We start from the raw sequence: 56527 nt of genomic DNA, 5'->3' as shown, positions 1-56527 counted from the left end.
CCCGGTCGTCGGCGTAGAACTCGACCTCGAGGTCCGCCGCGGCGTACTCGCTGTCCGTGCCGGGTGTCGCCCCGGCCGTAACGGTAACCGCCTCGTCGTCTTCGTCGGTCCCCTCCTCGAGACGAACTCGCGGTCGACCCGGCCCGGGGATCTCGACGTTCGTCCAGACGGCGTTCTCGAAGTCCTCGCCCGGAACGTAGCCGTAGCGGTGGGTTCCCGGCTGGACCTCGATCTCGTAGCGGTAGGTGTCGTCCTCGAGGATCGGCCACTCCCGCGCGAACCGGTGTTCGTTGAACGGCCCCATGATCGAGACGTCTTCGGGCTCGTGGTCGGGGAGTTCCGTTCGGTCGAGATCGAAACTCGCCTTCCGACGGACGTCGGGGAAAACGCGAACGCGTTGTTCGTGCGTGCCGGCAGGCGACTCGAGTTCGAATCGGTAGGTGCCGGGCGAATCGGGCTCGATCTCCGCGACCGCCGTCTCGGGAGCCGACAGTTCGCTCTCGGCCGGTTTCTCCGCGAGCCTCCACTCGTAGTCGACGTTCGGATCCGGTGCTCGGGGCGCGAGTTCGACGGTTTCGCCGACGGCACAGAACCGCGGCGGCCCTGGATGGTGCATGCGATCTCAGAGAACACCAGGCCACTTCACTGTTAGTAACGAACGACTATTACAACATGTCTTTCCGACGCACCGAGAGCCCGGCGAAAGCCGCCGGCGAGGACGAACTCGAGGGCTGCTATCGGGAAGGGAGGGAGGTCGTTCAGGGCTCGGGCATCGGCACTGCCTTGCTCGAGTGTAGTAGCGATTCACCGGTCGAATCGTCGAAGAGTCGGATCTTCGACTCGTCGAACGTGACCTCGACGGTCTCGCCGACCGCCGGTTCGAAGTCGGCGCTGACTCGCGCCATGAACTGCTCGCCGATATCGAGATAGAGGTAGTTGTCGCTGCCGATCGGTTCGACGACGTCGACGGTCGTTCGAATCCCGTCTGACCCCTCCGCCGGATGGACGTCCTCCGGTCGGATGCCGAGAACCGCCTCCTCGCCGTCGTCGATCGCCACCTCCTGGGAGTAAGCGGGCGAAAGCGAGTACTGAAACGCCTCGCCACCGTCGAGAACGATCCGATCGCCCGACTGCCGGGCGACGACGTCGACGAAGTTCATCGACGGCGAGCCGATGAACCCGCCGACGAACCGGTTTGCCGGTTCGTCGTAGACGTCCTTCGGTGGACCGACCTGCTGGAGTTCGCCGTCGTTGAGAATAACTATCTTGTCGCCCATCGTCATCGCCTCCTCCTGATCGTGTGTGACGTACACCGAGGTGATTCCGAGCTCGTCCTGCAGGCGCTGGATCTCCGCACGCATCGTCGTCCGGAGTTTGGCGTCGAGGTTCGAGAGCGGTTCGTCGAACAGGAAGAGCTTGGGCTCGCGAACGATCGCTCGACCGAGCGCGACCCGCTGTTGTTGCCCCCCCGAGAGCTCGTCGGGTTTGTCGTCCAGCAACTCCTCGATGTCCATCATCCGAGCCGCCCACTCGACTTTCTCCCGGCGTTCCGCCTTCGAGAGGTCGGTGCTCATCCGGAGTCCGAACTCCATATTTTTGAACACCGTCTTGTGCGGGTACAGCGCGTAGTTCTGGAACACCATCGCGATATCACGCGTCCGCGCACCCTGATCCGTGACGTCCTCGCCCCCGAGGGTAATCGACCCGGAGGTCGGCTCCTCGAGTCCCGCGATCATCCGTAGCGTCGTCGTCTTTCCACAGCCCGACGGGCCGACGACGGTAACGAACTCGCCGTCCTCGACCTCGAGATCGAGGTCGTCGACGGCTACGATCGACCCTCTGTCGAACTCCTTTCGGAGATCCTCCACGTGCAAACGCGCCATTTGCGTACTGTCTGGTGATAACATACATAATTCTTTTCCTATTTTGTAACGCTTGATGCACTATTTCATCCTAGCTCGTCGAGATCACCTTTCAGGTAGTGGAGTCCGCGAATTTCCTCCAGAGAGCGTGTTCCGGCCGGTGTAATTCCCCGATATGACAGCGACACCCACAACTACTAAATATATGAAGTTATAATTCATCAGGTATCGATATGACCATGGATCGGAGAACAACGATGAAGTATCTCGCAGGCGTTTCCGCCGTCGGCGTCCTCGCGGGATGTATCAGCACCGAAGAGCCCGAGTCCGACGACGACGACGGCAACGGCGGCGACGACGCCGGCGACTACGAGGAACACGAGGACTGGGAGACGGTCGAACCGGACGACATCTCGGGCGAAGCATCGCTCTGGCACTCGCTCTCCGGCGGCGAACAGGACGACTTCGAGTCGCACCTCGAGTCGTTCAACGACCAGTTCGACGCCGACGTCGCGCCCGATCACATCTCGGACCTCGAGGAGCAGACGATGGCCGCGATTCCGGCAGGAGACGGGCCCGAACTGTTCGTCTGGGCCCACGACTGGATCGGCGACTACCATCAGAACGGATTCCTGAGCGATCAGTCCGACGAGGTGAGTTTCGACCTCGAGGAGTACTTCGGCGAGAACGCCGAGTCGGGGATGTTCAACGACGAACTCCACGGCCTCCCACACGCCGCTGAGACTGTTGGGCTGCTGTACAACACGGAGTACGTCGAGGAGCCGCCGGAGACGTTCGACGAACTGCTCGAGATCGCCGAGGAACACCACGACCCGGACGGCGGAACCTACGGCCTGGGCTGGCCGATGGACGCTTACCACGTGAGCGCACTCCCACACGCCTTCGGCGGCTACTACTACGACGACGACTCCGGCGAACTCGGTCTCACGAACGACGAGACGGTCGAGGGGTTCGAGTACGTCCTCGAGGAGGTCTGGGAGTATATGCCCGGCGACCCCGACGGCGAGGCACAGGAAGCGATCTTCCTCGAAGGGAACGCCCCGTTCCTCTTCAGCGGCCCCTGGCAGCTCGGACAGCTCGACGAGGACCAGTTCGAGTGGGGCGTCGCCCCGTGGCCCGAGGTCGAGGGCCACACGCCGAGTCCGTTTACCGGCGTGCAGCTCATCTACTTCGCGGCCGCAATGGAGGAGGACGACGAACGCGCGGAGGTCGCTCGCGCGTTCGCCGAGTGGTACACGACCAACACCGCGGCTATCGCCCAGATGGCCGACGCACACGGCTTCATTCCGGTTCACAACGCGTTCGCCGACGACGGCGAACAGGAGGACGAGCTCACCGACGACCTCCAGGGCTTTGCGGCAGCGGTCGACCAGGGCGAGCCGATGCCGACCGATCCGGACTTCCAGACGGTCTGGGAACCGCTCGAGGACGAGTGGTGGGAGGCGCTGAACGGGAACAAATCGGTCGCGGACGCGATGGCCGACGCCGAGAGCCGAATCGAAGACGCCTGGGACTGAACTCGACAGATGAGTCTTTCTTCAGTCGGAGATCGGACGCGCGAGCGCTATCAGGCGACCGTCCCGGAACACATCAGGGATCGCCTCGAGGAGCACCGACCACTGTTGCTCGTCCTCCCCGGGCTGATCGCGTTCTCCCTGTTCATGTTCTTCCCGCTCGCGTACACGATCTACCTCTCGTTTACGGACGCGGAACCGGCGACCGTCTTTCAGGACGGACCGGGCGGTCTGACCGGGTTCTTCGGACTTCGAGGTGAGGAGTCGTTCGTCGGCCTCGAGAACTACGTCGCGGTGTTCTCCGATCCGACGTTCTGGAATTCACTGGGTGTTACCTGGCTGTTCGTGATCTGTAGCGTGGCGCTGAAGGTCGCCTTCGGCGTCGGTATCGCGATGATCCTGACAAGTGACCGGGTGAAGGGGAAGCGGTACATGCGCTCGATCATCATCATCCCGTGGGCGCTGCCGCCGATTTTCACGATTACGATCTGGAGCGGCATCTTCAGCTCCGCGCGGTTCGGGCTGGCCAATCAGGCCGTCATCTTCCTCGGGTTCAGCGAGCAGGCCTGGCTCAACGACCGGTGGATGGCCTTCGCGAGTTACCTGCTTACGGAGATGTGGCTGGCGTACCCGTTCATGGTGATCATCACCGTGAGTGCGCTGCAGGCGGTCTCGGACGAACTGATGGACGCGGCAAAGGTCGACGGAGCGGGCTACTTCCACCGGTTCTGGCACGTCACCGTGCCGTCGATCAAGCGACCGGTGATGTTCGCAGCGATCCTCACTGCCGCGGCCTCGTTCACCCAGTTTCTCATCCCGTACGTGTTCAATCGGGGCGGACCGAACCGTGCGAACGAGCTCATCGTCCTTCACGGCTACCAGGAGGCGTTTAACTTCAACGCCTACGGTGCCGGTGCGGCGATCATGATGTCGGCAGTCGCCTTTATCGGAGCGTTCATGATAGTTGCAGTCTGGAAAGGCCGTCTCGCCGAAGGGGTGGACGGTCCATGACGGTACGCGAATGGTTCTCGAACAAGATCCGTAACGACGTCCGGACCGTCGTCCAGAAGCCCGCGGAGTGGCGCGAGGACGTCGCCTACACCGTCGACGGGATGCGACGGGGAACGATCGATCCGCTGGACGTCGCGAAGACGGTCCTCGCCACGCTGGCGACGATCGTGTTCGTGTTCGTGCTGTTGATCCCGGTCTACTGGATCTTCATCATCGCACTGCAGGGAGAAGGTGCGACCCTGTACTCGACCGACAGCGCCGGGCTCATCCCCAGCCAGTTCGACCCCGCGGCGTTCGTCTGGGTGATCGGCGATATCGCCATTCCCGGCGCGATCGTCGGAATCACCATCCCGTTTACCGACGTCGAGTTCTACATCTCGTGGCCGCGAATCGTCTTCCTGGACGCGAGCAACTACGTCGATTCGACGTCTGACTTCCCCCGGTACTTCCGCAACAGCATGTTCATCAGCTTCTGGACGGTCGTGTTCGCGATGCTGATGATCGTCCCGGCCGCGTACGCGTTCTCGCGGCGGGAGTTCGCGGGCCGGATGAAACTCCTGTACGGCTACATCCTGTTCACCCAGGTCGGCGCCGGACTGGGAATCGCCTCGGTGATCGCCCTGTACACCATCTTCTCGAGTATGGGCGTGACGAACAATCGGCTCGTGCTCTCGTTTTACTACGCGGCGATGGCCGTGCCGTTCAACACGTGGCTGCTCAAGACCTACATGGACTCGATCCCCACCTCGCTGGAGGAGGCGGCGATCATGGACGGCGCGTCGCCGTTCCGGGTCGCCTGGGAGGTCGTGTTGCCGCTGGCAAAGCCCGGTATCGCCACGATCTTCATCTTCATCTTCCTCGTGGGCTGGATGGAGTTCATCATCGCCCAGCTGATCCTCTCGCCGGAACACTACACGCTTCCGGTCGGGCTGTTCGCTCTCATCGACGAACACAACGTACCGTGGGGGCAGTTCGCGGCGTTCGCACTCGTCTACGCGTCCCCGGTCGTCTTCATCTACATGTTCGCCCAGCGCTACATCGAGGACGGGTTCTCCTTCGGCGGCACGAAGGGGTAACCCCCCTCGACTCCGTTCGGCGATCGCGACGTCGTACGCTCGTTCCGGGCACGTTCGTCTCACTGCTTCTCACGACTGGGCCGACGGCCTGTTTGCGTTTGCGTTTACGTTTTCGGCTACTGGCCTCGAGCCGTTCCCTCGAGGACCGAACGGAGACCGAGAGTCGACGAAACCGTCCGTCCGACTCGAGTCGGTGTCGAAACACTGTAGGAGCGCTCGAGGGATCTACGAGTCGATGAGCCGGAGCGCCCCTCTCGAGCGACCCGATAGGACGTGGTGGAAAGAAGCGGTCGTCTACCAGATCTATCCGCGAAGTTTCAACGACAGCGACGGCGACGGCGTCGGCGACATTCCGGGAATCGTCGAGAACGTCGACTACCTCGATCGGCTCGGCGTCGACGTGATCTGGCTCTGTCCGGTCTACGATTCGCCGAACCACGACAACGGGTACGACATCCGCGACTACCGGTCGATCCTGGACGAGTTCGGCACGATGGCCGACTGGGAGCGCCTGCTCGAGGAGCTACACGCTCGAGACGTGCGCCTGATCATGGATCTGGTCGTCAACCACACCTCGAGCGAGCACGAGTGGTTCCGGCGCTCCAGACGACGCGACGGGAACTACGAGGAGTACTACCACTGGAAGGAGGGCCGACCGACCGCGGAAGCCGACTACGAGACGGCCGACGGCCCCGCCGACGAAGTCGCACCGAACAACTGGGACTCGATCTTCGGCGGACCGGCCTGGAGCTACGACGAGGAGCGCGGCCAGTGGTACCTCCACATTTTCGATCCACACCAGCCCGACCTGAACTGGCGCAATCCCGACGTTCGCGAGGACGTCAAGGGGGAGATCGAGTGGTGGCTCGAGAAGGGGATCGACGGCTTTCGCATGGACGCGATCGACCTGCTCTCGAAGGCCGAGGGGCTGCCCGACGGCGATCCCGACGACGCGCTGGTCGGCTCGGAACACTACAGTCACGGTCCGCGTCTCCACGAGTACCTGCGGGAGATCTACGACGACACGCTCGCGAACTACGACGCGATGACCGTCGGCGAGATGGGGATGGCCTCCGTCGAGGAGGCGGCTGCCTCGCTCGGCGAGGACGGGGACGGGCTCGACATGGTGTTCCAGTTCGACCACATGAACGTCGACGCGGGCGAGAACGGGCCCTGGGGCCGGGCCGAGCCCGGCGACTGGGAGTTGACGGAGCTCAAGGAGATCGTCAGCCGCAAGCAAGAGATCCTCGAGTGGAACGCGCTGTTCCTGAGCAACCACGACGTCCCGCGGCTCGTCTCGCGGTTCGGAGACGACGACCGATACCGGGCGGAGAGCGCGACGCTGATCGCGACCTTCCTGCTGACGATGCGGGGGACGCCCTATATCTACCAGGGCGACGAGATCGGGATGACCAACGCCGACTTCCGGAGCCGCGAGGAGATCGACGACCCCCAGACGCTGGGGACGATCGACGACCTGCTCGAGACGGGCGCCGTCGACGCCTACGAGGACGTTCGGGAGTTCGTCAACTACCGGAGCCGGGACCACGCGCGGACGCCGATGCAGTGGGACGACTCGCTGGGAGCCGGCTTCACCGACGGCGAGCCCTGGCTCAAGGTAAACGAGAACCGCTCGCGAATCAACGTCGAGGCCGCCCTCGCCGACGAGGACTCGGTCTGGCACTACTACCGCCGGCTGATCGAGCTTCGAGACGCCGAGGACGTGCTCGTCTACGGCGAGTACGAGCTCCTCTGTCCCGACGACGAGCAGCTGTTCGCCTACACCCGGACGCTCGAGGACGAGCGGGTGCTGGTCGTCCTCAACTGGTCGGGCGAGCCCGCGACGTTCGAGCCGGCGGCGCTCGAGGCCGCCGGATTCGAGGTTCTGGTCGGGAACTACGGCGAGTCGCCTGCAGATCCGACCGACGCCGAGTTGCGGCCCTACGAGGCGGTCGTCTACCGGCTCGAGTAATTCGCTGTTGCTTTCGCAGGGCCAACCGTTAGACGCGCGTTCGTGTTATCCCGAGTCGATGGTACAACTCGGATACACGCTCTCGAGCGAGGAACACGAGCCCAACGAGCTGATCTCTATCGCCCAGCGGGCCGAGGAAGCGGGATTCGACTTTCTCTCGATCTCGGATCACTTCCACCCGTGGGTTCCGGCCCAGGGGGAGTCCCCGTTCGTCTGGTCGACGCTGGGCGGGGTCGCGACCGTGACGGACGACATCGAGGTCGGCGTCGGCGTCACCTGTCCGACGACCCGGATCCACCCGCTCAACGTCGCCCACGCGGTCGCGACCGTCGACGAGATGTTCGGCGACCGCTTTACCTTCGGTGTCGGCACGGGCGAGAACCTGAACGAACACGTTACGGGCGAGCGCTGGCCCGAACACGACGTCCGCCTCGAGAAGCTCGACGAAGCGATGGACGTGATGGAGCAGCTCTGGACCGGCGAGACGACGAGCCACCACGGCGAACACTACACGGTCGAGAACGCCCGGCTGTACACCTGCCCCGACGAGCAGCCGACGACGATCGGGAGTGCGTTCGGGCCCCAGACTGCCCAGTGGGTCGCCGACAACACCGACGGGCTCTGGTGTTCGGGGCCGAAGGAGAAGCCAATCGAGGCCTACGAGGACGCCGGCGGCGACGGACCGACGTACACCCAACTGCACGGCTGCTACGCCGACAGCGAGGAGGCGGCCGTCGAGACGATCTACGAGTACTGGCCGAACGGCTCGGTTCCGGGCGAACTCGGCCAGGAACTGCCGATGCCGGCCCACTTCGAGCAGGCCGCCCAGATGGTCGAGAAGGAGGACATCGCGGAGTCGGGGACGACGACCAGTCCGGACCCGCAGGATCACATCGACAGCATCGAACAGGCAGTCGACGCCGGCTACGATCACGTCCACTACCACCAGGTCGGCCCCGATCAGGAGTCCGCGATCGAGTTCTACGAGGACGAGGTGTTGCCGTCGTTCTGAAACGCTCGAGGGCTCGAGACGGCCAACGCGTCGAGCCGTTGGCCACCGAACGTACCGAGTCGTCAGACACGGGACGTACCGGCCCGTCGAGCACCAGTTGGCGGCGACCCCATCGGTCACGCGCCCCTCGAGGCGACGGGGTCAGTACTTGCGGTCGCTCGGGGAGAGCTCGAGGGCGTCGTAGAACTCCCGGTCGATGCGGTCGCGCTCGGAGCGCCACCGTTCGAACGACGACCGCTCGGCCGGGTAGGCCTCGTACCGCCGTTCGTACTCGGAGACGTAGTCACGCGTCCGCTTGAGGCCGAGGACGCCCTCGTACAGTTCGTTTCTGTCCACACCGAGCGCGTCGAAGGTTCCCTTTCGGGACTCCGTCGCGAAGTTCCTGAGGACGCCGGCACCGACCAGCAGCTTGCTCTTGAGTCCGTCTACCTCCGTCGACGTGCCGACGATCTCCCGAAGCTCCTTCTCGGGGAGCAACGCGGTGACGGCCCGGAGGACGTTCACGTCGATGGAGCTCGCGGCGACGTTGTACGCGTCCCACGAGGCGAGCTTCGCGGCCTCGCCGTGCTCGCGGTACAGCCAGCGGTTGTGCTCCCAGAGTCCGTCCTCGGAGACGTCCCCGTCCTCGATGGCCTCGGCCGCCGCACGCCCGGCGGAGTAGCCGGAGTAGGCGGCTCCGCGGATCCCCTTGCCCGTGATCGGGTGCGTGGTTCCTGCTGCACCGCCCGCGGTCAGGTAGCCAGGGGCGACCATCGAGTCCAGCGGTCGCCGGAGAGCGATCGCCGAGCCGAGTTTGTTCGTCCGACCGAACCGCTCGGCGACCCTCGCCCCCTGGAACTCGGGCCGGTTCTCGACGTCGCGGCGCAGGCGATCCGCGAGCGGGATCGGCTCCTTGTTCATCTGGAACCCCAGGCCGACGTTGATCTGCGTCGGCGTGCGCGGGAAGTACCAAATGTAGCCCATCTCCTCGAGCGGTTTGCCGACGATGGCGTTGTGGTACTCGACCGGCTCCTCGGTCTCGATGATCTCGCGGTAGGCCGACCCGAAGTGGGTGTAGTGGGGAAGCTCGAACGTCGGCTCGGCGGGCGTGTCGAGCGCCTCGAAGTCGACCATGTCTTGCAGGATCGACTGTGCGCCCGCGGTATCGATCAGCACGTCACACTCGTAGGTGACCGGTTCGCCGTCGCGGATCGCCTTGACGCCGGTGACGCGACCGTCCTGAACGACCTCGTTGACCACCGTGTCGTAGTGCTGTTCGACGCCGTGGTCGGCCGTCTGCTCGAGCAGGCGCTGACCGAACTCGTAGCGGTCGATGACGTTGCTGCCGTTCTGGTAGGGCAACACCTTCCGCACGCCGAGTTCCTCGTCCCACCACTCGATCTGATCGATGTTGTTGTCGACGAGGACCGCCTCGTCGTTCGCGATCGCGTCCATATCGATCGGCCCCGGATAGTTGCTCGGATCTCGGGGGCTCTTTATCGCGTCGCCACAGGCGATGAAGCCGCCCTCGTCGCGGGGTTTTCGCTCCAGTTGGACGACGTCTACCCCCTCGACCGCTGCCGTCGCTGCGGCGAAACAGCCCGCTATCCCACCCCCGACGACGAGCACGTCGTGTTGGCTGCGTACCATTGAGTACTGGTCGTGAGTTAGGAAATGCGCGACGTAACTCTTGCTCTTGCGGCTGTACGGAGAGGACGGTCAGCGACGCGGCGAGCCTCGTGGCAATCAGGGTCGGCCACGGCGGCCGGAGCGCCCCTCGAAGTCGATTTCCGCAGCCCAATCCGTTTTATCGCTCGCAGCGAAACGCTCGAGCATGGAGTACACCACGCTCGGTAACACGGGCACGACCGTCTCGCAGCTGTGTTTCGGCACCTGGCGGTTCGGTCGCTCGACGGGCGACCTCGAGAACGAGACGACCCGCGAGGAGGCCCACGAACTGCTCGACGCCTGCGTCGACCACGGGATCAACTTCATCGATACCGCCAACGTCTACGGCACCCCCGACGGCACCAGCGAGGAGTGGATCGGCGAGTGGCTCGAAGGCCAGGACCGCGAGGATCTGGTCATCGCCTCGAAGGTGTACTTCGAGTTCGACGGCTGGGGCGAGCCGGGTCCGAACGACTCCGGGCTCGGGCGCAAACACATCCGCGCCCAGATCGAGGGCACGCTCGAGCGACTCGGCACCGACTACCTCGACCTGTACTACATCCACCGCTGGGACGACGAGACCCCCATCGAGGAGACGATGTCGGTGCTGACCGACCTCGTCCGCGAGGGGAAGGTCAACCACCTCGGCGCCTCGACGATGGCCGCCTGGCAGCTCACGAAGGCGCTGTGGACCAGCGACGTCGAGGGACTCGAGCGCTTCGACGTCACCCAGCCGATGGTCAACGCCGCCCACTACGACGCCGTCGGCGACTACCTCGACGTCTGTGCCGATCGGGACCTCGCCGTCTGTCCGTACTCCCCCCTCGCGGGCGGGTTCCTGACGGGCAAGTACGAGCGTACCGAAGACGGCGGCGTCGAGGCGCCCGACGGCTCGCGGGGCAGCCTGGACGACGTGTTCGAGGACCGCTACGCGACCGACAGGGCGTGGGACGTCCTCGAGACCGTCGAGTCGGTCGCCGACGAGGTCGAGGCCACCCCCGCGCAGGTTTCGCTGCGCTGGCTCATGGACCAGGATCGGTTTACTTGCGTGCCGATCGTCGGCGCGCGCTCGCCCGAGCAGCTCGAGGAGAACGTCGGCGCCGTCGACGTCGAACTCAGCGGCGAGCAGTTCGAGCGGATCGACGCGGCCCGCTCGAGCGAGCAGTAGTTCAGCAGTAGAGAGTGATTTTCTTCGTTCAGGCGTGTCGAATCTGAACCGCCTGATTCGTTACGTACAGGTGAAGCCGATACCGCTGCGGTACTGTTCAAGCACAGCACCCGCGAGCGACCATCGGGAGCGAGCGGCCTTTTTAGCGTAGATTTTTGCGCGAGTGGTTCCGCGCGAAGCGCGGAATCCCGACGCGGAAAAAGGTACGTGTGCACGCTATACGTAACGAACAGACCAATTCAGATTCAGCACTGGATCCGAACAACGAAATGAGGAAAGTATCCGCTCTCGCTAGACCGTCGGTTCGAACTCGATGGTCGGTCTGTTCGGCTGCTCGAGCGTCACGAGCGTGTACACCGGCGACCGTTTCGGGTACTCACGGACGGCCATCTTCTCCTCGGCCGTGAGCTCGCCCGTCACCTCGACGTCGATCTCGAGTTCGCCGTACATCTGGTGGGCGCGGTCGACGTCGTGGATGCCAAAGAGCATCCGGAGGTCCACGGGTGCGCGAACCGCCGTGGTCACGCCCTCGAGGTCGATTCCCTCGCGGATCGCGTTGTAGACGATCGTCCCGTTGATGCAGGCGGTCAGCCCCGCGAGGGCGCCCTCGATCGCCTCGTGGCGGTCGGTCGCCTCGACGTACCCCATCGCCTCCTCCAGTTCGGGGGGCAGTCCGAACTCGAGGGTGTGTTCGCGTTCGGCGCCCATCTCCTCGCCGCCGAGCGCCCAGTCGCCGATCGTCGCGGTCGTCCGGTTGGCGACCTCCTCCGTGACGCCCGAGGCCCGAAACTCGAGCATGGCGTCCTCGGGGTTGGCCTCGACCCAGTCGATGAACTCGAGGTGTGTCTCGGCGTCGACGCCGTGTTCGATCTCACCGGCTCGTCGGTCTCGTCGTGCTGTCGACATCAGTGATCCCTCGAGCGACCGTAGACGGGGCGCGGTATTAACCGCGCCTCGCGAAACGGACCGAACGGAGGAGAAACGGGGACGTCCGGGGAGAAACGGGGACGAGCGAAACGGATCGGAACGAACGTGTCACGGATCGGCCGCGAGTCACAGGTTCGAACTCGAACCCCGAGCTCGGCCTACACGGCGTCCTCGACCATCGCGATGATCTCGTCGGCATCGAGCGGATCCTCGACCTCCTCGTCGTCGACGAACACCGTCGGCGTGCGGTCGACCCCTCTCCCGTCGGCGTCCTCCCACTCGGCGGCCAGCGTCGGGTAGTACGCGCCCTCCTCGAGGGCGTCCTCGACGACCGAGGGATCGACGTCGGTCTCCGCAGCCGCGATCTCGACCAGCTCCTCGTCGCTCGGCGTTCCCGCGTGCATCGCGAACCGCTTGAACTCGAAGAACTCCCCCGGGTCGTCGCCGCTCTCGGTCGCCGACTGGACCGCTCGTGCAGCGTTGGCCATCGGAATCGACCGATCCTCGTCGGCCGGCAGCGGAAAGTCGTGGTGACGGTAGGTCGCCGCGTCGTCATCGAGGAGGCGAGCCTCGAGTTCGGGGAAGACGGCGGCCTGGAACTCCTGACAGCTCGGGCAGGCGAGGTCCTCGTAGACGTCGATCGAAACGGTGCCCGAGCCGACCGTCGGCGTCGGAAGCTGGTCGGGGTCGGGGTCGACGCCGTCGAGTTCGTCGGGGAGCGACGCGCCGAACAGCGCCGTACAGCCGGCCAGCGCAGCCGACCCGGCCGTGGCAGTGAGCGTGAGGAAGGAACGACGGTGCATTCGCTCGAGCGTATGGAGTCGGGCCTGTTATCGATACCGTTTCCCGCAGGCGCCTCTCAGAAGATCGGCGTCGTGAGGACGAGCGCGTCGACGAGGATCGCGACCAGCACCGCGCCGAGGAACGCGTTCGAGGCGTGGAACGATCGGAACGCTGCGGCCTCGGTCTGCTCGAAGTGGAGGCCGACGGCGCTCCAGAGGAAGATCCCGCCGAAGACGAGCACCGTCGCCGCGTACAGCGCGCCCAGTTCGGTGATCCAGGCCAGCCCGACCGTTCCCGCGAGCGTCGCGGCGATGTAGTAGACGATGTGTTTTCGGGTCTCGGTCTCGCCCCGAACCACGGGCATCATCGGGAACCCGCCCCGGGCGTAGTCGTCCTTGTACGCCAGCGCGAGGTTGTAGAAGTGCGCCGGCGTCCAGAGGAAGATGACGCCAGCGAGCGCGAGTCCGGGAAGCCCGATCTCGTTGGTGACCGCAGCCCAGCCGATCAGCGCCGGGAGCGCGCCCGCGGCGCCGCCGATAACCGTGTTCTGGACGGTGTTGGGTTTGAGCAACAGCGTGTAGACGACGCTGTAGAAGATGATCGCAGTGAGGCCGAGCGCGGCCGCCAGCGCGTTGATCGTCAGGAAGACCGTCAGCGAGGCCGCGGTCAGGAACAGCCCGAACAGCAGGGCGTTCCGAACCGGGATCAGGTCGGTCGCCAGCGGTCGATCGGCCGTGCGGGACATCCGCTGGTCGACGTCGCGCTCCAAGACGTGGTTGAACGTCCCCGAGGCGCCGATCGCGAGCACGCCGCCGCCGAGCGTGGCGACGATCGTCGCGGCGTCGAGCGCCGGTCCCGCGGCCAGGGCCATCCCCGCGGCGGCGACGAGACAGAGTAGCCACATCAGGCGGGGCTTCATCATCTTGAAGTAGGCGAAGGCGGTCAGCCGGGCGCGGGCGAGTCGGCTCGAGGGAAGCGTTCGGCCTCCTCCGGCTGCCGCGGTCGTTTCGGAGTCGATCGGCTCCGGCGTATCCATGACCTCGTCCTCGCTCCCGGTCGCGAGCTCGAGATCCCAGGCGAGCGCCAGGACGATGGCCGTGAAGATCACGACGCCCAGCGTGAGGTGGAGCCCGGGAACGATCGCGGCGGGACCGAGCGTGGCGGTCGCGGCGCCGACGCCGACCTGCACGACGTAGAGGACGGCGCCGACGAGCAGGGCGGCGACGACGCGACTCGAGACCGCACCGAGCATCGCGGTGATCGCGGACGCGGCGACGAGGAGTCCGACGAGGACGGCGGCGAGCCGGTGACCCCAGGCGATCGCCAGGTCGGTCTGACTCAGCGGATCGACCGGGGTGTGACAGGTCGGCCACGTCGAACAGGCAGTGGCCGCGTTCGTGATCGACGTCGTAGCACCGATAATCAACAGCAGGTAGACGCCGAGCGCGGTCGCTGCGAGCAGTGCGGAGAAACGACGACGCGTCCGAATCGGACGGGGGAACGGGTCGGTTGCCACGGCTATTCTCGTCTACACCGTTCGACTCTGCGTATTTATGGTTCCCGCTTTTTTCGCCGGCGAACCCGCTCGCCCGAGTCAGTTCGGTCGCCGACCGAACAACTACGGCGTCGGTTACATCCCCATGTCCGCAGCGGCCTCCGGCACCGGTAGCTCGCGGGGCGAAACGCCGAGTAACTCCCCGACGTGATCGAGCGCCATGTCGAACCCGTAGTAGCGCTCGAGCTCGTCGCCGTCCGCCGTCGGCCGCACCTTCAGCATGGCGTACCCCTCGAGGTTCTGGGCGATCGCCGCGGTCGAGCCGGCTCGAGCCTCTTCGGTCGCGTCGGTCGTCTCGAAGGAGAGTCGACGCTCGTCTCCGGTCTCCTCGTAGCTGGCCCTGATCCCGTTCGACTCGGCGGTGCGGTCGTCGTCGGTCATACCGTATCCTGTGGAGTCGACAACCGGGAACCTGTCGGTTTCGTCGGCGACCGACACCGCTTTCGTTTCGCTCGCGAGAGGGACGAACGTGTCAGTCGCGACGCCGAACGGAACCGCGATCGACGACGCCGCGACCGAAGAGCCGATCGAGACGGTTCGGCTCACCCGGTCGAGCGCCGTCGGACTGGTTCTCGTCTCGGTCGTCGGCTTCTTCGCGTCGGCGTACGCGTTCGGCGCCGCCCTCGCCGCGATCCACGGGGCTTCCCTCGAGCCGATCGTCCTCTCGACCGGGATGTTGTCCCACGGCGGTCCGGCCCTGCTCGTCGCGATCGGACTCGGCGTGCTCTCGGTCGTCGCCCACGAACTCGTCCACGGACTGTTCATGGCCCGATACGGCGACTCGCCGTCCTACGGGATCGGCGTCTCGGTCGTCTTTCCCTACGCCTACGCTCGGGGTGGCGCCGCCAGCTACGGCCGGAACCAGCTACTCGTCGTCCTCCTTGCACCGCTCGTGATCGGTACCACGGCGGGGCTGGTCGCGATGGCGATCCGTCCGTCCCCGATCTGGCTCGTCCCGCTGGCGGTCAACGCGGCGGGTTCGGTCGGCGACCTTTGGATGGCGCTCGCGCTCTGGCGGTATCCGGCCGAGGTGCGCGTCGGCGACCACCCGCGAGCGGACGCTCGAGGGTTCGGGATCTACGCCCCGGCGGGCCCGAACGGGTCCGAACGGGACCGCACCGAACGGCTCCCCGGACGCGAGTTCCTCTCGCGGACCGCCGTCGGCGCCGCGGCAACGGCGGTCGCGCTCGCGGCGGTCCTCGTCGGACTGGTCTTTCGATCGCTCGCGGTCGACACGGGAACCGTCGTCGTCGACCTCGGCGGGTGGACGCTGCTTCGCCACGAGCTCCATACGGGGATCGTCGTCCTCGAGATCGGCGCCCGGTATCTCGCCGCGATCGCCCTCGGCGGCGGCCTCGCCTGGGCGATAGTCGGAACCCTCGCGAAACCGTAACCCTCGAGCGAGCGCGGATCGATCGCCCGGTATGAGCAAGTGGCTTCAGAGCGGCCGCCGCCGGGATCTCTGTTTCCTGCTCGCGGCCGAGGGCGAACTGCGCGGCCAGCAACTCAAGTCCCGCCTCGAGTCCCACTACGACGACCGTCTCGATCCGAAGTCGTTCTACGGCTCGCTGTCGGCGCTGGTCGAGACGGGGTTCGTCGAGAAGCGAACGGAGGGGCTCCACGACGTCTACGCGCTGACCGAGGCGGGCGAGCGGCGGGTTCACGACCACGGCGAGTGGGTTCGGACGTGTCTCGAGGAGACGGCCGAATAGCATATGTGTTCGATCGTATAGAAGTAGGTATGGTTGACACTCAGCTGAAGCGACAGTTGAACGCGATCATCCTGCTGCTCGTGATACTCGTGGGCGCCGCGCTGGGCCTCGCGACCGCGCTCGGTTCGGACGCGATCTTCGGATCGGTGTTCGGAGCGGCGATCCTGGCCGCCGTCACGATTCCCTACGCGATGACGTCGTCGACGGCGGACACGGACGAGAACGCTGAACCGAACGCGGAGTAGTCGATCACTCCTCGAGGACCTGATCGCCGATCGTGTTCCGCAGCACCTCGCTCGTCCCCTCGTAGATCTCGTTGAGTTTGGCGTCGCGGTAGAACCGCTCGGCGGGGAAGTCCTTCGTGTAGCCGTAGCCGCCGTGGATCTGAATTCCCTCGTTTGCGACCTCGCGGCTCACCTCGGAGGCGTACAGCTTGGCCTGCGCCGAGGCCTTGATGTAGTCCTCGCCGCGGATCTTCTTGTCCGCGGCCTTGTGCATCAGCAGCTTGGCGGCCTGGATCTTCGTGTCCATATCCGCGAGCTTGTGCTTGATCGCCTGGAACTCGCCGATCGGCTGGTCGAACTGCTCGCGCTCGTTGGCGTAGTCGCGGGCCTCGTCTAAGGCCGCGCGGGCGATGCCGACGCCGCGAGCCGCGATGGTAATCCGTCCGCCGTTTAGGGTCTTCAGGGCCTGGACGAACCCCTCTCCCTCTTCGCCGAGTAGGCGGTCCTCGGGAATCCGGAGACCGTCGAAGCGCAGTTCCGCGGTCGGACAGCCCTTGTCGCCGAGTTTCTCCTCGGTGCCCTCGACGTGGAAGCCGTCGTCCTCGCCGGGGCGGACGACGAACGACGAGATCCCCTTGTTGCCCGCGTCGGGATCGGTCTTGGCGAAGACGGTAACGGTATCTGCGACCGAACCGTTCGAGATCCAGAGCTTGCCGCCGTCGATAACGTACTCGTCGCCCTCTTTCTCGGCGGTGGTCTCCATCGCCGGGACGTCGCTACCCGCGCCGGCCTCCGAGAGCGCGAACGCGCCGACGTCGCTTCCTTCGGCCAGCGGCGTCAGGTACTCCTCTTTTTGGGCCTCGTCGCCGAACTCGTAGAGCATGTTTCCGGCGAGCGAGATGTGGGCGGCGACGACCGTTCCCAGGCCGCCCGAGCCCCGCGAGATCTCCTCGAGGCCGATCGCATAGGAGTGATAATCCAGTCCGGCACCGCCGTACTCCTCGGGGAACGGCATCCCCATCAGCCCGAGTTCGGCCATCTCGTCGACGAGGTCGGCGGGGAACTCGTCGTCGTGATCGATCTCGCTCGCGACGGGGACGATCTCCTCGTCGACGAACTCCGAGACCATCTCCCGAATCTGGCGCTGCTCGGCCGAGAGTGCAAACTCCATACGCAGATATTGCGAGGTTGATTATTTATTATTGTCTCTCCGCGAGGACGTCGACTCCGAGCGCGTCGTTCGGCGTTTTCGGGCGACGGGTCGATCGCTCCGGTCGGATTCGGTGACCGGTCGGCTCCGCGAGAATCCGTAACGGAACGACGCGCCGCGACCGCGGCGTTTTTCCGGGATGGGAACCAAACCGTATCGAGTAGATGACAACGGGCCAGCCTGAAACAAACCTCGATACCGACCTCGAGTGGTGCTACGAGGCGGTACACGGGGTCTCTCGGACCTTCTCGATCACGATCGATCGCCTCGACGAACCGATGGCGAGACACATCTGCCTCGGCTATCTCCTCTGTCGCGTCGCCGACACGATCGAGGACGCGGGTCACGTTCCGGCCGAGACCCAGACCGAGCTGTTGAACGCGTACGACCGACTGCTCGATCCGGCCGACCCCCTCGAGGTCGAGCAGTTCATGGCCGACGTCGAACCCTGGATCCCGGAGGAGCCAAACGCCGACTGGGAGGTCGTCGCGGAGACGCCACGCGTCTTGCGAACCTTCGAGGCGCTCGACGAGGAGCCCCGGGAGATCATGCGCGACCCGGTCCGGGAGCTCGTCGACGGGATGGCGATGTTCACGGATCGGTACGCCGACGAGGGCGGCCTGCGCCTGCAGACCTTAGAGGAGCTCGAGGAGTACTGCTGGTACGCCGCCGGCACCGTCGGTACCCTGATCACGGGGCTGGTCGCCCGCAGCGCCTCGCCCGACCGGGCCGAGGAGATGCGCAAGAACGCCCGTTCGTTCGCCCTCCTCCTGCAGCTCGTCAACATCGCCAAGGACGTCGAGAGCGACTACCACGAGGAGAACAACGTCTACCTCCCCGAGGAGTGGCTCGCCGAGGAGAACGTCGACGCCGACGCCGTCACCGCACCCGACAACCAGCGCGGCGTCACCAACGTCATCCAGCGAGTGACCGGCCGCGCGGAGAACTACCTCGACGATGCCCACCGCTACCTCGAGGTCGTCCCCGAGCGCCACGGCAACCGGCTCTCGGCGTGGGCGATCCCCTACCTGCTCGCGGTCGGCACCCTGCGGGAACTCCAGGAACGACCCGAAGACGTCGTCCGCGAGGGCGACGTGAAGATCTCCCGCGCCGAGGTGTTCGCCGTCATCCAACAGTTCGAGGACGGCGTCTCCCGCTCTCAGCTCCGCGATCTCCGCCAGGAAATGGCCGAGAAACCGCTGCACCGCTAACAGGGCCCGACCCGCGCCTCCAGCTCGCCGGTCGCCGTCACGACCAGCGCGACGCGCGCACAGTCCGGCCCCCAACCCGCCCCCTCGAGTCGCTCGGTGATCTCGCTGGCCCGGATCTCGAGCGTCTCACCCTCGTACTCGGCGCTGACGGTCCACTCGGCTGCGCTCTTTATCCATCGACCCGGAAGATGCGTCGCCCCCTCCTCGCCGGCCGGCGCCAGCCGGACCGTCCGCTGGGCTTCGATTCCGTTCCCCTCGACGGCGAACTCGAGCGTGAGGGGGTCGGCCGTCTCGTTGACGGCCTCGAGCGGACGAAAGCGGAGATGGTGGCGCGTCGCGTACTGGTTCCATCCGTACCCGCCCGCGAGGACCGTCCCGGCGCCGGCCGCACCCACACCGAGGAGCTGCCGACGGCTGTAGCCGGGCATCGGTCGACCGTTCTCGCCGTCCTGTAAAAAGCTTGCCGCGCATGCCGTCGGATCGACGGCGGGGCCGTCACTCGTACTCGTAGAACCCCTCGCCCGTCTTCTTCCCGAGGTCGCCGGCCTCGACCTTCCGCTTGAGCAGGTAGGCCGGCTTGTACCGATCGCCGAGCTCCTCGTGGAGGGTCTCGGAGGCGTGGAGACAGATGTCGAGGCCGATGTGATCGGCCAGCGTCAGCGGCCCCATCGGGACGTTCGTGCCGAGTTCCATCCCCGCGTCGATGTCTTCTTTCGTCGCGACGCCCTCGTCGTAGGCCCGGATCCCCTCGTTGATCCAGGGCATCAGGATCCGATTCGTGACGAAACCGGGCTTGTCGTCGGACTCCCAGGTCGTCTTGCCCAGCTCCTCGGCGAGGTCGTGGGCCAGTTCGGTCGCGTCGTCGGTCGTCTTCTCGCCGACGACGACCTCGACGCCCTCCATGATCGGGACGGGGTTCATGAAGTGCAGGCCGATCACCCGCTCCGGGCGGTCGAGTTCGGAGGCGATCGTCGTGATCGAGAGGGTGCTCGTGTTCGTCGCGAGCAACACGTCCTCGTCGCAGACTCGCTCCAGCTCCGCGAAGATCTCCTGTTTGACGTCCATCTCCTCGAGGGCGGCCTCGACGACGAGGTCGCAGTCGCCGAGTTCGTCGATGGCGGTCGTCCCCTCGATCCGACCGCGAATCGTCTCGGGATCCTCCTCGAGGGCGTCGCGGTGCTCGAGGCGACCGAGGCTGTCCTCGATCGTCTCGAACCCGCTCTCGACGAACTCCCGTTCGATGTCTCGGAGCACGACGTCGTACCCGGTCGTCGCGGCGACCTGTGCGATCCCGCTGCCCATCGTTCCCGCGCCGACGACGCCGATCCGGTCGATCTGATCGCGTACCATAGGCGGACTTTGCTTATCGGTGCCGTAAACGTGCCGATCGATCGTGTGGGACGTCGCCGGAGCCGGGACGTCGTATTATTTATTGTGGCTTCGAAGGGGGATAGTATCCAACGATCGTCGACCGAGAGTGAGTCTTACTACGGCTGTAAGTAATTTTTATCAGGTAGACCACCAGAGATATATACCGACACGGTGGACCGTCTAACAGATGATTCCGATCGACGACTCTCCGATCGTTCGCGACGGCAAGTCACTGATTCTCGCGATGGACCACGGCCTCGAGCACGGTCCCGTCGACTTCGAGGACGTCCCGGAGAAGCTCGACCCGTCGACGGTGTTCGAGACGGCGACCCACGACGCCGTCACCTGCATGGCCGTCCAGAAGGGGATCGCGGAGGGGTACTACCCCAGCTACGAGGACGACGTCAACCTCCTGTTGAAGGTAAACGGCACCTCGAACCTCTGGATGGGCGAGTACGACTCCGCCGTAAACTGTTCGGTCGACTACGCGGCCGAACTCGGCGCCGACGCTATCGGTTTCACGCTCTACGGCGGCTCGAACCACGAGGTCGAGATGGCCGAGGAGTTCCGCGACGTCCAGGAGGACGCCCGCGAGCACGACCTCCCGGTCGTCATGTGGTCGTACCCCCGCGGCCAGGGGCTGAAAAACGATACCAAGCCGAGCACCATCTCCTACGCGACCCGCCTCGGCCTCGAGCTGGGCGCCGACATCGCGAAGGTCAAGTACCCCGGTAGCTCCGAGGCGATGGAACACGCCTGCAAGGCCGCAGGCGATATGAACGTCGTCATGAGCGGCGGCTCGAAGACGTCGGACTACGAGTTCCTCTCGACGGTCGAGTCCGCCGTCAGCGCCGGCGCGAAGGGGCTGGCCGTCGGCCGCAACGTCTGGCAGCGCGAGAACCCCACGCGGATCCTCGACGCCCTCGAGAGGGTGATCTTCGAGGAGGAGACCGCCGACGCAGCCCTCGAGGAATGACCGGACGCGACGACGGTCGCGCGGTCGACGAGGTGGTCGAGACGATCGCGGGGTCGGCGCCCGAGATCAGGGACGGCCTCGTCGGCCGACGAGAGGACGCCGACGCGGAGAACCCCAGCGGTGAGACCCAGGCCGAGGCCGACGTCTGGGCCGACGACCTGCTCGCCGACCGCATCTCGTCGATCGACGGGGTCTGCCAGTACGCGAGCGAGGAGCGCCTCGAGACGATCGACTGCGGGGACGAGGGCGGCCTCTCGGTCGGCGTCGATCCCCTCGACGGCTCCTCGAACCTCAAGTCGAACAACACGATGGGGACGGTGTTCGGGATCTACGACGAGCCCCTCCCCGCGCCGGGAACCTCGCTCGTCGCCTCGGGCTGGGTGCTCTACGGGCCGATCACGACGATGGCCCTCGCCCGGGACGGAGTCGTCGAGAAGTACGAGCTGACGGACGACGACCGCAGCGTCGTCGACGAGGACGTCAGCCTCCCCGAGGACCCCCTCGTCTACGGTTTCGGTGGTCGCGTCCCTCACTGGTCGGACGAGTTCGAGGCCTACGTCCGCGAGATCGAGTCCGATCCGGACCACAAGCTCCGCTACGGCGGCGCGATGATCGGCGACGTCAACCAGGTGCTCACCTACGGCGGGATCTTCGCCTACCCCGCCCTCGAGGGTAATCCCCGCGGCAAGCTCCGCCTGCAGTTCGAGGGGAACCCCATCGCGCACCTCGTCGAAACCGCGGGCGGCAGCTCCTCGGACGGGAGCCAGTCGATCCTCGAGGTCGAGCCCGACGACCTCCACGACCGCGTGCCGCTACACGTCGGCAACGACGAACTGATCGACCGCCTCGAGGACGCGCTCGCCTAGGACGAGCCCTGTTTTGCGCATCGCTCGCGGTCGACGGATCGCGTTCGGTGAATCGAGGACCAGCGACGTCTACCGGGGCTGTCTCGAGTACGATCGGCTCGAGGCTGCGTCGTGTACGAGCCGGTCCGAGTGGTTCAATCGTCGGAACACGACTCACTGAACCGGGAGTCGATCTTCGACGAACCGGTTTTATACCTTGCTGACACAAATTGTCCACCAATGGCGAGTTCGAAAACGGAGTCACGGTCGCGCTGGTTCGCGTGGATATTCGAGGAGCCGGCCGGATGGCCGGCCAACGGGCTCCTCTTTTTGCTGGCAGCTACCTGCTTCACGCTGTCGTTCGTTCGCGGTTACTCCGGCTGGATGACCGCGGGCTGGTTTTTCAGCGTACTTGCCGTCGCCGAATCGGTTCCGGCGGAACGAGCGGTCCTCGCAGGAGCCGTTCGAATCGGCGGCGTCGGTCTCGTTCTTCTCGCCGCCCTCGCAATCGACACTGGGCTCGTCGCGTAGCCAACGACGGTATCCGCGGTTGTTGGCGTCGCATTGTCTGATGCTCCGGTTCTCACGGCCCCTGCTCGAATTCCGGTGCAGATAGGCCGTACCGGCAGTTCGCTTTCGAGGCGGATTCGTCACTCCAGTCCCTCGCACCCATCCGGCCGAAACGGAGCCACGGAACTACTCCGAGGATTCGAACTCCGAGACCGTCAGCATCGTCTCCACCGCGACGTCCGGCGAGACCGAAATCGAGTCGATGCCTTCCTCGAGCAGGAATTCGGTGTACTCCGGAATCGTCGAGGGCGCGTCGCCGCAGATGCCGACCGGTCGGTCGTGACGGTGGGCCTCCTCGATGAGCGAACTGATCGACCGCGTCACCGAGTCGTCGGTCTCGTCGAACAGCGGCGCGAGTTTCTCCGAGTTGCGATCGACGCCCAGCGTCAGCTGTGTGAGATCGTTCGAGCCGATCGAGAACCCGTCGAACAGATCCGCGAACCGATCCGCGAGCACGATGTTCGCGGGGAGTTCAGCCATCACGTAGACGTCCATCTCGTCGCTCGAGAGGCCGTACTCGTCCATGATCTCGAGCACGCGCCCGCCCTCCTCGGGCGTTCGGCAGAACGGGACCATCACGATGACGTTGTCGAGTCCAACCTCCTCGCGAACCTGTCGGAGCGCCTCGCACTCGAGGCGGAACGCGTCCCGGAACGCCTCGTCGTAGTACCGGGAGGCGCCGCGCCAGCCGAGCATCGGGTTCGCCTCCTCGGGTTCGTACTTCCAGCCGCCCTCGAGGTTGCGGTACTCGTCGGTCTTGAAGTCGCTGAGCCGGAAGATGACCTCGTCGGGGTAGAACGCGGCGCCGATCTTCGCGATCCCCGTCCGGAGGGCATCGACGAACTGCTCCTCCTCGCCGCGCTCGAGCAACTCGAGCGGGTGGGAGCCGACGTGGGAGGTGACGATGAACTCCTCACGGGCCAGGCCGACGCCGTCGACGGGGAGGTTCGCGAGCGCGAACGCCCGCCCGGGATCGCCGAGGATCAACTTGACGTCGGTGTCGGTTGTGGGGAGGTCGTCGACGACCTCCTCGGTGACGTCGTACTCGAGTTCGCCCTCGTAGACGCGACCGGTGTCGGCCGCGCAGTCGACGGTGACGGTATCGCCGTTCGACAGCGACTCCGTCGCCGCTCCGGTCCGAACGATCGCGGGGATGCCCAGTTCGCGGGAGACGATCGCGGCGTGAGAGGTCTTGCCCCCTCTATCGGTGACGATGGCGCTCGCGCGCTTCATCACCGGCACCCAGTCGGGGTCGGTCATCTCGGTGACGAGGACGTCGCCCTCCTCGACCTGATCCATCTCCCGGTGGTCCGAGAGCACGCGAACGGTGCCGCTTCCGATCGCGTTCCCGATCGCAACCCCCTCGAGCAGTGGCTCGTCGGTCTCCTCGAGGCTGTACGTGCGGAGGACGTTCCCCTCGGCTGCCCCGTGGACCGTCTCGGGCCTGGCCTGAACGACGAACAGTTCGTCGAGGTCCCCGTCGACGAGCCACTCGATGTCCTGTGGCGTCCCGAAGTGGTCCTCGATCCGGGTCGCGTACTGTGCCAGTTCGCGGATTCGATCGTCCGAGAGCGCGAACTCCGCTCGTTTTTCCTCCGGCACCGACTCGAGTTTGGTGCCCCCGTTTCGGCGGACCATCCGCTGGGCCTTGCCGCCGCACTCCTTCTCGACGATACCCGTCGTCGGCTTGAAGACGACGTACCGGTCGGGGTCGACGACGCCCTGGACGATCGGTTCGCCGAAGCCGTAGGCGGCCTCGATCGTGACGACCTCGTCGAACCCCGTATCGGGGTCGAGCGTGAACAGGACGCCCGACGAGGCCAGGTCCGCCCGGCCCATCTTCTGAACCGCGCAGGCGAGTTTGACGTCGAAGTGGTCGAAGTCGTTGTTCTCGCGGTAGACGATCGCGCGGTCGGTAAACAGCGAGGCGAAACAGTGTTTGATCGACTCGAGCAGTTCCGTCTCGCCGGCGACGTTGAGAAACGTCTCCTGCTGGCCGGCGAAGGAGGCCTCCGGGAGGTCCTCCGCGGTCGCGGAACTCCTGACCGCGACCTCCGGATCGTCGATCCCGAGTTCGTCGCCCAGTTCGACGTACCGCTCGCGGATCACCGACTCGAGTGCCGGCGGCATCGACGCCTCCGAAATCGTGCGCCTGATCCGCTCGCCGCGTCGCTGGAGGTCCGCGACGTCGTCGACGTCCAGCCCCTCGAGTTGCGACTCGATCTCGGCGTGGATGCCGGTCTCCTCGACGTAGTAGTCGTAGGCCGACGCGGTCGTCGTGAATCCCGGCAGGACGGGGACGTCGAGGTCGGCGAGTTCGCCGAGGTTCGCGCTCTTGCCGCCGACGGCGTCGGTGTCGTCGCCGCTCAACCCTTCTAGCGATCGGACGAACGAGTCTCGTGACATCGGCCTGTCACTCGGACCACGCGGACGACAATAAGTTCGCAGGGGGGCGACGGACGGCACGAGCACCCCAGGATTAACCCCCTGCGTCTGGGAGGGAGCCCTGCTATGCAGGACGCCCACGCCCAACTGGAGGCGGACGTCGCCGCACTCGAGGAGTTACCCGTATTCGTCGCTTACAACGCGAACGTCGACGCGATCGTTCGGGTCGACGAGGAACTCGAGTCGTTCCTCGAGCGACCGACCGATCCCGGTGCGGACGTCCCGCCGAGTCCGCTGACGTCGAAACGGGAACTCGCGGCGGCGATCGCACACACGATGGCCGCCGGCCGAGGAGACGAGATCGCGATGGCCGACGAGTTCGCGACGACGCTCGAGGCGGAACTCGAGCCCGACAGCCAGCAGATGGGCGGTCAGGCGGGGATCATGACGAACTTGCTCACCGCGCTGGGAACGGCGCCGATCACGTACACCTACCTGATTTCGGAGCGACAGCTCTCGATGTTCGACCACCCCGACGAGGTGCGGTATCCGACCGTCGAGGACGGGCAGGTGCGCCACGTCCCTCTCTCCGAGGCCGTCAACACGGATCGGACGAAGATCAACTGGGTGTTCGAGTTCAGAGAGGGAGACGAGTTTTTCGGCGTGACCGCGCCGGAAGACACCCGGTTCATCGCCGCCTCGAGGCCGCCGGAGTTCGACCTCTCTGCGGGGGATCTCGACGAGGAAATCGATCAGGTCGGCGAGGACGTCGACGGCGCCTTGCTGGCGGGGTATCACAACCTCACGCCCGACCACGTCGAAGAGGGGTACGAGGAGACCCACCGTCACGCGAGAGACGTCATCCATCGGCTCCGGTCCGGGAGCGACGTCGACGTCCACGTCGAGTACGCGGTCACCCACGACGACGACCTCAGGGAGAGCATGTACGAGTGGATCCTGCCGGAGGCGAACGTCGTCGGCGCCGATACGCACGAACTGACGATGCTGCACGACGACGCGGGTATCGACGCCGTCGACGAGCCGCCGTCGGAGGCGACCCCGTTCGAACCCGAGGAGATCCTCGACCACTACCGGATGCTCGAGGCGGTCCGCGAGGAACTCGGCGTCGACTGTCTGCAGTTACACGCGATGGAGTACCATCTGGCCGTGATGGAGTCGTACCACTCGCCGGAGGCGCTTCGACGGGGGCTCGAGTTTTCCGCCGTCAACGCCGCGACGAAGGCGGCGCTGGGACACATCTCCGAACCCGAGGACCTCGAAACCGGGCTGGAGTACGAGCGCTCGGAGTTGGGCCGGGAAGCGATCGAACTGCTGGCCGATCACGTCGGCAAGACGGCCGAGGACGGCGTCCTCGAGACTCCCACGGTCGCCGCTTGCCCCAATCGCGTCGTCGACGAACCGGCAGGAACGGTCGGCATCGGCGACATCGTCTCCGCCTCGAGTTTCGTCCTGGAACTCGCCGTGGCCAGCGGCCGATAGCGGCTCCGGGACGGCGGCAAGCGGTAGTCGCCGGAGGACGTCACGGCTCCTGGGCGCTGACCGGCACGCAAAACACCGGCACGTCTGCCTGGCGGACGACGTTTTCGGTCACGCTCCCGAGGAACCACTGGCCGATCCCCGTCCGGCCGTGGGTCCCCATGACGATCAGGTCGACGTCGTTCTCGGTCGCGTAGGAGGGGATCACCCTCACCGGAGCGCCGGTCACGGTCGATCCCGAGACGGTCACCCCGACGTCCTCGCCGCGCTCCCGGACCGCGTCGAGTGCCGCTTCGCCCCTGCTCTCGAGAGCCTCGAGGAGTTCGTCGCTCTCTCGCTCGTCACCGAGCGGACTCGTGTCGATCGAGTAGAGCGCGTGTATCGACGACTCGAGTCGGCTCGCGAGTTCGATCCCCCAATCGGTTGCGATCGCCGCACCGTCGCTGCCGTCCGTGGGCAAGAGAAATCGATCGAACGGGACGTCGGCGATTGCGGGTTCGTCGGGGTTCGGTGGAACCGCGAGTACGGGGGTCCGGGCCGTTCGGAGGACGTTCTCGGTCACGCTGCCGAGGAGCACTCTGTCGAGACCCGTTCGGCCTTTCGTCCCCATGGCGATGACGTCGATCTCGCGTCGACTGGCGTACTCTCTGATCGACTGGAACGGAGTCCCCTCCCTGATCGTGGTCGTGACGGCTATTTCGTCGTCGTGGTCCGTGGCCAGTTGCGCGACTGCCTCGACTGCCTCCTCGGCGTTCTCTTCGAACGACAGGAGATCCAGTTCGTCGAGATCCGACGCCTGGAATCGGGATTCGACGATCGACAGTACGTGGACGTCCGCGTCGATTTGCGACGCGAGCGCGATCCCGCGTTTGGCTCCTGCGAGTGCCCCGTCGCTGCCGTCGGTCGGTATCAGTATCGATTCGATGAACCGGCTCATGGGATCGTCCTGCGTTGCTTCACCGTCTCCGCGCATAACTGTGTGGGGGTCAGATAGGTGGCGTCGGTGCCGTCGCGGCTTCTCGTACCGATTCCTGACCGTCTCAGGAATCGGGTTCTACAGCGTCGACGAAAATCTCGAGGAGATCCACCAGCTGTCTGGGCAGCAGGAACCGTTCCCGGACGTGTTCCCGGGCACTGTCGCCGAACGATCGACGGCGCTCGTCGTTCTCGAGAAGAGCGACGATCCGATCGCCAGCACCCGTCGCGTCATCGGGATCGACGAGGTAGCCGTTCCGGCCGTCCTCGACCTGGAGCGGGATCCCGCCGACCGTCGAGCCGACGACCGGCGTGCGCTTCCAGAGCGCCTCCGAGACGACGAGGCCAAACCCCTCGCGCAGTGACTTCTGGACGACGACGTCCGACAGCCGCTGGAGGGCGTTTATCGTCGTGTCTGGGAGGTCAGTCAGGACGTGAACGTCCGGATCACCGACCGCTTTCTCGGCGACCTGCTCGTACAGCTCCAGTCCCTCCGGATCGTCCCCAGCCATCCCGCCGGCCAGCGCCAGCTGGAGCTCCGGCACCTCCTCCGTGGCGGTTCGGTACGCCTCGAGCGTCCCGAACTGATCCTTCCACGGGTCGAAACGGGACACCTGCGTCACCACCGGCGCGTCGAACGAGAGCGGGTCCAGCCGGTCGCGTTCGGCCGCCAGCTCTTCGTCCTCGAGCGAGCGGTTCTTCTCCGTCACCGGGTCGATCGACGGGTAGACGATGCTCGTCGCCGGCGTGTCGATCGCCACGTACTCCGAGCGACTGAAAATCGCGTGATCGATCGGATCGGTGTACTCCGAGACGAACGCGAGATAGTCGTCGACCGAGTCGGTGAGATCGACGTGACATCGCCAGAGGATGGGCGCGTCCGGGAGCCGTTCTTCGAGTCGCTCGAGCATGCCCAGCGGCTGCGGATCGTGAGCCAGCACGAGGTCGTACTCGTCTTCGATCTCGGCCGCGTTCCGCTCTGTCACCTCGCGATAGGTCGCTTTCATCTCGTCGGTCAACGGCTCGCCGCTCCCCTGGAGGCCGTTGTGGACCGCCTTCGTGACCTCGAAGAAGTCGTCGTCGGCGTCCATGACGAGCCAGTCGGTGTCGATGCCGAGGTCGTTACAGACCGGCACGATCGAGCGGAGCAACTCCGCGACGCCGCCGCCCGTCGCAGTCGAATTGACGTGCAGGATCCGGACGTCCGACAGCGTCTCGGCGAGTTCGCGGAGTCGCTCGAGGCGGTCGTCTCCCGTCACGGTGGCGTAGGCCTCGATCGACCGGTTCGGGAGTGAGGGAGGATGCATCGTCGGTGCACGTCACCACCACGACGACGCTCGTATCAGTTGGGGTCAGAAACGCGGATCGACGGGTTAGAGGGCGTTTATCTCCCGATATCCGACGGATCGAGGCCAACAAATTTACCCGCAGGGGGTGGAGCCTCGATCATGAGTGCGAAGACGAACGGCGGCTCGGAAACCGGCGAAACGCTTCGAATCGGGCTCAACGGCTTCGGACGGGTCGGACGCTGTCTCCTCCGTGCGTCGCTGACCCACGACGACGTCGATATCGTGGCGATTAACGACGTGATGGACGACGACGACATGGAGTATCTGCTCACCTACGACTCGGTCCACGGCCGGCTCGACGGCGTCTCTCGCCGCAGTGACACGCTCTTGGTGGACGACCAGGAGTTCCGGTTGCTCTCCGAGCGCGAGCCGTCGGAACTCCCGTGGGACGAACTGGACGTCGACGTCGCCTTCGAAGCGACGGGGTTGTTCCGGACCCGTGACGAGGCTGCACAGCACCTCGAGGCAGGCGCGGACAAGGTCATCATCTCGGCGCCGCCGAAGGGCGAGAAGGAGGTACCGATGTTCGTCTACGGCGTCAACCACGAGGAGTACGACGGCGACGACGTCCTCTCGAACGCCTCCTGTACGACGAACTCGGTCGCGCCGGTCCTGAAGGTCCTCGACGAGGAGTTCGACGTCGTCTCCGGACTCCTGACGACCGTCCACGCCTACACCGGAAGCCAGGGGCTCGTGGACGGCCCCATGGCCAAGCGACGGCGCGGCCGCGCCGCTGCCGAGAACATCGTCCCGACGACGACCGGGGCGGCCGGTGCGACCAGCGAGGTGCTCCCTGAGTTCGAGGGCAAACTCGAGGGGATGGCGATGCGGGTACCGGTCCCGAACGGCTCGATCACCGACATCACCGTCAACATCGAGGAAGACGTCGAGCGGGACGAAGTGATCGACGCGATCCGGGCGGCGGCCGACGACGACCTGGCCGGCGTCCTCGGCTACACCGACGACGAGATCGTCTCGCGGGACATCGTCGGGTTGCCCTTTGCCTCGTACGTCGACCTCGAATCACTGATGGTCGCAGCCAACGACACCGTGAAAGTGCTCGCCTGGTACGACAACGAGTACGGCTTCTCGAACCAGATGATCAAACTCGCGAAACACGTCGCGGCCGAGTCGGAGAGCATCGATGCCGGGCGAACCGTCGTCCACTGACGGAGACACGCGAGCAGTACTTTCCAGCCATGACTACGTTTCGAACTATCGACGACCTCGAACCTGGGCGACGCCTGCTCGTCCGGATCGACGTCAACGCCGCCGTCGAGGACGGGATCGCACAGGACAGTCGCCGGTTCGCAAGCCACGCCGAAACCATCCGGGAACTGCTCGCGGACGACCACGCGGTCGCCCTGCTTGCCCACCAGGGTCGGCCGGGCCGGGACACGTTCGTCTCGCTCGAGCAACACGCCGAGATCCTCGCCGACCACCTCGATCACCCCGTCGAGTTCGTCGCAGACACGTACGGCGAGGACGCGCTCGCAGCTATCGACGACCTCGAGTCGGGCGACGTGCTCCTCCTCGAGAACGCCCGGATGTGCGACGAGGAGTTACCCGAGGAAGAGCCGGACGTGAAAGCCGAGACGGACTTCGTTCGGACGCTCGCCCCGAAGTTCGACGCCTACGTCGGGGATGCGTACTCGGCCGCGCATCGTTCCCACGCCTCGATCGTCGGCTTTCCGCGCGTCATGGACGCGTACGCGGGGCGCGTGATGGAACAGGAGTACACGGCGATCACGGCCGTCCGGGAGCGGGAGTTCGACGGTCCGGTCACGATGGTCCTGGGCGGGACGAAAGCCGAGGACGTCATCCCGATCATCGAGCGACTCGACGACACCGTCGACCGGTTCTGTCTCGGCGGCGTCGTCGGCGAACTCTTCCTGCGGGCGGACGGGTACGACGTGGGCTACGACGCCGCCGAGACGTCGCTTTTCGACCACCAGTGGGACGACCATCGTGATCGACTCGAGCGTACCCTCGATGCCTACCGCGACCGACTGTCGCTCCCGACCGACTTGGCCTACGAGGACGACGGCAAACGCGCGGAAGCGTCGCTCGAGAGAGTCGAGAAGGACCGACCGTTCCTCGACGTCGGTTCCGAGACGGCCGATCGCTACGCCGACGTCGTCGAGGACGCCGACGCGGTGTTCGTCAAAGGCGCACTCGGCGTCTTCGAGGACGAGCGGTTCGCCCACGGGACCGTGACGGTCGTCTCGGCGATCGCCGGGACCGACTGTTTCTCGGTCGTCGGCGGCGGCGACACCGCCCGCGTCGTCGAACTGTACGACTTCGACGAGGACGGTTTCTCGCGCGTCACGGTCGCCGGCGGCGCGTACGTTCGCGCGCTCACCGGGGAGCCGCTCGTCGGCGTCGAGGTACTCGAGGGAGAGGCCTGAAATGACGGGCCCAACCACCGCTGTCGTTCTGGCCGGTGGCTACGCAACTCGCCTGTGGCCGATCACGAGACACCGCCCCAAGATGTTGCTCCCGCTCGGCGAGACGACGGTCATCGATCGCATCTACGCCGAACTCGAGACCCTCGATCGGATCGACGAGATCTACGTGAGCACGAACGAACGGTTCGCCCCCGACTTCGAGGCTCACCTCGAGGACGGACCGTACGACAAACCGCGCCTGTCCGTCGAGGAGACCGAACGCGAAGACGAGAAACTCGGCGTCGTCGGCGCGCTCGCCCAGCTGATCGACCGCGAAGGACTCGACGACGACCTGCTGGTGATCGCGGGCGACAATCTCTTCGACTTCGCGCTCGAGGAGTTCCTCGAGTACTTCGACCGATGCGAGGGCCCGGCGATCGCCGCCTACGACGTCTGCTCGCGGGAGCGGGCTACGTCGTACGGTGTGCTCGAACTGGACGGCGAACGCGTCGTCGGCTTCCAGGCGAAACCGGACGAACCGGAGAGTTCGCTCGTCTCGATCGGCTGCTACGCGTTCCCCGGTGAGACGCTGTCCCTGTTCGACCCCTATCTCGAAGCGGGAAACGACCCGGACGAGCCGGGCTGGTTCGTCCAGTGGCTCCAGGACCGCGAACCCACCTACGCCTACACGTTCGACGGTGCGTGGTACGACATCGGCACCAGGGGAAGTTACCTCGACGCCGTCTCCTGGCACCTCGACGGCGACTCCCACGTCGCCGAGTCGGCGACCGTTCGGGAGAGCAGCGTCGGCGACGACGTCCACGTGATGGCGGACGCGACCCTCGTCGACGCCGACGTCGAACGCTCGGTTATCTTCCCGGAAGCGTACCTCGGGTCGACGACCGTTCGCGGCTCGATCGTCGACGAGGGAGCCAGAATCAGCGGGTTCGACCTCGAGCGCGCCCTGATCGGTGCCCACACCCGGATCCCGGACGACCGGTGAGACGAGGCCAGCTTCCTGGTGGTGGGAGCTCACCGAACCGCTGTCGCCGTCGGTCAGATCCACTCGGCGACATCGTCTCGTCCTCGAGTTTCGTCCTCGAACTCGCCGTCGCCGAGGACGAGAATAACTGAGGCAACCCGCCTCGCGTCGCGGTCAGGACCCCGACGTCGACCCGCCCCACCAGGCGGTGAACTGAACGTAGACGCCGACCCCACCCAGTAGGAGGACATAGAACAGCCACCGCGGCCAGTTCGTCGAGAGAAACAGCAGCGTCAGAAACAGGACCCAGAGCCCGACGACGAGCGCGTCGACGAGGATGCGGGTCCCGACGCCGATGGCTGCCGCGAGGCTGGCGACGGCGCGGCGCAGCCGGGAGGGGTGATCGTCGGACATCCGGGATCCGTGCGTGGTATCGCGTTCCATGTTAGAAGTGATAACCGTACCGTTCGGTGACGCGGTAGGCGGCGACCCCCCAGACGTAGCTCTGGCCGGGCCACCAGGTGCGGGCGTTGTTGAAACCGGCGACGAGGACGTCTTCCTCCTCACCCCCTGGATCGTCGTAGTAGCTGACCGAGCCGCTGTCGCCGTCGGTCAGATCCATCTCGCCGCCCCAGCGGATCTGACCCCGGCGACAGAAGTCGTCGGTGAAACAGGTCACCGCGTCGAACCCCTGGACCCGACCGGTCGTGTGGCCCGTCAGTGCGCCCACCTTCTCGAGGCGTTCGTCCCGGGCGATGAGATCGGCGAGGCCCCAGCGTGTCAGTTGGCCGCGCACGCGGACCGGCTCCGGGGCGTCGATCCACGTCGACGGTTCGAGGGTGCCGTTCGGTTCGATGGCGGCGACGTCCTCGACGGGATACGCGTGTCTGACCGGGCCGAGTTCGACGGGCTCCTCGGCCGAGAGCGGGAGCGAGAGCAACGCCCCATCGACCTCGTCTTGCTTCTCGAAGGCGTGCTCGGCCGTGACGAAGTACCGTTGCTGACTTTCGGGATCGAACATGGCCGGCCCGAGCGTCGCAAGGCTCGAGGGCGTCTCGCAGGCGATTCCAGCGGGGACCTGGCTCGAGGTGAGTGATTCGGCCATCCGCGGCTCGTAGCGGTCGGAACCGTCCTCGACCGCCTCGACGTCGACGATCTCCCGGACGTTCAGGGAGACGCCCTCGGAGAGGTCGCCGACCGCGTCCCGGATCGAATCGAGGTCGCCGGAGACGCCGACCGAGACCGCCGCACCGCCGTCGTCGTACCGTTCGGGGACGACCGCGCTGCCGAGATAGCCGGTGAACGCGGCCCGGGAGAGGCGGTCGTTCAGCTCGATAGCCTTCTCGACGGCAGCGTACCAGTCCGCGGGAACGTACTCCGTGCGCTCCTCGAGCGACCAGGGGTCGTCGGGATCGCTCCGGACGAGCGCGGTGACGACCGGGACCTCGCCGTCGTCGGCCGCGAGGAAGTCCTCGACGCCGAGAAAGTGGGCCATACCGAGGGCGTACCCGCCGGTGGCGAGGGTCCGGAAGAACTCGCGGCGGCTCATCCCCTTCTCTACGTGGTCGCGAATCCTCGCGAGCCGACCTGCGGAACGGGAAGCTGTCGCATCGGACATACTACGGATCTCTCGAGTGTGGCTCTACGGCGTACCCCCCGGGTGTGCATAGCTAATCGTCACGTACACCCGTTGGATCGGAAGCTACTACGTGGTTGGGCAAATTAGAGGTTACCGATTCTGCCTGCAGGTGCTGTTCTGGTTTCGAACCGGGACAGTCACCGAAACCGCCGTTTCGGCGAAATCGTCGGTTGGATCCCGACGTCGGCGAGTGAAAACGGTTTTGGGACCCCCCGTCGCAATTTTTGTCATGAAAGTTCGTATCGCTGCGACCGCGTCCGACGACGAGGCGGCCGCGATCGCGGCTGCGCTGGCCGAACACGTCGGAAGCGACGTCGAGGTGTACGTCGGTGACGGAGACGAGCCGGCGGCGACCCACGAGGAGCCATCCGAACCGGAGCCAACGGCGGATCGATCAGTGGACGACCGCTCCGCGGAGTCGCTCGGCCCGACCGATCGCGAGGAACTGCTGTGGGCGGAGATCGAGGACATCCTCGAGGGGGGTCCGAAGAAGTACCGCGAGCAACTCGAGGACGGCGAGAAGCTGTTCGTCCGGGATCGCCTCGACCTGTGGTTCGGCGGGGAGGGCGGCGACCTGCTGTTCGAGGACGGGAAGTTCGCGGCGTTCGACGACTGGCACCCCCGCGGGGCCGACGCGGACGAGGAGACCGACGACCGACTTCCGGCCGACGGGCTCATCACCGGCGCCGCGGAGTTCGAGGGCCGGGACGTCCACTTCATGGCCAACGACTACACCGTCAAGCGCGGCAGCATGGCAGCCAAGGGCGTCGAGAAGTTCCTTCGGATGCAACAGCGGGCGCTGAAGACCGGGCAACCCGTGCTCTACCTGATGGACTCCTCCGGGGGCCGGATCGACCAGCAGACGGGCTTTTTCGCCAACCGCGAGGGGATCGGGAAGTACTACTACAACCACTCGATGCTCTCGGGACGGGTGCCCCAGATCTGCGTGCTCTACGGCCCCTGTATCGCCGGGGCCGCCTACACCCCCGTCTTCGCTGACTTCACCGTCATGGTCGAGGAAATGTCCGCGATGGCGATCGCCTCCCCGCGGATGGTCCAGATGGTCACCGGCGAGGACATCAGCATGCAGGACCTCGGCGGCCCACAGGTCCACGCCGCCGAATCCGGCTCCGCGGACCTCGTTGCGCGCGACGAGGAACACGCCCGCGAACTCGTCGCCCAGCTGATCACGTACCTGCCCGACAGCGCCGACGAGAAACCGCCGAAACAGGAGCCGAAGCCGCCGGCTGCCTCTCCCGAGGGGATCGACGCGATCGTTCCCCAGGAGCCCAACAAGGGGTACGACATGACCGACGTCATCGATCGAATCGTCGACGACGGCTCCTACTTCGAGTTACGGCCCGACTACGGCGAGGAGATTATCACGGCCTACGCCCGGATCGACGGCCGGCCCGTCGGCATCGTCGCGAACCAGCCGGCCCACCGCGCGGGCGCGATCTTCCCCGACGCCGCCGAGAAGGCCGCGGAGTTCATCTGGAAGTCCGACGCGTTCGACATCCCCCTGCTCTACCTCTGTGACACGCCCGGCTTCATGGCCGGCTCGCAGGTCGAGAAGGATGGCATCCTCGAGCAGGGCAAGAAGATGATCTACGCGACGTCGTCGGCGACGGTTCCGAAACAGACCGTCGTCGTCCGCAAGGCCTACGGCGCGGGCATCTATGCGATGGGCGGCCCCGCCTACGACCCCGAGAGCGTCATCGGCCTGCCGTCGGGCGAGATCGCCATCATGGGCCCCGAGGCCGCGATCAACGCCGTCTACGCGCGCAAGCTCTCCGAGATCGACGACTCCGAAGAGCGCGAACGCCGCGAGCAGGAACTGCGCGAGGAGTACCGCGAGGACATCGACGTCCACCGGATGGCCAGCGAGGTCGTCATCGACGAGATCGTCCCGCCGAGCACGCTCCGCGAGGAGCTGTCGGCCCGCTTCGGGTTCTACGAGGGTCTCGAGAAGGAGCTGCCGGACAAGAAACACGGCACGATCCTGTAGTTCGGTATCGGGAACCGTTTAGCAGCCGCCTATCCGATCGCTATCGCTCCCATAACAAAACCGCTTCTCGTCGAGCGAGCCATACGCTCCCGAGGGCGGTCGCCGGTTCGACTCCGGCGGGGAGACTCATGAGCCTCGACGAGGGATACGCCTCGAGACGGCTTCCCGGCGAGCTGACGCCGCAGACGCTCGAGCGCGCGCTCTGGCTCCTCGTCGCGCTCTCGCTCGTCGGCGACGTCGTCACGACGTTCGTCGGCCTCCAGCTCGGGCTGGCCGAATCGAACCCGATCGCCAGGAACGTGATCTACAGCTACGGGCTCGCGGGAATGCTCGCGATGAAGGGGGCTGCCGTCGGCATCGGCCTGGCCTGTCGTCCCCTCCTTCCCCAGGTGTATCGGGTGATCGTCCCCGCCGGGCTCGCGATCCCCTGGACCGTCGCGGTCGGGATCAACCTCTACATGATTTCGCGGGTCGTCTGAGTCCGCTCGAGCCGGGTAACGGGGAACGCCTCTACGGTCGCTCGTCGTCGTTCCCGTCCTCGAGTGCGACCCGCCAGCCCCGAACCGCGTCCCTGATCGCGGTCCACTGTGCCCGCGTGCCGGGAATCCCTGCCCGTTCGGATCCGTCCGCCGCGCGCTCGAGTTCGGCACGAACCGCGAGCGGAGCGTCGATGGAGCGAAACGCAAGCGTCGACCCGCTCGCGGTCTCGATCGAGACCGTTCCGGCGTCGATCACCGTCTCGAGGGCACCCTGCGTGACGGTCGTGTTCTGGACTCGCTCGAGGCCGACCGTTCGCACCGAGACGCCGACCACGCCGCGTCTGATCGCTAGCCGACGGTCTGTGATCACGAACTCCGTCCTCGCGAGTCGGACGTAGGGCCACAGCGGCACCGCCGCGAGCACTGGAATCCAGCCGAGCGCCAGGATCGTGAGGAACTCGAGCGCGACGCCGGCGGCGACCGCGATCATGGCGAGGGTTGCGCCGGCCAGCCACGGGTAGACGGTCTGGATCCGAGGCCGACCCCGCCAGCGGAGCTGTTCGTCCGACTCGAGTGCCAGCCAGGATGCGACCCCGTCCCGATCGGTCGGATCAGTGGGCTCGCTCGAGGCACGACTCGTCACGGCCGTCATCCTCGGTTCCGATCGTCGTCCGACGAGCGCGCCGTCGAGGAGTCGTCCTCAAGCGGACGGTCATCGAGCGACGGATCGTCGCCCTCGAGGAGTCGGTCGTCGGACGGATCGCCGTCGGACGGGCCCTCATCCGCCGGGTTTGCGTCGTCCGTCGGCGGCTGTCGTCTGCGAACGGGCTCCCGACGATCCGGTTCGGATTCGGTCCTCGACTCGGCTTCGGCTTCCGAGTCGGGCTCGAGCAACCGTTCGCCGTCGACATCTGGCATCTCACCGTCGATATCCGGCATCTCGCCGCCGTCGTCCGACCCCTCGACGGCCGAACGGATCGCCCGTAGTTCGGCGAGGATCTCCTCGAGGACGTCGCCCTCTCCCTGACCCGGATCGCGGTGACGACCGACCTGCTCGCTGATCCGCTGTTGGACCGTTCGGGGGTCCGGAACGGATCGGAACGCCATCTCGACGCCTGCGCCGCCAGCGGTCGTGAGCTGGACGGTGCCGTAGCCGAAGGTGGAGCCGAGCGCGGACTGGCTGTAGGAGATGTCCTGGACCTTCTCGTGATCGATCCGTTTGACGTCCCGAGAGAGCACGCCGGTCTTCCGGTAGACGGCGCTGTCGGTGATAACGTAGACCGTGTTGCGGATCCGAAGGTACTCGCCGACGATGATCAGGATCCCGATCAGCACGATCGAGAGCGGAATCCCGATCGCCAGCGTCGGCAGCAGCGTCCGACGGTCGGGGCCGCCAGCCCAGACGATCTCCTCGTCGTCCTCCAGCGAGAGCCACTCGAGGTCGCGCTCGAGGGCAGCGTCACCGGAGGTCGACATCGTCACTCCGCCTCCGCGTGCTCGCGTTTCAGCGAGAGAACCGTGCGCTCGAACTCACAGACGAGCTCGTCGCTCTGGTTGAACGCCTCGACGCGCATGGTGACGATCCCGCGCTCGCCGTCGCTGGTCTCGCGCTTGTCGGTCACCGTCGACTGTACTCGGATCGTGTCGCCGTGGAACACCGGCTGGGGGTGTTCGACGTCGTCGTACGAGAGGTTCGCGACGATCGTCCCGTCGGTCGTCTCCGGGATCGAGACCCCGACCGCCAGTGACATCGTGTAGAGGCCGTTGACCAGCCGCTCTCCGAACTGGGTGCCGCCAGCGAACTCCTCGTCGAGGTGGAGAGGCTGCTGGTTCATCGTCATGTCACAGAAGCGCTGGTTGTCGCCCTCGGAGATCGTCCGTCGGCGCTCGTGCTCGATCGTCTCGCCGACCTCGAACTCCTCGTAGTACAGTCCCGTCATGCGTTCTACCTCCACGAGACCGCACAAAAACGCGTCGGGATCTCGAGGGGTCGTTCGTCCGCTCGATGATGCGGGGTGCGAGCGGTCGTCCCGCTCCTCTCGGGGTCGCAAATATTGTCGACACTCGCTCGCAGTGACAAGGATTATTGTCCGGTGTGAATACCAGTTACACCTGCACCCGGAGGCCGGTCCGGCGGGAGGTCGTCGGCCGAGTCGAACACTGCTCCGGTCGGTGCAGCCACCGTCTCACTATGACTACAGCCGAATCCACAGCGGAACCCGAATCCGAGAGCGCCGTCGAAACCGCCCGCCGCCAGCTCGAGCGCGCCGCGTCACACCTCGAGGTCGACGAGGGGGTCGTCGAACGGCTCCGTCATCCGACCAGCGTCTACCGAGTGTCGATCCCGCTCGAGCGCGACGACGGGACGACCGAGATGTTCACCGGCTACCGCGCCCACCACGACAGCGTCCGCGGCCCGTACAAGGGTGGGCTACGCTACCACCCCGGCGTCACCGAGGACGAGTGCGTCGGGCTCTCGATGTGGATGACCTGGAAGTGTGCCGTGATGGATCTCCCCTTCGGCGGCGCGAAAGGAGGGGTCGTCGTCAACCCGAAGGAGCTGAGCCGGGGGGAGAAAGAGCGGCTCACCCGCCGGTTTGCCGAGGAGCTCCGTCCCGTAATCGGGCCGATGAAGGACATCCCGGCTCCTGACATGGGAACCGATCCCCAGACGATGGCGTGGTTCATGGACGCCTACTCGATGCAGGCCGGCGAGACGACGCCCGGCGTCGTCACGGGGAAACCACCGGTCATCGGCGGTTCCGAGGGTCGCGAGAAGGCCCCCGGCCGAAGCGTCGGGATCGTCACGCGGGAGGCGATCGAGTACTACGGCCGGGAGCTCGAGGAGACCACGGTTGCGGTTCAGGGCTTCGGTAGCGTCGGCGCGAACGCGGCCCGCTACCTCGACGAACGTGGCGCGACGATCGTGGCGGTCTCGGACGTCGACGGCGCGATCTACGATCCCGACGGGTTCGACACGAACGACGTCGAGGACCACGACGAGACGCCGGGGATGGTCTCGACGTACGACGCCCCCGAGACACTCTCGAACGCGGAGCTGCTCGAGCTCGACGTCGACGTCGTGATCCCTGCGGCGATCGGGAACGTGCTGACGGTCGAGAACGCCCGTAACGTCCAAGCCGACATGATCGTCGAGGGGGCGAACGGACCGACGACGTCGGCGGCAGACCAGGTCTTCGAGGACCAGGGCGTTCACGTGATCCCGGACATCCTCGCCAACGCCGGCGGGGTGACGGTGAGCTACTTCGAGTGGCTCCAGGACATCAACCGCCGTGCCTGGAGCTTAGAGCGGGTCCACAAGGAGCTCGAGTCGGAGATGCTCCAGGCGTGGAACGCCGTTCAGGAGGAGTACGACGCACGAGACGTCACCTGGCGCGACGCGACCTACCTCGTCGCGCTCTCGCGGATCGCGGACGCACACGACGCCCGCGGCCTGTGGCCGTAGTCGTGGGTATCGTCCCCGTCGGCAGCCGTGACCGTTGGGTCGGGGTCCCACCCCTCGTTCAGAGTGAAACGGCTCGGGAGTAGTGGGGCTACGGAAACGAGGAGCGGAGCCGACTGCTACTGGAACGGAAAGCGACGCGAGCGAGTAACAAGGAACGAGGAGTGGAGCGGAGAGTTGCGGGAACGAGGAACGGAGCCGAGAGCTACGAGAACGAGGAACGGAGCCGAGAGCTACGAGAACGAGGAACGGAGCCGAGAGCTACGAGAACGAGGAGAGATCGACGCGTCCGCGCGTCGAATCGGTACTGTCCGCGAGTTTGTCGTAGGGCGGCAGCTCCTCGAGCGAGTCGTCGCGGCGAACGGCCTTGACGATGTGTTTCGGATCGGTGACCAGCCGGTGGAGGAGGTAACTCCCCTGGGAGCGGCCGCCGCCGGTCTTCTCGGACTCGATGACGCCCAGAAACGCCTGCTCCTTGAGCTGACGGTAGAGTCCGTTCTCGGTGATCGGATCGGTCGCGACCAGCTCGCAGATATCGGCGTAGCGCTCGTAGATCTCGCGGGTCTTGTACGTCTCGCGGTCGCCGGTGACGATACAGCTCGCCAGGGCGTACAGCGCCAGCTTCGCGTGGGCGGTCGCTCCACTGGTGAGCTCCTCGATCCGGTTGATCTCGGCGACCTCCTGGGCCTGCTTGATGTGGCGTTCGGAGACGCTTTCCGAGGCCGTTCGGCGCGCGAGCTCGCCGGCCTCCTTGAGGATCTCGATCGCCTTGCGCGCGTCGCCGTGTTTCTTCGCCGCCAGCGCCGCACAGAGCTCGATCGTCCCGTCCTCGAGCACGTCCGGCTGGAAGGCGTCCTGACGATTGCGCATGATCTCCCGGAGCTGTGCGGCGTCGTAGGGGTGGAAGAACAGCTCCCGGTGGCCGAAGCTGCTGTCGATGCGCTCGTCTAACGTCTCGCGGTACTGGACCTTGTTCGAGATGCCGATGACGCCGATGTAGGCGTCGGTCTTTCGGGCCTCGCGGGCCCGCGAGAGCTGCATCAGGATGTTGCTGTTGTCGAGCTTGTCGATCTCGTCGAGGATCACGACTACCGAGTCGAAGAACTCCTCGAGGACCGACCAGATGTGCTGGTAGTACTCCATCGTACCGACGCCTCGAACCGGGATGTGCTGGTCGTAGCCGGTCTGGTCGGCGAGGTTGAGTGCGAGCTGGCGGGTCGCGCGCGTCTCGGTGTTGGCTTCGGAGCAGTCGACGTAGAGCACGCCGCAGTCGATATCGTTGTCCTCGGCGGCGTCACGGGCCCGCGTCGCGACGTGGCGGGAGATGAGACTCTTTCCGGTCCCGGTCTTGCCGTAGATCATCACGTTGTTCGGTGGGTCGCCCCGCGTGATCGCCCCGACCTCGGCGGCGACGGACTGGATCTCGTCGTCCCGACCGACGATCCGGTCCTCCTCGGGGACGTGGCCGACGTGCAGGAGTTCCTTCCGATCGAAGATCGGATCCTGCGACTGGAAGAGGGGATCCCCACCGGCCTGTTCGGTCATGTTGCTGTCCTTGGAGAGTCGTATAATAAAACTATGGAAGGTAGCTCAGACTGATAACGGATCCCGAGCGGCGTTGAACCGGCGCATTTCGAGAGAAGCCGTAAGGGAGGCCCGAAGGCCGCATGCAGACTGAACTCTGGGACGACGCCTCCGAATCCCCGCTTCGCCCCGACCCCTCCCCCACCCCTCGTTCAGAGTGAAACGAGTCGAGAGAGCGGGTGGGGGTGGGGTGAGGTGGATGGAGTGAACTGGGGGGAGAAGGATCGGGAACAGAGGTAACGACTAACACGAAAGTGTAGGTATACTACTGCTACTGCTACTACTACTACTTCCTCAAACGAGGTCTACTAGTTAGTATTATATTTTATGGTATAGGTTATTATCACTTGTTCTCGGACGACACCTAGAATAGATCTAGCTAGTTACTGTATCTATCTAGAATCCTACCTAGGTATAAGATAGGATAGTGGGAACAACTCCTGGGGCGGAGTACCAACTCCGCTCTTCCCTTTCGATCGAGCGGCCGTCCGGAGTCGTCTCGAAGCGGCTTGTACGTGGCCTTCTCGTCCGATACGCCGACTCTCGAGTAGTAGCCGCTTCACGCCATCCGCCCTCGCGGGGGCGGACACCTTCGAAGGCCTTTTCACTCTGAATTGGGGGTGGGGGTGGACACACACCCAATTCAGAGTGAAACGCCGCGACTACACCTCGCCAGTCCTCCCGGTTCCCGCTCGAGCCGTTACACTCTGAACGAGGGGACCGGGGGACGGGTCCGAGAGTAGTTTCCCCGTCCGACGTCGTCTTCCCAGCCCCTGGGAAGAGACGCTGGGTGAAATACCGTCCGTTCCGAACACGCGACTATGGAAGACGAGACACCGCGGACGGACGACGAGACCAAACGCGCAGTTATCGACCGAACGCGGGAGGTACAGTTAGCCGACGGCGACCCGGTCAGCGAGCAGTTGCTCGAGGACGTCTCCGTCGAGGACGGCGTCGTCACGTTCACGGTCGTCTTCGATCGGCTCAACCGACGGCTGAGCGAACGCCTCTCGGACCAGCTTCGAGGCGCCGGGCTCGCCACGGAGGGGATCGACCACGTCCGGATCGAGGCGACCGACGCCGAGGCGCCCGAGAGCGGCCTTCCCGTCACGGGCGTCGACTCGCTGATCGCGATCGGCAGCGCGAAGGGTGGCGTCGGCAAGACGACGATCACCGCCGCGCTCGCGCGTGCGCTCGACGAGTCCGGGCTCGACGTGGCGGTCTTCGACGCAAACGTTTACGCACCCGACATCCCCGACTTGCTGGGTGCCGAGGGACCGATCCAGAACACCCCCTCGGGTCGACCCCAGCCGATCGATGCCGACGGAATCGAGGTCGTCAGCCTCGATCTGATCGCCGAGGACGGCCCCGTCGCCTGGCGCGGCGCAATGGTCCACGACGTCCTCAAGGACCTCCTCGGGGACGCGACCTGGGACGACCGGGACGTGCTCCTGGTCGACCTTCCGCCGGGGATCGGCGACGCAGTCTACACGATCGTTCAGCAGGCACCGCTCGACGGCGCCCTGCTCGTGAGCACGCCGACCGACGCCGGCGTCAGGGCAACCGAACGTACCGGCGCCCTGTTCACCGCGAACGACGTCGAGACGATCGGCGTCGTCCCGAACATGACCGCGACCGAAACGAACGAGTCGCCATACGACGGCGACGGGCGCAACCTCGAGGACGCGATCAACGAGGACGCGGTCGCCTCGATCGAACCCGTTCCGTTCGACCCCGCGCTTCGGAACCCGACGGAGCGATCGTTCGTGGACGGCACCTCGGCGGGGGAGCGGGCGATCGCCGATCTCGCCGAGACCGTCGAATCGTTCGTCGCCGGGAAGGGCGGAACGCGGGCGCCCGAGGACGCCATCGACCTGCGTGGGCTCCCGCCAGAGGCCTGCAAGCGACAGGCGATCACCGAACTCGGTATCGCCGAGGACGGCCGACTATCGCTGCTCTGTCGCCACGACCCCGAGCGGCTCCGCGAGTCCGTCGCGGAGACCCTCGAGTCCGACGGCAAACGCCTCGAGCGAGCCGACGTCGAGGATCTCGGACAGGAGGGCTGGCTCGTCGAGTTCGAAACCGAGCCGCTCGCGCGGTCCGAACTCCTGGCCTGAGTCATCGATCCGGCTCGAGGCGTCAACCCGACTCGGGCCGTCAACCTGACTCGAAGCGTCAATCCGCCTCGAGTCGATTCGACCCGACGCTCGCGTCCTCGGCTCGGCGGTCGTCCGGAACGGCTTTCGAACGATCCGAACCGGTGTCTCGTTCCTTTTCCAACCCTGTTATAAATGGCCCGCTATACCGTGGTCTCTGGGCCGCTCGTCCCCATTTGCTGGGAACAGCCGCGTCTGGTTAAAGAACGGACTCCCAACGACATCCTGTATGAAACACGGACAATCGGAACCCACGGAACGGCATCCGTGCCGGGTAACGACCGCACCGTCCGTCGGCTCGCTTCGAGCGACGTCCGCGGGGTGGGACGATGTCTGAATCCGAGGACGACGCCGGCATCGAGATGACCCGCCGCGAGCTCGGCGCCGCGGCGGCCGGGGTCGCCGGTGCCTCCGGACTCGGGCTGCTGGGCTACCGCCGACTCTCGGGCGACGCCGACGAGGGACCGATGAACCCACTCGAGGAGTATCCGAATCGCGAGTGGGAGGAGCACTACCGCGACGTGTGGGAGCCCGACGACTCCTACATGCTCACGTGCCAGCCGAACGACACGCACAACTGCTACCTCGAGGCGTCGGTCAAGAACGGCGAAATCACTCGCCTCGGCCCGTCGATGAACTACGGCGAGGCGACGGACCTGCACGGCAACCAGGCGACCCAGCGCTGGGACCCCCGCGTGTGTAACAAGGGTCTGGCGATGATCGAGCGGTTCTACAGCGACCGCCGCGTGAAGGCCCCGATGGTCCGCGAGGGGTTCCTCGAGTGGTACGAGGACGGTTTCCCCCGCGAGGACGACGGCTCGATGCCCGAGGAGTACGCCAACCGCGGCGAGGACGACTTCATCGAGGTCGACCACGAGGAGGCCTACGAGATCGCTGCCGAGACGTTCATCGAGATCGCCGAGCAGTACAGCGGACAGAGCGGTATGGAAGCCCTGCTCGAGCAAGACTACGACGAGCGCGTCGTCGAGCAGACCGAGGGCGCCGGCGTCCGTTCGATGAAGTTCCGCGGCGGGATGCCGCTGCTCGGTCCGATCAAGCTGTTCGGCCAGTATCGGACGGCGAACTCGATGGCGCTTCTCGACCACCACGTCCGGGACGTCGGCGAGGACGAGGCTCTGGGCGCGGTCGGCCTGGACAACTACTCGTTCCACACCGACCTGCCGCCGGGCCACCCGATGGTCACCGGCCAGCAGACGGTCGACTTCGACCTGGCGAACGTCGAGTACGCCGACCACGTGGTCCTCTGTGGGATCAACTTCCTGACGACGAAGATGGCCGACTGCCACTGGCTGACCGAGGCCCGCCTGAAGGGCACGAAGGTCACTGGCATCTTCACCGACTACAACGCGACGGCCTCGAAGTGTGACGAGCTGATCACTGTCCGGCCGGCGACCGACTCAGCGCTGTTCCTCGGCGCGGCACGGGTCCTCATCGAGGAGGAACTCTACGACGAGGAGTTCGTCCGCAAGTACACGGACCTCCCGATGCTCGTCCGACTGGACGACGGCGAGTTCCTGCGCGCGAGCGACGTCATGGAGGACTACGAACTTGGCGAGCTCGAGACGACGGCGACGGTCGCCGACGAGAGCGAGCGTCCGGGCGTCGACATCACCGACGTCGACGAGCAGTTCATCACCGACGAGATGCGCGAGGAGTGGGGCGACTTCGTGGTCCGCGACGACGAAACCGGTGAGCTGGAGGCGGTTACCCGCGAAGAGGTCGGCGACGAGTTCGACGTCGCGGCGACGCTCGAGGGCACCTTCGAGGTCGAACTCGCCAACGGCGAGACGGTCGAGGTGCGTCCGGTCTTCGATCTCATCAGAGAGCATCTCGTCGAAACGTGGGATACGGACTCGACCGCCGACGTAACCGGGACCGCCCCGGAAGCGGTCGAGAACCTCGCCCACGACCTCGCCGACAACCAGGAGGAGACGCTCATCCTGACAGGAATGGGTCCGAACCACTACACGAACCAGGACCTGAAAGACCGCGCAGCCTTCCTGGTCGCGTCGCTGACCCAGAACGTCGGCAGCTTCAGCGGGAACATCGGCAGCTACGCCGGTAACTACCGCGCGGCGTACTTCAACGGCGTCTGGCAGTACACCCAGGAAACCCCCTTCGATCCCGAACTCGATCCGGACGAGCCCGCGGAGGTCGACGGCCGGTTCGACATGCAGTCGGCCCACTGGTACGCCAACCTCGACGAGCCACTGGAAGTCGAGGGCGAGTACTTCCAGGGCGACTCGCACATGCACACGCCGACGAAGTCGGTGTGGATCGCCGGGTCGAACTCGTTCCTCGGCAACGCGAAGGGCGCGTACAAGATCATCGAGAGCGCCCTCCGGACGGGTCGCATCGAGGCGTTCTTCTGTAGCGAGTGGTGGTGGACGATGACCTGTGAGTACTCGGACATCGTCTTCCCGGCCGACTCGTGGGCCGAGCACAACGTCCACGACATCACGGCATCGGTGACGAACCCGTTCGTCATCACGATGCCCGAGTCCGGAATCGACCGGATCTACAACACGCGCAACGACGCCCAACACTACAAGGGCGTCGCCCAGAAGCTCGCCGAGAACCTCGACGAGCCGCGCTTCGATGACTACTGGGAGTTCATCGACGAGGACGAGTACAAGGCCAAGCCGTACCTCCAGCGGATCATCGACAACTCGAACATGGTTAAGGGGTACGACGTCGAGGAACTGCTCGACGACGCCGAGGACGGGACGCCGGCGCTGATTATGTCCCGGACCTACCCGAAGTACGTCGGCAGCCGGCAGATCCAGGACGACGATCCCTGGTACACCAAGACCGGACGGATGGAGTTCTTCCGTGAAGAAGCGGAGTTCACGCAATCGGGTGAGAACATCCCGGTTCATCGCGAGCCGATCGACGCGACTCCCTACGAACCGAACGTCCTGGTCGACGACAGCGACAGCCCGGTGATCGACCCCGAAACGCCGGACGATCTCGGCTGGGAGGACGACGGCGTCGGCGACACGAAGGCCCGGCAGGTCCGAAACGTGATCAGGACGCCGACGGAGCTGCTCGACTCCAGCCACCCCCTCTCGGAGCTGGCCGAAGGGTACGAGTACATCTACATGACGCCGAAGTACCGCCACGGAGCCCACACCTTCGCGAACTCCCTGCCGAACATCGCGGTATGGTGGGGCAACCACGGCGACATGCACCGCGAGGACGAGCGGATGCCGTACTACGGTGAGGGCTACGTCGAGATGAACCCCACTGACGCCCGGGAAGAGGGGCTCTCCGACGGTGACTACGTGTGGGTCGATGCGGACCCGCAGGACCGCCCGTACATCGGGTACGATCCCGACGAGGGCGAAGACGATTACGCCCGCGCGATGATGCGAGTCCGGTACCAGCCCGCGATGCCCGAGGGAGTTACCCGAAGCTGGATGAACGTCAACCAGACGTCGCACAAATCCTACGAGGCACAGGAAGAGCGCGACGACGGCATGGCCAAGTCCGAGGACACGGACTACGTCTCCCTCTACCGACAGGGTGGCCACCAGAGTGCCACGACGTCGTTCTTCCGGCCGACCCGACTGACGGACAGCATGCCCCGCAAGGACATGGCTGGTCAGAACATCGGCGAAGGGTTCGCACCGGACGTTCACTGTGCGAACGGCGCACCCAAGGAGGCGTTCGTCAAGATCGACAAGGCCGAAGATGGCGGCATGGACGGCGAGGGCGAGTGGGAGCCCGTCGAGAAAGGCATCCGCCCGTCCGCCGAAGACGAATCGATGGAGGAGTACCTCAGCGGCAACTTCGTGACGACCTCCGACGACTAACACAGGTGATTACCAATGGCTGAAGTATACAACTGGCAGATCGGACGCGAGATGGAGTACCCCTACGGCGAGTCCCGACCGGAAAAACAGTGGGGGGCAGTGTTCGATATCAACAAGTGTATCGCGTGCCAGACATGTACGCTGTCGTGTAAGACGACCTGGACCCATGGCGAGGGCCAGGAGCACATGTTCTGGAACAACGTCGAGACCAAACCGTACGGCTCCCATCCCATCGGCTGGGACAAGGAGATCCTCGAGGAACTCGGCGTTGGCGAGTGGACCCAGGAGGACGGCGAGTACGTCTACGACGGCGACACCATCTTCGAGGCCAACGACATCGACTGGGAAGACATGGAGCCCGACGACGATCCAGAGAACATGCACGGCGAGGGGATCGAGGGCTACCGCCCCGACAGCGAGGACTGGGCCCACCCCAACCTCGGCGAGGACGAGCCGGCCGGCGAGGAGTTCCAGGCGGATACGCACATCTCGGAGGACCAGGAAACCCACCCGATGTGGTTCTTCTACCTCCCGCGGCTGTGCAACCACTGTACGTTCGCCGGCTGTGCCGGTGGCTGTCCGATCCAGGCCGTCTACAAGCGCGAGGAGGACGGAATCGTCCTGATCGACGAGGAGAACTGCGAGGCGTTCCAGGAGTGCGTGCGGGCCTGCCCGTACGGGAAGTCCGTCTACAACCCCCAGGAGGGCGTCTCCCAGAAGTGCGTCGGCTGCTATCCGAAAGTCGAGGAAGGGCTCGTTCCGCAGTGTTTCGAGAACTGTCTGGGCAAGATCCGCCAGCACGGCTGGATCAATCCACCCGAGGAGGCCGACTCCTCGAACCCGATCGATTACCTGGTCCACGACGCCGAGGTTGCGCTGCCGCTGTACCCCCAGCTCGGCCTCGAGCCCAACGTCTACTACATCCCGCCGATCAACGTGCCGACGGATTACCTCGTCCAGATGTTCGGCCCCCGCGTCGAGGAGGCCAAGGAGACCTACCAGGCCGCCCGTCGCGGCGACGAGGAGTACCGCAAGCTCCGCGGTCTGCTCCACCTGATGGGGTCGACCGAGTGGCGCGTCGAGGAGTTCGAGGTCACCGACGAGGAGGCGATCGGCTACGACGAGGACGGCTCGACGGTCGCTCGCGTCCCGATGGAGGAACCGCAGTACGAACGCGACCTCTACGACGAGGAGAACGACGCCTACCGGCTCGACATCACGTAACAATGACTAAACTTCGACACGTTCACCGCGCACGACTGTACAAGCTCGCCTCACTCGCGTTCGACCGCCCCGACGACGAACTCGAGGACGCGTTACTCTCGGGTACGTTCGAGAAGCAGCTCCTCGAGTCCGCAGGGGCCCTCGACAACGAGGCGCTCGAAGAACATGCGGCGGCGGTCGCCGAGGCGTCGCCGACCGACGCGGACGAGTTCGACGAGTACTACTCGAACTGGTCCGCGCTGTTCGGTTTCGAGGCCGGCGGTAACATCCAGCAGTACCAGATCGAGTACAGCCCGGGCACGATCGTGACCAGTACTGACACGCTGGCGGACCTGTCGGGGTTCTACAAGGCGTTCGGGCTGTCGATGGAGGACGGCAACCGCGAGCGTGCCGATCACCTCTGCATCCAGCTCGAGTTCCTCTCCCATCTGGCCCTACAGACGGCCTACCTGGAGAACGAGGACGACGACACCGGCGTCGAGGTCGTGACCGACGCGCAGGGTAGCTTCCTCGAGGACCACCTCGGTCGCTGGACCGGACGGTTCCGCGAGACGCTCGCGGAGGAAGCCGACGTCGAGTTCTACCGCGCGCTCGCCGCGCTGGTCGACAGCCTCGTCGCCGACGACACCGATCGGTTCGGCGTCGAACCGAAAAAGTTCGAGGAGACCCCGCCGTCACCCCTCGACGGGCTCAACGAGGGTGAGGGCGACTTCCGGTGTGGAACCTGCGGGACGACGCCCTCGGGTTCGACGCCTTCGGGACCGAGTGCCGAGATGCCGATGGGGAACCGAGAGGGGCCTTACTGACCCGTTCCCGTTCGTTCCGTATCCGATCTTCAGTCGCTTTTCGTCCGAGTGATCGCTCGAGTTCGACTCGCGCTCGAACGTGTCCTGGCCACGTTCGGGTATCTGCCCTGTTATAAACGCCCCCGTATATTTTGGGCGCCAATTGGTACGAATCCCGCCAAAAGAAGGGAGTAGAACGACGATGTCCGTGACGAACTACGACCGCGATCCCACCGACTCCGCATCGCCTCTCTCGACCGAAGACGACGTCGACGTCGACTCCGTCCTCACGGCCCTCGAGGACGGCGACTGCCGGACGATCCTCGAGGCGACGACCGACGAGGCGCTGACCGCCTCCGAGGTCGCCGATCGGTGCGAGGTTCCCTCTTCGACGGTGTACCGCAAGCTCGAGCTGTTGACCGACGCGGGACTGCTCGAAGAACGGGTTCGGATCCAGATGGGCGGCAAACACGCTAGCGAGTACTGCCAGTGTTTCGACGAGATCACGGTCTCCGTGACGGGCACGGAGGGGATTTCGATCGACGCCCCGGGACAGGGCTCGAGTGCGCTCTCGGACTAGCGGTGTGGCTTCTGCGACCGTCGAGCGACCGACAGGTTCCGCCCTCTTCGAGTTCGCTCCCGGAACGACTCCCGTCGCTCCCTCTTCCAGAACGCTTCCGATACCTTACAGGAAGAGTTCCATCTCGTGTTCTCCGCGCCCGCTCGCCGTCGTCTCGAAGCCGGCCGACCAGTAGAGGTTCATCGCGATCCGGTTCGAGCGGGAGACGGTGAGCCAGACGTGCTCGACGCCGCGGTCCTGTCCCTGTCCGAGCAGCCCGCGGATGAGCTGCGTCCCGATCCCCGCGGCCTGGTACTCCGGACGAACGAAGATCGCGAGCTCGAACAGCTCGCCGGAGGGGACCAACACCGCGTGGCCGACCGCGTCGTCGCCGTGGTACGCGACGGTGTTGTACCCGTCCTCGAGCAGCCCCTCGAGCCACTCGCGGGTCCGATCGTCGGATCTGGGCGGGAGCCCCTGCGACCGCGACTCCTCGTCGAAGTGGCCGTACATCTCGACGAGGGGGTCGGTGCCGTCGTCGTACTCGACGACCGTTATCGTCCGGCCCTCGTGATCGTCGGCCGTCGTCGGCGGACGCGGGAACTGCGGTCGCTGATCGGGCGGGAGGGTCATGTGGTCTACTCAGTGACGGACGTTCCTAAGCCTGTCCCGGGTTCCCAGTGGCTGGGAGCGAGCGAGCATCCGCCGTTTCGGTCGAGAGGGGCGGTACCGCACGTCTCTGCGGGACGAGCGCGTCACGGTTTTCCCCGTCCGGACCGAAGCGCTTCCGTATGGAACGCCGCCAGTTTCTCTCGACGACTCTCGCCGCGACGGGTGTCGCGACGGTCGCCGGGTGTTCCGGCACCGACGATCTCGATGGCGACGACGGTCGGTTCCCGTCCCGCGACGTCCCCGGCTACGCCGGATGGGTCCCCGAGGCGGGCCGAGGAACGGAGGCGGACACGTTTTTCGCCCACCTCGACTGGACGGCCCTCCAGGAACTCGAGCGGGAGGACGAACCGAGAACCGACGACGAAACCGAGAGGCTCCTCGAGGAGGCACTGATCCTCGGACTCCCGATGTACGGCGGGCTGGTCGCTCCGTTCGCGGTGTTCGGGATCATGTTCTACCCCTTCTCCAGCGATATCCTTCCCGAGGACGGCCGGGAGATCGACGGGATCGCGACCGACTCGGTGACCTGGACCGAGAACGCGCTCGTGTTCCACGGGACGTACGACCCCGAACTCTTCGTCGCGCAGTACTCCGAGGGGTTCGAGCAGGCCGACGAACGGGGTGGGTACACCGTCTACGTCGCCCCCGAGGAGCTGGCCTACGCCGTCTCCGAGGACGCGGTGGTCGTCGCGACCCAGCCCGATGATGACGACGGTTATCGGCCCGAAGCCGTCGTCGACGACGCGCTCGAGCGAACCCTCGACGAGGCCGACCGGGTCGTCGACACCGACGACGGCCGCTGGCTCTTCGAGACGACGGGCGACGCCGCGATGACGTTCGGCGTCTGGAACGTCGAGGAGTTCGACGACGCGCTCGAGCCGGCCGAGGAGATCGACGCCGGCGACGAGCCACGAGTCGATCTGGACGCGGGCGGCAACCCCGTTCTCGACGATCTCGAGGGGTTCGTCTCCACTCTCGTCGTCTCCGCCGAGGACGGCGAGCTCCTCGAGACGGAAGCCCGGTTCTCGGGGCTCTATCCCGAGGATTCGGTCCCCGCCGAGAGCATGATCCGGGACCACCTCGTCGGCGAGGACGTCCCCCACGAGATCGTCCTCGAGGGGAACCGGGTCCACGCGTCGGCGACGTTCGAGGAACTGCCGTCGTAGGCTGTTCGGAAGTTAGGGTCGGATAGCTCGAGGTTGCTTCCGCCGAAAGATATCTAACAGTAGTTGGTAACACGGTTTCTTTACTCAGTCTGGATTGTGAATTTGAATCGGTCAAACCGTCACATAGAGCGTGCCCACGTACTTTTTCTCGTCGGGTTCGCTCGCGTTGCTCGCTCACCACTCCTCCAAAAATCTACGCTAAAAAGGCCGCTCGCTCCCGCTGGTCGCTCGCGGGTGCTGCGCTTGTGGCGCTACCGCAGTGATACCGCCTCCGCCTGTACTGACCGCGAGTTTCGCTCCCGACTCTAAATAAAGAAATCACCCTACTATCTACTGCTAAGAACGGCACCTAGTGCCCGACCAGTTTATTCCACGCCATAATAAGTGAAATATAGTCCCGGGCGGATTCGAACCGCCGTCATGGGCTGTCTTCCGTGACGGACTGAACCGAACACGTCCAAAGGCCCATATGATTGGCCACTACACCACGGGACTTCACTCGCGGGATAGACTCCCGCCGCACAATAGTGTTACTTTTCACGACGAGAGGGTACCGATATCGAGCCCGCTTCCGCGCGACGGTGACAGCTCCGACACAGCGTTACGACGTTGTTCAGGGTGTGCGCATCTTCGACGGTCTCGAACGATCGGACCGGTCGAACGTGGTGTACGTCCGGGTTTCGATCGAGCTCCTCGGCGTCCGCGCCGCAGTGCTGACACTCGTACTCGTCCCGCTCGAGCGCCTGTCGCCGTACGCGCCACCATTCTCTACCGTATTCGATCGGTCCACCCTCCCACTGGTGGTGCTCCGAGCCGACGACGTTCTCGGAGAGCCACTCTCCGTAGCACTCGAGCGTACAGAAGACACCCCGCTTTCGCCGTTCGAGACGAGCGGGACGCACCTCGAGGTCCGCTCCGCACGACAGGCACGCTGTCTCGACTCGTTCGCCCTTTTCGGATGGGTTCTCCGGAAGCAATCCATCGGCGGCTTCGACGCAGTCCGGACAGTACCGTCCCTGCTTGTTAGACGGGTAGTACGAGAACGTCGTTCCGCAGGATGCACACGATGTAGTCTCGGTCGCATCCCTCCAGTTCCCGTTGTGCTCTCCGGCGTTCGGGTTACAGTTGTCACAGAACTCGCGGCGCGCCTTCGGATCGTAAAACTCCGTCTCACAGCCGCTGCAGGTCCGGTTCGGCAGCGGCTCTCCGTGTATTTTCGTGTGGTGCTGTCGCATTCCGCGCTCCGACTGGAGGGACTTGCCACACGTGGGACAGTCCATGCGGTCGATGGCCTCGCTATCGTACGTAAAGATAGGCCAACAGACAAAATCGACTGACTCCGCGAAAATCGGGGTTGCCGACGGCGTTACAGGTAGCCCTCGTCGGCCAGTCGCTCGATACCTTCCTGCAGGCGCTCCTCGCTCGCGGCGTAGGAGATGCGGGCGTACCCCGGCGTGCCGAACGCGCTGCCGGGGACCGTGGCGACGTGGGCGTCCTCGAGCGCGCCCTCGCACCACTCTTGGTCGTCCTCGGCGACGGGGAGCATCATGTAGAACGCGCCGTCGGGGACCGCGACGTCGACGCCGTGGCCCTCGAGCAGGTCGACGACCAGATCTCGGCGCTCGGCGAAGGCGGCGACCATCTCGTCGACGGCCTCGTCGGTGTTCTCGAGCGCTTCGACGCCGGCGTGCTGGACGAAGTTGACGGCCGAGGACACGGAGTGGCTGTGGAGTTTCCCGGCCTGGTCGATCAGCTCCTCCGGGCCGGCGAAGTAGCCCAGCCGCCAGCCGGTCATCGAGTAGGCCTTCGAGAAGCCGTTGACGGTGACGGTGCGGTCGGCCATTCCCTCCAGGGTGCCGAGGCTGGTCTGCTCGACGCCGTAGGTGATCTCCTTGTAGATCTCGTCCGAGATCACGGTAATATCGTGCTCGACGGCGAGGTCGCGGACGCCCTCGAGCGCTTCGTCGGAGTAGACGGCGCCGGTTGGGTTCGACGGCGAGTTGACGATCAGTAGCTCGGTGTCGTCCGACACCGCGGCCTCGAGGTCCTCGAGGGCGGGCTCGAGCTGGAACTCGTGTTCGGAGAGGTCGACCCGCGACAGCGAGCCGCCGGCCATCTTGACCATCGCCTCGTAGGAGACCCAGGCGGGGTCGAGCAGGGCGACCTCGTCGTCCTCGGCGATCAGCGCCTGGACGATCTCGTACAGCGCTTGCTTTGCCCCGGGCGTGACGATGATCTCGTCGGTGCCGTGCTCGAGGCCGTCCTCGGCGAGCTTCTCGGAGATCGCCTCGCGAAGCTCGAGGATTCCCGCAGAGGTGGTGTAGCCGGTGTGGCCGGCGTCCATCGCGTCCTTCCCGGCCTCGACGACGTTCTCGGGGGTCGGGAAGTCGGGCTCGCCGACCGAGAGGTCGACGATGTCGGCCCCCTCGTTCTCGAGTTCGGTTGCGAGCGCGGAGATGGCGAGCGTTGCGGACGGTTCGACTCGGGTCAGACGGTCGGTGAATTCCATCGTCATCGTTGATCTGGGTCGGGTAGCTCGGCGACGAGATCGAGCGCGCCGTCGACGGCCTTCGCCGCGTTGTCGACGCGTTCGCGCGCCTCCGCGGCGGACATGCCGGGGCCGGTGACGCCGAGCGTTACGGGAGTGTCACGCTCGAGACTGACGTCGGAGAGTCGCTGTGCGGCCGCGTCGGTGATCACCTGATCGTGGTCCGTGTCGCCGGTGATGACGGTGCCGATCACGGCGACGGCGTCGACGGCCTCCAGGCGGGCGAGTCGGTCGGCTGCCAGCGGGGCGTCGTAGACCCCGGGGACGCGAACCGTCTCGTACACCTCGGCGCCGCCGTCGTCGGCGGCCTCGCGGGCGGCGGCTTCCATCTGCTCGGTGATCTCTCGGTTGAACTCCGCGACCACCAGTCCGAGCGTGGTCATACTCGAGCGGTCGGGTGGGGAGTTCAAAGAGGTACCGTTCTCGGCGGATGATGTCCCCCTCGCGTCGCCCGAGTTCGACCCGTCGGCCACCGGTTGGTCGCCGGAACTATCCGTCGCCGACCGTCGGTTCGCCTCGACGGTGGTAGGCACGAACGTGGAGATGTCGGCGGACCACGAGCGAGGAAATCAGCAGCATTGAGAATACTTAAGCGAGGGCCCGTCCAACCCACGCCCGATGACGACGCTACGGACGCCGGGGCCGACCCTCGGCGTGGTCGGTGGCGGACAGCTCGGACGGATGCTCGCGGAGGCGGCCGCGCCGCTTGGCGTCGAGGTCGTCGTGCTCGATCCGACGCCGGACTGTCCGGCCGCACCCGTCGCGCGCGACCAGATCGTCGCCGAGTTCGACGACGAGGCCGGCATTCGGGAGCTCGCCGCGCGGGCCGACGTTCTGACCTTCGAGATCGAACTGGCCGACCAGGACGTCCTCGGGCGGGTCAGCGAGGACTCGGGGACGCCCGTCCACCCCGACCCCGCGACCCTCGAGACGATCCACGACAAGCTCGTCCAGAAGCGAGCGCTGGAGGACGCCGGCGTACCCGTTCCGCCGTTCCGGGGGGTCGAGGACGCCGACGACGTCCGCGAGGCGATCGACGACTACGGCGCCCCTGTCATGCTGAAGGCCCGGACGGGCGGCTACGACGGCCGCGGCAACGTCCCCGTCGAGTCGAAGGCGGACGCGGAGGACGCACTCGAGTCCGTCGCCGGGCCGGCGATGGTCGAGTCGTTCGTCGACTTCGAACGGGAGATCTCGGTGATCGCGGTCAAGGGCGACGGCGAGACCGCGGCGTTCCCGATCGGAGAGAACGTTCACGAGGACGAGATACTCCGGGAGACGATCGTTCCCGCGGGCTCCGACGAGGCCGTCGAGGAGCGGGCCCTCGAGGTCGCCGAGGACGTCCTCGAAGTGATGGACGGGCGAGGGGTTTACGGAATCGAGCTGTTCGAGACGAGCGAGGCGCTACGCGCCTCGGAGGATTCGAGCGGACGAAGTCCGCGAGAGCGCGACGGCGACGTCCTGCTCAACGAGATCGCTCCCCGCCCGCACAACTCGGGCCACTGGACGATCGAAGGCGCCCAGAGTTCGCAGTTCGAACAGCACGCCCGGGCAGTACTGGGCTGGCCGCTGGCGGCGACCGACCTGCGCTCGCCGACGGTGTCGGTGAACCTGCTCGGCGACGTCGACGAGCCGCGGGACGCCGAACTTCGAAACCTCGACCGCGTCCTCGAGACGCCCGCGGCGAACCTCCACTGGTACGGGAAGCGACAGGTTCGGCCGCTACGGAAGATGGGCCACGTCACGATCGCCGGCCGCGAGGGAGAGACGACCGACGACCTGCTCGAGACGGCCCGGGAACTCGAGCGTGCCGTCACGTTCACATCGGAGTAAGCAACACTGCCTACCATGAGCGACACCGTCGAGGAGCTGATCGACCGCCTGCACCGCGAAGCCGACCAGGATCGCCCGGACGCCGAGACGCCCGACGTCGGCATCGTGATGGGGAGTGACTCGGATCTCGAGGTGATGTCTACGGGCGGACGGCGCCGCGGCGCCTACGACGCTCTCGTCGACGAACTCGGTTTCGAAGAGCAAACCGACTACGAGAACCCGCCCGAGGCGCGCTTTACGTTCGAGACGTACGTCACCTCGGCTCACCGCACGCCGGAGCTGATGACCGCCTACGCCGAGACGGCCGAGGACCGTGGGCTCGAGGTGCTGATC

At 65.7% G+C, this 56527-nt stretch carries 52 protein-coding genes and 1 tRNA gene (2 of these 53 only partly in view); 29 read left to right on the top strand and 24 right to left on the bottom strand.

The genetic code is table 11. The features are described from left to right. Together QA609_RS00560 and QA609_RS00555 are read right to left on the bottom strand one after the other, a co-directional pair. A protein-coding gene (locus QA609_RS00560; RefSeq protein ID WP_278300633.1) for an alpha-amylase family glycosyl hydrolase crosses the window boundary here: on the bottom strand, positions 1-616 show its start. 1484 nt of this gene lie to the left of the window's left edge; only the first 616 of its 2100 coding nucleotides appear in the window; the start codon lies at positions 614-616; its stop codon lies beyond the left edge, outside the window. 142 nt (positions 617-758) lie between these two features. Next, on the bottom strand, positions 759-1883 hold the full coding sequence (locus tag QA609_RS00555) for an ABC transporter ATP-binding protein (protein WP_278300632.1): 1125 nt from the start codon (positions 1881-1883) through the stop codon (positions 759-761). Between the two features lie 218 nt (positions 1884-2101). Between QA609_RS00555 and QA609_RS00550 the strand changes: the two genes are divergently transcribed. The 5 genes from QA609_RS00550 (at position 2102) to QA609_RS00530 (ending at position 8468) form a co-directional block, all read left to right on the top strand. Continuing rightward, the gene (locus QA609_RS00550; protein WP_278300631.1) at positions 2102-3400 is read left to right on the top strand and encodes an extracellular solute-binding protein; all 1299 of its coding nucleotides are present in this window, start codon (positions 2102-2104) and stop codon (positions 3398-3400) included. A gap of 9 nt (positions 3401-3409) precedes the next feature. Next, a complete protein-coding gene (locus QA609_RS00545; protein ID WP_278300630.1) occupies positions 3410-4408 on the top strand; it encodes a sugar ABC transporter permease in 999 nt (332 codons plus the stop codon). Beyond that, a complete protein-coding gene (locus QA609_RS00540; protein ID WP_278300629.1) occupies positions 4405-5484 on the top strand; it encodes an ABC transporter permease subunit in 1080 nt (359 codons plus the stop codon). The genes QA609_RS00545 and QA609_RS00540 overlap by 4 nt, the downstream gene beginning before the upstream one ends. 235 nt (positions 5485-5719) lie before the next feature. Continuing rightward, entirely contained in the window at positions 5720-7456 is a 1737-nt protein-coding gene (locus QA609_RS00535; protein ID WP_278300628.1) for an alpha-glucosidase, read from the top strand. Between the two features lie 58 nt (positions 7457-7514). Then, positions 7515-8468, top strand: a complete 954-nt coding sequence (locus tag QA609_RS00530) for a TIGR03557 family F420-dependent LLM class oxidoreductase (protein ID WP_278300627.1) — start codon at positions 7515-7517, stop codon at positions 8466-8468. Positions 8469-8609: 141 nt separating this feature from the next. Here QA609_RS00530 and QA609_RS00525 read toward each other — a convergent pair whose 3' ends face one another. Continuing rightward, positions 8610-10097, bottom strand: coding sequence for a geranylgeranyl reductase family protein (locus QA609_RS00525; RefSeq protein WP_278300626.1), 1488 nt, complete (start codon positions 10095-10097; stop codon positions 8610-8612). Positions 10098-10281: 184 nt separating this feature from the next. Here QA609_RS00525 and QA609_RS00520 point away from each other — a divergent pair, with 184 nt between their 5' ends. After that, entirely contained in the window at positions 10282-11283 is a 1002-nt protein-coding gene (locus tag QA609_RS00520; RefSeq protein ID WP_278300625.1) for an aldo/keto reductase, read from the top strand. Between the two features lie 291 nt (positions 11284-11574). Here the strand turns inward: QA609_RS00520 and QA609_RS00515 are convergent, their stop codons facing one another. From QA609_RS00515 to QA609_RS00500, 4 genes are all read right to left on the bottom strand, one after another. Further along, a complete protein-coding gene (locus QA609_RS00515) occupies positions 11575-12189 on the bottom strand; it encodes an OsmC family peroxiredoxin (protein WP_278300624.1) in 615 nt (204 codons plus the stop codon). Positions 12190-12368: 179 nt separating this feature from the next. Then, positions 12369-13013: a thioredoxin domain-containing protein gene (locus tag QA609_RS00510; RefSeq protein ID WP_278300623.1), complete on the bottom strand. Its 645-nt coding sequence runs from the start codon at positions 13011-13013 to the stop codon at positions 12369-12371. 56 nt (positions 13014-13069) lie between these two features. Beyond that, positions 13070-14509, bottom strand: a complete 1440-nt coding sequence (locus QA609_RS00505) for a heme o synthase (protein ID WP_278300622.1) — start codon at positions 14507-14509, stop codon at positions 13070-13072. Between the two features lie 114 nt (positions 14510-14623). After that, positions 14624-14929, bottom strand: a complete 306-nt coding sequence (locus tag QA609_RS00500; RefSeq protein ID WP_278300621.1) for a hypothetical protein — start codon at positions 14927-14929, stop codon at positions 14624-14626. A gap of 88 nt (positions 14930-15017) precedes the next feature. Here QA609_RS00500 and QA609_RS00495 point away from each other — a divergent pair, with 88 nt between their 5' ends. From QA609_RS00495 to QA609_RS00485, 3 genes are read left to right on the top strand one after another with little or no spacing between them, the layout of a single operon-like run. Beyond that, entirely contained in the window at positions 15018-15941 is a 924-nt protein-coding gene (locus tag QA609_RS00495) for a DUF3267 domain-containing protein (RefSeq protein ID WP_278300620.1), read from the top strand. A gap of 31 nt (positions 15942-15972) precedes the next feature. Next, positions 15973-16260 (top strand): PadR family transcriptional regulator, encoded by a 288-nt coding sequence (locus tag QA609_RS00490; protein ID WP_278300619.1) that lies wholly within the window; start codon positions 15973-15975, stop codon positions 16258-16260. Between the two features lie 29 nt (positions 16261-16289). Continuing rightward, complete coding sequence (locus tag QA609_RS00485) at positions 16290-16505, top strand: hypothetical protein (protein ID WP_278300618.1); 216 nt, start codon at positions 16290-16292, stop codon at positions 16503-16505. Between the two features lie 4 nt (positions 16506-16509). Here the strand turns inward: QA609_RS00485 and QA609_RS00480 are convergent, their stop codons facing one another. Next, positions 16510-17655, bottom strand: coding sequence for an acyl-CoA dehydrogenase (locus tag QA609_RS00480; protein WP_278300617.1), 1146 nt, complete (start codon positions 17653-17655; stop codon positions 16510-16512). A gap of 203 nt (positions 17656-17858) precedes the next feature. On the opposite strand from QA609_RS00480, the gene QA609_RS00475 reads away from it, so the two are divergent. Further along, the gene (locus tag QA609_RS00475; protein ID WP_278300616.1) at positions 17859-18905 is read left to right on the top strand and encodes a phytoene/squalene synthase family protein; all 1047 of its coding nucleotides are present in this window, start codon (positions 17859-17861) and stop codon (positions 18903-18905) included. Here QA609_RS00475 and QA609_RS00470 read toward each other — a convergent pair. Both QA609_RS00470 and QA609_RS00465 read right to left on the bottom strand, forming a co-directional pair. After that, a complete protein-coding gene (locus QA609_RS00470; RefSeq protein WP_278300615.1) occupies positions 18902-19333 on the bottom strand; it encodes a hypothetical protein in 432 nt (143 codons plus the stop codon). The two genes, QA609_RS00475 and QA609_RS00470, sit on opposite strands and share 4 nt — an antisense overlap. Before the next feature lie 67 nt (positions 19334-19400). Further along, on the bottom strand, positions 19401-20255 hold the full coding sequence (locus tag QA609_RS00465) for a 3-hydroxyacyl-CoA dehydrogenase NAD-binding domain-containing protein (protein ID WP_278300614.1): 855 nt from the start codon (positions 20253-20255) through the stop codon (positions 19401-19403). A gap of 208 nt (positions 20256-20463) precedes the next feature. Here QA609_RS00465 and QA609_RS00460 point away from each other — a divergent pair, with 208 nt between their 5' ends. The 3 genes from QA609_RS00460 (at position 20464) to QA609_RS00450 (ending at position 22628) form a co-directional block, all read left to right on the top strand. After that, the gene (locus QA609_RS00460; RefSeq protein ID WP_278300613.1) at positions 20464-21252 is read left to right on the top strand and encodes a class I fructose-bisphosphate aldolase; all 789 of its coding nucleotides are present in this window, start codon (positions 20464-20466) and stop codon (positions 21250-21252) included. Continuing rightward, entirely contained in the window at positions 21249-22118 is an 870-nt protein-coding gene (locus QA609_RS00455; RefSeq protein WP_278300612.1) for a class 1 fructose-bisphosphatase, read from the top strand. Before QA609_RS00460 ends, QA609_RS00455 begins: the two co-directional genes overlap by 4 nt. 219 nt (positions 22119-22337) lie before the next feature. After that, positions 22338-22628 carry a hypothetical protein gene (locus QA609_RS00450; protein WP_278300611.1) on the top strand — a complete coding sequence of 97 codons (291 nt, stop codon included), beginning with the start codon at positions 22338-22340 and terminating at the stop codon, positions 22626-22628. Between the two features lie 165 nt (positions 22629-22793). Here the strand turns inward: QA609_RS00450 and ppsA are convergent, their stop codons facing one another. Beyond that, the gene (gene ppsA, locus QA609_RS00445) at positions 22794-25073 is read right to left on the bottom strand and encodes a pyruvate, water dikinase (protein WP_278300610.1); all 2280 of its coding nucleotides are present in this window, start codon (positions 25071-25073) and stop codon (positions 22794-22796) included. Between the two features lie 105 nt (positions 25074-25178). Here ppsA and QA609_RS00440 point away from each other — a divergent pair, with 105 nt between their 5' ends. Continuing rightward, a complete protein-coding gene (locus tag QA609_RS00440; RefSeq protein WP_278300609.1) occupies positions 25179-26552 on the top strand; it encodes an ADP-dependent glucokinase/phosphofructokinase in 1374 nt (457 codons plus the stop codon). Between the two features lie 40 nt (positions 26553-26592). Here QA609_RS00440 and QA609_RS00435 read toward each other — a convergent pair whose 3' ends face one another. Together QA609_RS00435 and QA609_RS00430 are read right to left on the bottom strand one after the other, a co-directional pair. After that, a complete protein-coding gene (locus QA609_RS00435) occupies positions 26593-27486 on the bottom strand; it encodes a universal stress protein (RefSeq protein WP_278300608.1) in 894 nt (297 codons plus the stop codon). Between the two features lie 103 nt (positions 27487-27589). Further along, entirely contained in the window at positions 27590-28831 is a 1242-nt protein-coding gene (locus QA609_RS00430) for a glycosyltransferase (RefSeq protein WP_278300607.1), read from the bottom strand. Between the two features lie 141 nt (positions 28832-28972). Here QA609_RS00430 and gap point away from each other — a divergent pair, with 141 nt between their 5' ends. Genes gap through QA609_RS00415 form a run of 3 tightly spaced genes read left to right on the top strand, consistent with a single transcriptional unit; the run spans position 28973 to position 32263 of the window. Next, positions 28973-30043 (top strand): type I glyceraldehyde-3-phosphate dehydrogenase, encoded by a 1071-nt coding sequence (gene gap, locus QA609_RS00425; RefSeq protein ID WP_278300606.1) that lies wholly within the window; start codon positions 28973-28975, stop codon positions 30041-30043. Between the two features lie 29 nt (positions 30044-30072). Beyond that, on the top strand, positions 30073-31281 hold the full coding sequence (locus tag QA609_RS00420) for a phosphoglycerate kinase (protein WP_278300605.1): 1209 nt from the start codon (positions 30073-30075) through the stop codon (positions 31279-31281). Position 31282: 1 nt separating this feature from the next. After that, complete coding sequence (locus QA609_RS00415) at positions 31283-32263, top strand: sugar phosphate nucleotidyltransferase (RefSeq protein WP_278300604.1); 981 nt, start codon at positions 31283-31285, stop codon at positions 32261-32263. 153 nt (positions 32264-32416) lie between these two features. Here QA609_RS00415 and QA609_RS00410 read toward each other — a convergent pair whose 3' ends face one another. Together QA609_RS00410 and QA609_RS00405 are read right to left on the bottom strand one after the other, a co-directional pair. Next, positions 32417-32686, bottom strand: coding sequence for a hypothetical protein (locus tag QA609_RS00410; protein WP_278300603.1), 270 nt, complete (start codon positions 32684-32686; stop codon positions 32417-32419). 1 nt (position 32687) lies between these two features. Beyond that, positions 32688-33860, bottom strand: coding sequence for a hypothetical protein (locus tag QA609_RS00405; RefSeq protein WP_278300602.1), 1173 nt, complete (start codon positions 33858-33860; stop codon positions 32688-32690). A gap of 250 nt (positions 33861-34110) precedes the next feature. Here QA609_RS00405 and QA609_RS00400 point away from each other — a divergent pair, with 250 nt between their 5' ends. Beyond that, positions 34111-35889, top strand: coding sequence for an acyl-CoA carboxylase subunit beta (locus tag QA609_RS00400; protein ID WP_278300601.1), 1779 nt, complete (start codon positions 34111-34113; stop codon positions 35887-35889). 128 nt (positions 35890-36017) lie between these two features. After that, positions 36018-36368 carry a DUF5658 family protein gene (locus tag QA609_RS00395; protein ID WP_278300600.1) on the top strand — a complete coding sequence of 117 codons (351 nt, stop codon included), beginning with the start codon at positions 36018-36020 and terminating at the stop codon, positions 36366-36368. Between the two features lie 31 nt (positions 36369-36399). Here QA609_RS00395 and QA609_RS00390 read toward each other — a convergent pair whose 3' ends face one another. From QA609_RS00390 to QA609_RS00380, 3 genes are read right to left on the bottom strand one after another with little or no spacing between them, the layout of a single operon-like run. Beyond that, complete coding sequence (locus QA609_RS00390; protein WP_278300599.1) at positions 36400-37020, bottom strand: PH domain-containing protein; 621 nt, start codon at positions 37018-37020, stop codon at positions 36400-36402. Then, positions 37017-37844 carry a PH domain-containing protein gene (locus tag QA609_RS00385; RefSeq protein WP_278300598.1) on the bottom strand — a complete coding sequence of 276 codons (828 nt, stop codon included), beginning with the start codon at positions 37842-37844 and terminating at the stop codon, positions 37017-37019. The genes QA609_RS00390 and QA609_RS00385 overlap by 4 nt, the downstream gene beginning before the upstream one ends. Before the next feature lie 2 nt (positions 37845-37846). Next, complete coding sequence (locus QA609_RS00380) at positions 37847-38419, bottom strand: MaoC family dehydratase (RefSeq protein ID WP_343233775.1); 573 nt, start codon at positions 38417-38419, stop codon at positions 37847-37849. Positions 38420-38559: 140 nt separating this feature from the next. Here QA609_RS00380 and gdhB point away from each other — a divergent pair, with 140 nt between their 5' ends. Then, positions 38560-39834 carry a glutamate dehydrogenase GdhB gene (gdhB, locus tag QA609_RS00375; protein ID WP_278300596.1) on the top strand — a complete coding sequence of 425 codons (1275 nt, stop codon included), beginning with the start codon at positions 38560-38562 and terminating at the stop codon, positions 39832-39834. A 258-nt stretch (positions 39835-40092) separates the two neighbouring features. Here the strand turns inward: gdhB and QA609_RS00370 are convergent, their stop codons facing one another. Continuing rightward, the gene (locus tag QA609_RS00370) at positions 40093-41376 is read right to left on the bottom strand and encodes an orc1/cdc6 family replication initiation protein (protein WP_278300595.1); all 1284 of its coding nucleotides are present in this window, start codon (positions 41374-41376) and stop codon (positions 40093-40095) included. A gap of 860 nt (positions 41377-42236) precedes the next feature. On the opposite strand from QA609_RS00370, the gene QA609_RS00365 reads away from it, so the two are divergent. From QA609_RS00365 to QA609_RS00345, 5 genes are all read left to right on the top strand, one after another. After that, positions 42237-43532, top strand: coding sequence for a P-loop NTPase (locus QA609_RS00365; RefSeq protein WP_278300594.1), 1296 nt, complete (start codon positions 42237-42239; stop codon positions 43530-43532). A gap of 368 nt (positions 43533-43900) precedes the next feature. Continuing rightward, on the top strand, positions 43901-47407 hold the full coding sequence (locus tag QA609_RS00360; protein WP_278300593.1) for a molybdopterin-dependent oxidoreductase: 3507 nt from the start codon (positions 43901-43903) through the stop codon (positions 47405-47407). Between the two features lie 15 nt (positions 47408-47422). Beyond that, positions 47423-48631 carry a 4Fe-4S dicluster domain-containing protein gene (locus QA609_RS00355; protein WP_278300592.1) on the top strand — a complete coding sequence of 403 codons (1209 nt, stop codon included), beginning with the start codon at positions 47423-47425 and terminating at the stop codon, positions 48629-48631. 2 nt (positions 48632-48633) lie between these two features. Further along, complete coding sequence (locus tag QA609_RS00350; RefSeq protein WP_278300591.1) at positions 48634-49437, top strand: molecular chaperone TorD family protein; 804 nt, start codon at positions 48634-48636, stop codon at positions 49435-49437. A gap of 181 nt (positions 49438-49618) precedes the next feature. Continuing rightward, positions 49619-49996, top strand: a complete 378-nt coding sequence (locus QA609_RS00345) for a helix-turn-helix domain-containing protein (protein WP_278300590.1) — start codon at positions 49619-49621, stop codon at positions 49994-49996. Between the two features lie 105 nt (positions 49997-50101). On the opposite strand, the gene QA609_RS00340 is transcribed toward QA609_RS00345, so the two are convergent. Beyond that, positions 50102-50608: a GNAT family N-acetyltransferase gene (locus QA609_RS00340; RefSeq protein ID WP_278300589.1), complete on the bottom strand. Its 507-nt coding sequence runs from the start codon at positions 50606-50608 to the stop codon at positions 50102-50104. A 158-nt stretch (positions 50609-50766) separates the two neighbouring features. Between QA609_RS00340 and QA609_RS00335 the strand changes: the two genes are divergently transcribed. Next, a complete protein-coding gene (locus QA609_RS00335) occupies positions 50767-51813 on the top strand; it encodes a hypothetical protein (RefSeq protein ID WP_278300588.1) in 1047 nt (348 codons plus the stop codon). A 392-nt stretch (positions 51814-52205) separates the two neighbouring features. Here the strand turns inward: QA609_RS00335 and QA609_RS00330 are convergent. The 4 genes from QA609_RS00330 to ribH all read right to left on the bottom strand — a co-directional run bounded on the left by QA609_RS00330 (position 52206) and on the right by ribH (position 54744). Continuing rightward, positions 52206-52308 (bottom strand) — tRNA-Gln (locus QA609_RS00330). A gap of 35 nt (positions 52309-52343) precedes the next feature. Further along, positions 52344-53093 (bottom strand): HNH endonuclease, encoded by a 750-nt coding sequence (locus QA609_RS00325; protein ID WP_278300587.1) that lies wholly within the window; start codon positions 53091-53093, stop codon positions 52344-52346. An 86-nt stretch (positions 53094-53179) separates the two neighbouring features. Then, positions 53180-54328 (bottom strand): pyridoxal phosphate-dependent aminotransferase, encoded by a 1149-nt coding sequence (locus tag QA609_RS00320; protein WP_278300586.1) that lies wholly within the window; start codon positions 54326-54328, stop codon positions 53180-53182. Further along, entirely contained in the window at positions 54325-54744 is a 420-nt protein-coding gene (ribH, locus tag QA609_RS00315; RefSeq protein WP_278300585.1) for a 6,7-dimethyl-8-ribityllumazine synthase, read from the bottom strand. Before ribH ends, QA609_RS00320 begins: the two co-directional genes overlap by 4 nt. On the opposite strand from ribH, the gene QA609_RS00310 reads away from it, so the two are divergent. The 3 genes in view from QA609_RS00310 to QA609_RS00300 are tightly spaced (at most 36 nt apart) and all read left to right on the top strand, a layout consistent with a single transcriptional unit that may run on beyond the window. Further along, positions 54737-54943, top strand: a complete 207-nt coding sequence (locus tag QA609_RS00310; protein ID WP_278300584.1) for a hypothetical protein — start codon at positions 54737-54739, stop codon at positions 54941-54943. The genes ribH and QA609_RS00310 overlap by 8 nt on opposite strands. A gap of 36 nt (positions 54944-54979) precedes the next feature. Next, positions 54980-56194, top strand: coding sequence for a 5-(carboxyamino)imidazole ribonucleotide synthase (locus QA609_RS00305; RefSeq protein WP_278300583.1), 1215 nt, complete (start codon positions 54980-54982; stop codon positions 56192-56194). A gap of 15 nt (positions 56195-56209) precedes the next feature. Beyond that, positions 56210-56527: the 5' portion of an AIR carboxylase family protein gene (locus tag QA609_RS00300; protein WP_278300582.1), read on the top strand. It continues 315 nt past the right edge of the window; only the first 318 of its 633 coding nucleotides appear in the window; it begins with the start codon at positions 56210-56212; its stop codon lies off the right edge, out of view.

The sequence above is a fragment of the Natronococcus sp. A-GB7 genome, from assembly GCF_029688865.1.
Classification (GTDB): domain Archaea; phylum Halobacteriota; class Halobacteria; order Halobacteriales; family Natrialbaceae; genus Natronococcus.
Note: the sequence above shows the minus strand (reverse complement) of the source record. Positions and strands in the feature narration are given on the sequence as shown.

Excerpts from the sequence above, each read along its gene's own strand:
- QA609_RS00385 (WP_278300598.1), bottom strand. The coding sequence starts at position 37,844 with ATGTCGACCTCCGGTGACGCTGCCCTCGAGCGCGACCTCGAGTGGCTC.
- QA609_RS00430 (WP_278300607.1), bottom strand. The coding sequence starts at position 28,831 with ATGCATCCTCCCTCACTCCCGAACCGGTCGATCGAGGCCTACGCCACC.
- QA609_RS00345 (WP_278300590.1), top strand. The coding sequence starts at position 49,619 with ATGTCCGTGACGAACTACGACCGCGATCCCACCGACTCCGCATCGCCT.
- QA609_RS00525 (WP_278300626.1), bottom strand. The coding sequence starts at position 10,097 with ATGGTACGCAGCCAACACGACGTGCTCGTCGTCGGGGGTGGGATAGCG.
- QA609_RS00480 (WP_278300617.1), bottom strand. The coding sequence starts at position 17,655 with ATGGAGTTTGCACTCTCGGCCGAGCAGCGCCAGATTCGGGAGATGGTC.
- gdhB (WP_278300596.1), top strand. The coding sequence starts at position 38,560 with ATGACTACAGCCGAATCCACAGCGGAACCCGAATCCGAGAGCGCCGTC.
- QA609_RS00325 (WP_278300587.1), bottom strand. The coding sequence starts at position 53,093 with ATGGACTGTCCCACGTGTGGCAAGTCCCTCCAGTCGGAGCGCGGAATG.
- QA609_RS00365 (WP_278300594.1), top strand. The coding sequence starts at position 42,237 with ATGGAAGACGAGACACCGCGGACGGACGACGAGACCAAACGCGCAGTT.
- QA609_RS00320 (WP_278300586.1), bottom strand. The coding sequence starts at position 54,328 with ATGACGATGGAATTCACCGACCGTCTGACCCGAGTCGAACCGTCCGCA.
- QA609_RS00405 (WP_278300602.1), bottom strand. The coding sequence starts at position 33,860 with ATGTCCGATGCGACAGCTTCCCGTTCCGCAGGTCGGCTCGCGAGGATT.
- QA609_RS00465 (WP_278300614.1), bottom strand. The coding sequence starts at position 20,255 with ATGGTACGCGATCAGATCGACCGGATCGGCGTCGTCGGCGCGGGAACG.
- QA609_RS00530 (WP_278300627.1), top strand. The coding sequence starts at position 7,515 with ATGGTACAACTCGGATACACGCTCTCGAGCGAGGAACACGAGCCCAAC.
- QA609_RS00455 (WP_278300612.1), top strand. The coding sequence starts at position 21,249 with ATGACCGGACGCGACGACGGTCGCGCGGTCGACGAGGTGGTCGAGACG.
- QA609_RS00550 (WP_278300631.1), top strand. The coding sequence starts at position 2,102 with ATGGATCGGAGAACAACGATGAAGTATCTCGCAGGCGTTTCCGCCGTC.
- ppsA (WP_278300610.1), bottom strand. The coding sequence starts at position 25,073 with ATGTCACGAGACTCGTTCGTCCGATCGCTAGAAGGGTTGAGCGGCGAC.
- QA609_RS00370 (WP_278300595.1), bottom strand. The coding sequence starts at position 41,376 with ATGACCGAACAGGCCGGTGGGGATCCCCTCTTCCAGTCGCAGGATCCG.
- QA609_RS00305 (WP_278300583.1), top strand. The coding sequence starts at position 54,980 with ATGACGACGCTACGGACGCCGGGGCCGACCCTCGGCGTGGTCGGTGGC.
- QA609_RS00475 (WP_278300616.1), top strand. The coding sequence starts at position 17,859 with ATGACAACGGGCCAGCCTGAAACAAACCTCGATACCGACCTCGAGTGG.
- QA609_RS00355 (WP_278300592.1), top strand. The coding sequence starts at position 47,423 with ATGGCTGAAGTATACAACTGGCAGATCGGACGCGAGATGGAGTACCCC.
- QA609_RS00420 (WP_278300605.1), top strand. The coding sequence starts at position 30,073 with ATGACTACGTTTCGAACTATCGACGACCTCGAACCTGGGCGACGCCTG.
- QA609_RS00490 (WP_278300619.1), top strand. The coding sequence starts at position 15,973 with ATGAGCAAGTGGCTTCAGAGCGGCCGCCGCCGGGATCTCTGTTTCCTG.
- QA609_RS00460 (WP_278300613.1), top strand. The coding sequence starts at position 20,464 with ATGATTCCGATCGACGACTCTCCGATCGTTCGCGACGGCAAGTCACTG.
- QA609_RS00545 (WP_278300630.1), top strand. The coding sequence starts at position 3,410 with ATGAGTCTTTCTTCAGTCGGAGATCGGACGCGCGAGCGCTATCAGGCG.
- QA609_RS00395 (WP_278300600.1), top strand. The coding sequence starts at position 36,018 with ATGAGCCTCGACGAGGGATACGCCTCGAGACGGCTTCCCGGCGAGCTG.
- QA609_RS00510 (WP_278300623.1), bottom strand. The coding sequence starts at position 13,013 with ATGCACCGTCGTTCCTTCCTCACGCTCACTGCCACGGCCGGGTCGGCT.
- QA609_RS00435 (WP_278300608.1), bottom strand. The coding sequence starts at position 27,486 with ATGAGCCGGTTCATCGAATCGATACTGATACCGACCGACGGCAGCGAC.
- QA609_RS00520 (WP_278300625.1), top strand. The coding sequence starts at position 10,282 with ATGGAGTACACCACGCTCGGTAACACGGGCACGACCGTCTCGCAGCTG.
- gap (WP_278300606.1), top strand. The coding sequence starts at position 28,973 with ATGAGTGCGAAGACGAACGGCGGCTCGGAAACCGGCGAAACGCTTCGA.
- QA609_RS00450 (WP_278300611.1), top strand. The coding sequence starts at position 22,338 with ATGGCGAGTTCGAAAACGGAGTCACGGTCGCGCTGGTTCGCGTGGATA.
- QA609_RS00350 (WP_278300591.1), top strand. The coding sequence starts at position 48,634 with ATGACTAAACTTCGACACGTTCACCGCGCACGACTGTACAAGCTCGCC.
- QA609_RS00340 (WP_278300589.1), bottom strand. The coding sequence starts at position 50,608 with ATGACCCTCCCGCCCGATCAGCGACCGCAGTTCCCGCGTCCGCCGACG.
- QA609_RS00485 (WP_278300618.1), top strand. The coding sequence starts at position 16,290 with ATGGTTGACACTCAGCTGAAGCGACAGTTGAACGCGATCATCCTGCTG.
- QA609_RS00535 (WP_278300628.1), top strand. The coding sequence starts at position 5,720 with ATGAGCCGGAGCGCCCCTCTCGAGCGACCCGATAGGACGTGGTGGAAA.
- ribH (WP_278300585.1), bottom strand. The coding sequence starts at position 54,744 with ATGACCACGCTCGGACTGGTGGTCGCGGAGTTCAACCGAGAGATCACC.
- QA609_RS00440 (WP_278300609.1), top strand. The coding sequence starts at position 25,179 with ATGCAGGACGCCCACGCCCAACTGGAGGCGGACGTCGCCGCACTCGAG.
- QA609_RS00555 (WP_278300632.1), bottom strand. The coding sequence starts at position 1,883 with ATGGCGCGTTTGCACGTGGAGGATCTCCGAAAGGAGTTCGACAGAGGG.
- QA609_RS00335 (WP_278300588.1), top strand. The coding sequence starts at position 50,767 with ATGGAACGCCGCCAGTTTCTCTCGACGACTCTCGCCGCGACGGGTGTC.
- QA609_RS00500 (WP_278300621.1), bottom strand. The coding sequence starts at position 14,929 with ATGACCGACGACGACCGCACCGCCGAGTCGAACGGGATCAGGGCCAGC.
- QA609_RS00390 (WP_278300599.1), bottom strand. The coding sequence starts at position 37,020 with ATGACGGCCGTGACGAGTCGTGCCTCGAGCGAGCCCACTGATCCGACC.
- QA609_RS00470 (WP_278300615.1), bottom strand. The coding sequence starts at position 19,333 with ATGCCCGGCTACAGCCGTCGGCAGCTCCTCGGTGTGGGTGCGGCCGGC.
- QA609_RS00360 (WP_278300593.1), top strand. The coding sequence starts at position 43,901 with ATGTCTGAATCCGAGGACGACGCCGGCATCGAGATGACCCGCCGCGAG.
- QA609_RS00415 (WP_278300604.1), top strand. The coding sequence starts at position 31,283 with ATGACGGGCCCAACCACCGCTGTCGTTCTGGCCGGTGGCTACGCAACT.
- QA609_RS00540 (WP_278300629.1), top strand. The coding sequence starts at position 4,405 with ATGACGGTACGCGAATGGTTCTCGAACAAGATCCGTAACGACGTCCGG.
- QA609_RS00515 (WP_278300624.1), bottom strand. The coding sequence starts at position 12,189 with ATGTCGACAGCACGACGAGACCGACGAGCCGGTGAGATCGAACACGGC.
- QA609_RS00400 (WP_278300601.1), top strand. The coding sequence starts at position 34,111 with ATGAAAGTTCGTATCGCTGCGACCGCGTCCGACGACGAGGCGGCCGCG.
- QA609_RS00410 (WP_278300603.1), bottom strand. The coding sequence starts at position 32,686 with ATGGAACGCGATACCACGCACGGATCCCGGATGTCCGACGATCACCCC.